Source organism: Scytonema sp. NUACC21, assembly GCF_054684315.1.
The window spans coordinates 57,672-115,342 of the sequence record NZ_BAAFZH010000078.1; the positions used below are offsets into that span (position 1 = coordinate 57,672).

Genomic DNA, 57,671 nt, shown 5'->3' on the forward strand with positions numbered 1-57,671 from the left:
TTCTGGGATAGGGGGGATAGCGCTTTTGTGATGAGCCATCTCTATGACGTTAGGCTGTTGCTTGTTTTCAGCTTCTATGGTCAATTGTTCTGCTTCAACGGTTGAAGAAGGTAGTAGGAGTTGAGGCTGAACCGTAGTTGGTTCTGGTTCGTTTTGACAATACTCTACACTTGACAGCATCCACGGATCGGGTATTGCTTCCATTTCAATTGGACAAAGTGGTTCTGTCAGTAGCTCGTTACTTGGCGGTATCTCTAAGATTGAGAACTGACCTAAGCTTTGGGTTGCAGGTTTTTGGTGCTGTATGGCAATGGATATAAATATGATGAAGTCGAATGCGACGATGACGATGAATGAAAGAGCGATCGCATCCAATAGCAGAGTCAAGAAATCTTGGGCGTTCATTATGTAAATCCTTACAGTGTCTTTCCGGCGTGTAGCGATTGCCGGATTTCATTACTCATACCCCGTTAGGGGTGGTGCTCCCAATGACAATCTCTAAACTCTGACTTATACGTATAAATTACTCATTTTTACTTCCTTCTCAATTTACACTAGGGCTATTGTACGGGTATAATACCCTAAAAATTAGGATAATCTACTCTGTACGCTAAAACTAGGAGAGAGGAAAAGGAGGCAGACTTGAGTAAGATTGCAATGCTAGATCTATTGTTTGCTAATCCCAAAGCCTTGAATCCTGAAAAGTTTTGCGAGAAGTACGCTAAGAAACAAAAAGGTGAATGGGGCTATAGAGCCAATTGGAACAAGCTCTTAGCCTATGTGCTTGACGTGAGCGAGAAGACTGTGGAATCCTGGGGATCTGACTTTGAAAACTGCCCCGAAAAGTACCAAAAGCGACTCGCTGAGATTGATGCCCTCAAAACCGCCGAGGCAATTCTTAAAAAGCACGGGTTAACTCAGGAGTTTTTGGATGCTATTGATTAAATACCCTAAAAATTTCTCCTAAAATTTAGCCCTATTTTTTAGGGTAAAGTATTGCCCTTCACAAATTAGGGCTTTATTCTTAAAGAGAAGATTCGTGGAATTGCTCAAATCTTACCTATACAGTCCTGTCCACTTTGATATTCCCCAGTTAACTCCTACTGGGGGAGCATTGCCTACAGTCAATTAACAGAACACAATTAATTGGGATGCAATATGTCTTCTGACACCTTTGTGCCGCCCATTTGGGTTGTATGTACTCAAGAAGGGCTAAGGGTGAGAATTGCCCTTGAACCAAAATTATTCGCTACTGTCAGTAATGGGGAGCAATTGCAAAGCATCAGACGATTTCAAAGCTTTGGAAGTAGCTCTACCAATGGTGATTATATTGAAAGTATTGCTGTAGTAACCAGCCAAGTTGGTCTAGTCATTGGTATTCATCGTCGGCTGTATGTTACTTGGAGGACTCCAGCACTCGATCCTATGCTGAACTTTAGTCGCTACTTTGCCACAGTCTTAGCACTGCCGATCGCCATGACTGAGGCATATCCAAAGATACCTACCCGTTCCACTCGTGCTGTGACTCTCTTGGAAACGCAGCGCTTTGCAAGTCCTTCAAATCTTCCAGACAACACTAGCTCTTAACCACATTTTTTAGCACTGGTTGAGAATCTTTTGATTGGATTTCTAAGCGCATTCGCATAAACTTTCTACACCATTTATTAGCTCAACAGTAATTCCCGACTTGTGTCGATGCAATTACTGTCGATTACTGTAATGCGTAGGTCTCTCTTGAGAGCGTCGTTTTCAGTTGCAGCGTAGTTTTTCAGGATTGATTTGAAATTGTATATTAATCATTTTCCGTTTTCCAGGTAGCTCTTGGGCATCTAAAATAAACCCCTCAGCTTGTAGTTCCTCTATAGTTCGCCACAAAATTTGGTTATTTCTTGATATGTTACCACTTAACAAATTTAAATTTTTAAATAGATATTGCCTAGAAATTATCAAATATCGTCCATCAGTTAATGTATCCCATCTCATACGATTAGCAAGATAAATCAATAACTTTGTCTTGTAGTCATACTTGGCATTACACCCCTGCTTTTGCTTAATATCAATGCTATTGGAGAAAAGGACACAGTCTCCCGTGCGCTCTGGTCCATCAAAAAATTCAAGTGCTACTGTATAAGCATCTGCTAATTCATAGGTATAATCGGCAGCTTTGGCTAAATCAAAGTCTCGCGGTAAATTGTCAATTTCATAATCTCGAATACGGATAATACTTTTGACAATAACCTTCGCTCCCCTTGTATTGCCTTTTTTTAGAGATTGAGCAAATACTAACTCCGTTCTATGGAGAGCAACCAAGTCTTGGTTTAGCTGCGATCTTGACCGGGCTGTGATAGTACCTTTTTGAGTACGGGTATAACCCAAACTGTCCAACAACTCATTAGCCCGAAAATAAACTAGAGGACCGTTACCTTGCTCTCGCGCTTTCTTGTACAGGAATAAGACAATGGCAATTTGCCTTGGATTTAAAAATGTAAGCAACGCCATAAACAAGCGCTGAATGCGACGGTCTTGAATCTTTTCAAGTCCTTTGCTTATTCCTTCGTCTGTACACGCTTTTATATCAAGATTGGCATACTGCGCCTTGATTTCTTCCCACTGCTCGGATGTAAGGTCTTCGAGTCGAACACGACGGGTAAGAGCAACTTCGCTTTTGTCTTCAGGATCGGCTTGAACTCGCGTTTCCAGGAAATAGCCATCTGCATCCACTTGAAAAATAGGCAGTTGTACATCAGGGTTTCTAATTGTTGCTGCTGCTCTTGGCAATATCATCAGCAGCTCTCCATCAACTGGGAAAACAGTACCTTTTTTGTCCACACATACCCCTGCTATATACTGCCATTTCGATAAATGTTACCAAACACTGCATTGTTGTGTTTAAGATAGGCAAATACTTTTTGTAACAAATCTCAACATATATATGTGAGTCCGGCGTATGATTTTGAACGTTTTGTATGTGAGTCCGGCGTATAGTTTTGTATGTGAGTCCGGCGTATACTACTTCGTTTTGTATGTGAGTCCGGCGTATAGTTTTATCAGTGATGTGTTGTAAAAATTGTTTTTAGTATTTAAATGAGCTTAACTTCTAAAATAAATGTTTTGCTGTTATCATTCTAATAAAAGTATTATTATATACTTATAATCAATATGTAAAACTCTCCCTTTGTATGTGAGTCCGGCGTATAGTTTTGTATGTGAGTCCGGCGTATAGTTCATTTGTAAGTCCGGCGTATAAGCAATTTTGACCCCTTGAAAGTGAAATCTTTAAATGCTAGGTTCTATGCTTAGCAACTTGCTTGTTCATAACGGTCGGTCTCTTACTTTAGCCAAATACTACATATGGGGGTCACATTTATAACCAGAAGTGCGATGTCTGCGGGGTACGCTCACGCTCTTTACCTTCGCTCTGTAGAAACCAAAAAGGACAGTTGTACCTGTCCTTAAGATTCAAAAACGATCGCTTTTGAGGTTTCAGAAGAAGTGACTGCACAAACAGAGCAAAAAGGAAATACAACGGCTGCGGGTAGGAACTTAAATAACCGCAAGCTCCAACCCGTTGAGGTTTTGACAGCAACTGGGGAATGGATGAGTGGATATTTCATTCATGCTTGCGTGATGGTTGCCAATTTCGTCAGTATGGATCGGCGATTTACCTTATTTGATGCAAATGGGGAAATGCACGTATTTTTTGGACAAATCCGGGTAACGTCCGAATAGCTTGATGTAAGGTCACAAATCACACTGTCATCCTCGCTTAGCTTGAGTTGGTGGAGCCAAACCCATGCACTCGGAAGAAAATTCACCCCTGTCTGAATTGGCTGCTGATACTGTAGTTGTTGCGGTTGAGGTGCTAGAGGAATTAACTGAGGAGGAAAAAGCCTTACGCCATAGGTTGGAGTTAAAAATAGAACGAGCGTTCTATGAGGCGGGCTGTGCTTTGAAGGAACTGAGAGACCGACGGTTATACCGCAGTACTCACAGGACTTTTGAGGAATACTGCCGCGATCGCTTTCACTATAGTCGTGACGCTGCTTACCTGAAGATTGCGGCGGCTGTTGTTTGTGACAACATCCAAAAATTTTTGCCGACCATTGGTCGGCAAATTCCCATGCCGACCAACGAGCGTCAGCTGCGCGAATTAGCTAAAGCAAATTTTGAACCAGAAGTTCAAGCCGCTGTATGGTTACGAGGAGTAGAAGAAGCTGGTGGTAAAGTACCAAGTGGACGTATTGTCAAGGGGATTGTGGAACGATTGAAGGAAAAGCCTTTGTCTCTTGCTTCTGATTTCTGCCAAATAGGTGATGTGTTTATTTTAACTAGGTTGGAGGGAAGTGAACGTAAGTACAATGGCTGTTGGGCGATCGCTGTTGCCCTCAATGACTTTACTGTAGAGGTGGATGTTCATGATACTACTTTAAACATGAAACCTGAAAACCTCAACAGAGTTGACTCTCCAGAAGTTCATCGCCAACTGCCACAAATTCTTAAACGGATAAGGCGTTTGCGATCTTGTGGAATACTCGATCGCTGTGCCTATACAGTGCTGGAATCTTTGGGACGGCAAACTTACTTGACCCCAATTGAGGAAGGCTTGTTGCAATGGTTGGAGAAGTATTATGGAGTTGGCGGCGAAGAAAACTAGTTTTCAATGAAAAATCCAGAAAACGTTACCAAAAAAGTTTTTCACCAAGAATATACCTATGGAGACTTTATGGGTAAATTAGTACCGATTACGAGATCTAGGAAAGTAGATTCCAACTCATCACACACTGTAGGCATAATATGAAGACACTGGCGGAACTGGTAACTGAGTGGTTGGACGTTCATCATGGTAAAACAAGAGCTTCTTACCAAAATACCATTCACAAGTTCCTGAGTTTTACCTGCGTGGACGCGATCAGCTCCATCCAGATTCGTCATATCCGGGAATGGTTGGATTCCCTGCAAGAAGCGGATACTACGAAAGTTAAGCACCTTAATATTTTGAAGGCGTTCTTTTCTTATGTCACCAGCTTGGAACATCCGCCAATCACCCGCAGCCCCATCCCCAAACAATTTAAGCTGCCAAAACCCAAAGATACATTGGTTGAGGGCATCCCCCACAAAAAAATTAAGCCCCTTAAGTTGCAGCGGGGGTTGGTTGTCAGTATCGAAAAGATTAATTTTCGCGATGAGCTTAACTAGGGCCGGGTTGGGCATCACCCACTTAGCGCGGGTATGGCTTATATGTCGGTAGTGTCAAGGATATTATCAGTGATAATTATCAGGTATGTTCTACCTTATCTGTAGGAGCGTGTGGTGGTCAGGGAAGTGGGGAGAATGTTTTTAGGGCGACATTAAGGTGATTTTTCAAACTTTTATTGCAGATTGGCTGAAAAACTGCATAAGTTACCATGACTCACACCTATTTATCAATTTGTCTATTTTAAAATATGTTTTTTTGTTATCTATCTAAAGAGAGATATTTTCCTTTTTTCCTTTCTGTTGGTAATTTTGATAATTAGTTATGTAAAAATGACTTTTATTACTACATGAACTCATGTGAGTCATGCCAAGAAAAGTCTTAACAGGGGCTACAAATTCAATGTCCTCTTGTAAATTTTTATACAATGCGCTCTATATTTGAATTGTAATTAATTTAATAATTTTTTTCTATTTTTGTAGATTAATTATTGACATAATTTGAACAAATATTTGGTTATTTAAAGGTTTAATTTATGATTTTAACTAAAATTTTCCCAAAAAATTACAATTTTTTTAGCTCTTTTTTAGCCACAATATCTTTCTTAGTATAAAATTTTGTTCGTATACAATACGGCTTATGTGAGTTAACAGATGAAAAGACGTAAATATATTAGCCTTGCTAGTATTCATGGTTGGGGGACAGCCTGAGAAACTTGATAGACAAGGATATTTTTGAAATCAAACAATGCGTTTCATGGAAAAACATGAGGACAGAATTATGCCTTTACTAAATCATTTTGATCCGCCTGCAAATTTAACTGATTTCGATGCCATCCCTGGACACAGAGAAGCTTGGAATAAATACATCTCTGACACGTTTGATCGTGCCATTAAAGACCGAATTGAGACACCTTATGTTGGTTCCGGTAAGTCGCAATACTACAATGAGACGAAAGTTCCTTCGGATGACCCAGTAGATTTAGAAATTGTTTGGGACGCTTTTCCAAAAACGCTTACGCGGCAATTCGGTAGAGAGAAAGCTTTTGAAGAGGCTGATAAATTGAGTAAGGATAATATCGACGGACAACTAGTAGATTCTCGACAACAAGATGAATACTGTGAGTGGCAAGTTACCCGCGATCCGAAAACAAACAAAATTCTGCGTGTAATTTTTACTTGTGAAGGGCCGGAGTACTGGCAGTCAATGTTCGGTGGGAAGGTAGGTGGTGATGGCAATAACGGCTTTGAATTCAAGGGTGACCAACAAGTGCTTCTAGACCTGTATCGCTCTATTCTCAATAATCAAGATGTGAAATTGGAAGACCTTTTCTTTGCAGATGGACCAAAGAAAGGAGAGTATAACTTCTGGAACAAGTGGAACACAACAGAGGGTATTGTTCACTTGCAGCAACGTAACAATACTTTGGCCGCCGAGATCTTTATTGGAGCAGACGCGACTATCCGGCGTAAAAAAGGCGGTAAAGAAATCACCGAGGCGCTGCGTTTAATCTGCTGTGGTGGTTTCGGCGGAGTTGAACGTTCTAGCGATCCAACGATAGGAGACGAGGTCAATAAGCTAGCACGAGCGGGTTATGCCATAACGTTGAGAAACCCTGTCGGTATCTACTTCCATAGTTTTGACAACGCTGGCTTTACAAAACCTGGACCTGGTGGTAGCCGTGTGCCAGCAGGGAATTACTTGACTGCCTTGCGAGGTATCTTTAAGGAGCCATTTAACGATGGCTCCAACATGATAGTGCGAGCCGTTTACGAAGTGCCTACTGGCGAACTTGGCCCAGATGGCGAACAGCTTACAGTCAGTGATATTCAAATTGGTGGTGAAGAAATCGTGTTTGGTGGGCAAATTGCTGAGCGCATCAAGATAAAGTTTGTTGGGCGGGCGACACGTCCTGGACAGATAAATAACCCAGCTTTTGACTGTGAAACAAAGTGCTGCAGGCAAAATCGTTTGCTGCGACCTGTACAATTAACTGCTCCTTGCGAAGATGTCTTTCCAGAGACATCAGCACAAAGCTTCACGATGGAGGCAGAAACTCCAGTGCGATCACTACCGAAAGCTTTCACTCGTTCTTCTGGACTTGATTAGCAACTTCCCATACAAAATTCAGTAAACCAGACCGAGAAATCTGGTTTACTGAATGCTGTTTCAGGTACTTTTTCAGTATCAAGTGCCTGTGTGTTAACTAAAAACAGAAATAGTAATTATGTCTGAATTAATTGATGAACCTATTCTCGAAATGGGAGAGATCCAGGGGAACATATTTCCAGGCTTCATGAAAAATTATCAAATGTTCCTGGGTTTGAAAATTCTAAACGAGCCAGAGAATATCCAGTTGGCTAAAGCCTGGATCGCGTCCATTACGCCAGAGATTGCCACGGCAGCGGAAGTCCTTAAGTTTAAAGAACTCCGGAACTTGATGATTAACAGAGGTAGCTATCGCTCTGGAAGACTGGCGGTTTGTTGGATAAACATTGCATTTTCATCTCAAGGACTCAAGAAGCTCCTTGCAGACCCAACGGAGATTGATCGGTTTGCAGATAAAGGATTCAAAGTTGGTTTACCTGGACGCGCAACGACTATTGGAGATCCAGATGATACCGATAATTTAGAAGGTTCTCCTAAGAATTGGAAAATTGGTGGTACTCCAGACACAATTCCAGATATATTCTTAATTGTTGCTAGCGATTTACCCACGCAACTCGAAGTCACAGTTGAGCAAATTAAAAAGAGTCTGAAACAAACTGCGACTTCAGTAGATAAGCCTACCATCACGAGTGGTTTAAAAATCATCTATGAAGAGTTAGGAGAGAATTTGCCTGGTGAGTTGAGTGGCCATGAACACTTTGGATTTAAAGACGGTATTTCACAACCAGGTATTCGTGGACGACTGCCTGAACCACCGCACAATTTTTTAACGCCTCGCTATATTGATCCACAAGACGAGTTATCGCAACTCTTTAGCAAGCCAGGTCAACCTCTGGTATGGCCCGGACAATTTGTGTTCGGCTATGCGGCTCAAAGCGATCAAAAGCCAACAGATGGTATTTGTTCAACATCAGAGCCAACAGATGGTATTTGTCCAATAGAGCCAACCTGGGCAAAGAACGGCTCATTCTTGGTATTTCGACGGCTGCGCCAGGACGTTGGCAGCTTTTGGAAATTTATGCATAGTAAGGCCAAAGAACTTGCCACTGAAGATGGATTCAGCGATTTAGATGGTGAGCGCCTAGCCGCTTTACTAGTAGGGCGTTGGAAAAGCGGTGCCCCAATTATGCGGACTCCTAATCAAGACAACAACGAACTGTCAAAAGATGGTTTTGCTAACAACCATTTTAATTTTGACCAGAAGAGTCGGCGGATTTCTCTCATTCCAGGACAACCTGATGATGGTTATGAACTCGCACCGGAAGACCGAGAAGGGCTTAGATGCCCACATGCATCTCACATTCGGAAAGTTAACCCTCGGGATATTACCACTGAACAAGGCTCCGACACAGATACCCTAAAGCGGCGAATTTTGCGTCGCGGCATTCCGTTTGGCAAAGTACTTGACGATCCTAACAACCCAGATGTCGATCCGCTCCAAGGTAATCGAGGTCTCTTTTTCTTGAGCTACCAGACCTCCATTACGGATCAGTTTGAGTTTCTCTCCAAGAATTGGATGAATGCGGAAAAGGCACCTGAAGAAAATCCAGGAGGTAACGATTTAATAGTTGGACAAAACAATAATCTAGGACAGAATCGTAAACGACGTTGCACAATTAGGCGGAAGGTGAATGGACAAACTAAAGAAGCAAGAATTGAGTTTGAAACTGATTGGGTCATCCCTACCGGAGGTGGTTACTTCTTTTCTCCATCTATCACTACTTTGAAGGATATTCTAGGTGCATCATGATGCAATGAGAACTATATGAGGAAAATACTCTTTTTTAGACGTTTTCAATTGTTTGGACCCAATTTTTCAATTCCACCAAAGGGCATTTAGGTGGAATACATGGCGAAGAGTCTTAATTTCTCGTGGAGTGGCGTCTTCAACACGGAGTATTTTACCAACTTATAACCGAATGTTGGTAAAATACCCAAGGTTAGTGACCCCGCTTACAACCACGAAAAATAAAGTAGATGCAGCAAAAACTTGGGTGCTGATGCAAGTAGGCGCTGCACAAGGTCTGCTCTAATAATAAGGAAGAACTTTGATAACTACTCAACTATAGATTAGATAAAATCTCAGCACCCGAATTCATTAAACTTACTTTCCAGGTGAGCACGGACGAAAAAGTATCACTCCTTTTGAGCCTCATTCCTTAAGGAAAGTGAGATATACTGCTAAACAATGTGACTTGCATTTTCTTTTGCATGAGCAGTAATGTTCCTATAAGAATTCTGTTTTTAACAGCCGATCCGAGTAATACTGCTCGTTTGCGCTTGGGGCAAGAGTCACGAGCGATCAAAGAGTGTTTGCGAATAGCTATAGAACACGGAATGTACCAACTAGAACAACTAGAGTCCGTCCGTGCAAGGGATATTACTCAAGCAATATTTGGTGTAAAACCACACATAGTACATTTCTGTGGGCATGGCACGAATAATGGTGAACTGTGCTTTGAGAATGAGGTGGGTGAGGTTCAGTCTGTGGCACCTGATGCTCTAGCAGCAATGTTTAAGTTGTTCGCACAGCAAATCAATTGTGTTGTCCTGAATACCTGTTATTCTGCAGTTCAAGCCAATGTGATCGCTCAACATATACCGTTTGTGATTGGAATGAATGACAAAATTGGGGATCGAGCCGCGATCACTTTCACTACAGGTTTTTACAAAGCCTTAGCAGCAAATCGTTCCATTGAAGAAGCATACGAGTTTGGCTGTGTAGAAATTCAACTACATGGGATTCCAGAACATCTTAAACCTGTTCTGTGTACTAAAGATAAAGCTAACGCTAATATGTCTTTTGAAGAAACCTCTTCCTTTATCACTGGTTCTCCCATTACCCATCCTCGTTATTTTTTTGGTAGACAAAGAGAACTTAAACGCCTTTTTGACTTACTCAAACGTCGCCCCCTGCAAAATGCTGCCATTGTTGGCAAACGTCGCATTGGCAAAACTTCTCTACTACATTACCTAAAAAACATCACTACTACCCCACCAAAACATTTGCGTGCTGGTCAAAAGAATGACTGGCTAACACATCCAGAGAATTATCGGTGGGTATTCGTGGACTTTCAAGATGCACGAATGCAAAGTCAAGAAATACTAATCAAGTACATTCTAAAATGCCTAGGCATACAAGTACCCACACCTTGTGATCTGGAGATATTTATGGAACAGGTCAGCGATAATTTGTATAATCCCACAGTCATTTTACTAGATGAAATTGGTGTTGGTTTGCAACGTTGTGCGGAATTGGATGACGAATTTTGGGAGAGTCTGCGCTCATTAGCAACTAACCAAACACGGGGTAATTTGGCATTTATCTTGGCAACTCATGAATCACCAATTGAACTAGCTCATAGCACGGGGCATAGTTCACCCTTTTTCAATATTTTCGGTTATACCGCAACTCTGGAAGAACTAACTGAGGCTGAAGCACGAGAATTGATCGCAAGTGCGCCGATTCCTTTTCCTAAGGAAGATGTAGAGTGGATTTTCCAACAAAGCCAATGCTTACCACTCTTGCTTCAAATTCTGTGTCGCGAAAGATTATTTAGTCTAGAAGATGGAAACGCTAACGATTGGCGAGAGGAAGGGTTGAAACAGATACAGCCATTTCGATACTTACTAGAGGAGAAGTGATTTTATTTGCTATTAAATTCACCGTAATTCTCTGACGATTTTATATTATTTTTACTATATCAACTTATAAGTCCTAAAACTTGTAACATTAGCTTGCATGATTAACAACAATTATGTCAAAACTATTTTGGTTCTGGCAGCCAATTCGACAAGTACCTCTCGTTTACAACTTGATCAAGAGGTACGGGAAATTGATGAAGGATTGCGACGCGTAAATAAACGAGAGCAGTTCAAGCTAGAGCAGAAGTGGGCAGTACGTCGGCGTGATTTCTACCGAGCTATCTTAGATTACCAACCCCAGATTGTTCACTTCAGTGGGCATGGTGCGGGAGAAGATGGCATAGTCTTGGAAGATGAAACTGGGCAGCAAGTCCTTGTCAAAGCAGATGCATTGGCAAGTATGTTCAAGCTATTTGCCACAAAGGGAGTTGAGTGCGTACTTCTCAATGCTTGCTACAGTGAAGTGCAAGCAAAAGCCATTAGCCAATACGTCAATTACGTAATTGGCATGGATCGGACGGTAGGGGATAAAGCAGCTGTAGCATTTTCAGTGGCATTTTATGATGCTCTAGCGGCTGGAGACTTCGGGATTGCCCAACACTCACGCTTGTCGTGCAAGATTCAAAATATTTATTGCTGCATTGGTGTCTCTTTGCAACTCACAGCCACAACTGCATTTATAGGTACGAGTTGACAAAGATTTTTTCACAATTGCACCGCAATCCGAGCACTTTTGAAATGTCATTCTCGGATTGACTGCAACGACTGTGGTACCAAACTTTGCTGCAAAGTATTCTAACCAACCACGAAATAGTGTCCAAGCTACATCATTAATAGACTTAACAAGACAGTGGTTCTTTACCATGTTCTTAACACTCAAATCTTCATAAGCGACTAAGGCGTTAGCCTTGCATATGCCTTAGCTGCTTTCTCTGCAATTGGCATTTGGCTGTGAATCCTAGCTTGTGCTTGCTCTAAGGTTAAATTGTTCCGTTGCATCAATCTTTCTAATTGCTGTTCTTCAAAACAAATAACAACCCAAATTTCTGTCACTAAATCTGTCATTGTTGCTTCAAATAGTAAAGGCACAACTAAGATTAATATTTGTACAGTTGATATACTTATATCTTGCAGAAAGCGATCGCGCACGTAAGGATGGATCGAACTCTCTACCCAGTTCCGTTCTTCTTGATTGTTAAAAATTATCTCTCCCAGTTGCTGGCGGTTGAGGCTCCCATCTGCAAGTAAAATTTGTTCTCCGTAACTTTGAGCGATCGCCTGAAGAATTGGCGAACATATAAATACTGCATCTCTAGCATAAATATCTGCGTCTAAGATAGGTACATTGTGGGCATCAGCCAAATGATTAGCCACAGTGGTTTTGCCTGTAGCTATACCACCAGTTAATCCAATAACGTGTTTAATCATCTATCCAAATCCACTTCGCAAAGCTCCATGTAGAACTAAAGCAGAAGTTTTGGCTCAAATCTTAAATATTAATTTTTGTAACAAGAAAGGTAATTATTGGTTTATTAAATTGAATAACAGCTAGGTGTCTACAACGATCGCCCATGACTTCAGTATAGTTGTTCCAACGCAAGAAAACACTCAGGAATGCTCTACTCCGGATTTCTCACGGTTACTTAAACGACTTACCCAAAATAGGTCAATATTATGGCTCAGCAACTTACCACTGAACAATTAAAGCAGATCGTCGCTGAAGTAGGAAGACTCCAAGCACGTCGGGAAGCAGAAATTGCACCCGAACAAGTTCAGCAAATTTTACAGGAATTAGGTTTAGCGCCGGAACTGCTTGATGAAGCCCTTGTGCAAATCCGGCAGCGTCAAGCGTTAGAAGTGCAGCAAAAGCGCAATCGTACAATTGCGATCGGAGTGTTTGCTACGGTAGTGGTAGTCATTGCCAGTACTGTGTTTTCTATCCAACAACATAACTCTGTTCTAGATCGTGTTTCTACCCAAAGAAACCGCATCACCCTTACACAAGATGATGGCGGCGATTTCAGAAATATCTCCCGCCAAAATCAATCAGAAGTGTTTTATCGCGTCACGTTAAAAGATGCACCTCTGGGTGAAAAACTAAAATTATCGTGCAATTGGATAGACCCTAGCGGTCAAATTGTCAAGGAAAATCGCTATGAAACTCGTGAAATCGACAAAACCATCTGGGATACTCACTGCCGTTACATAATAGGTTCTGCATCTACTCCAGGTCAATGGAAGGTGCGTATGTTTCTTCAAGGGCGTCAACTTAGCGAAACTGAATTTGAAGTGAAATAGCATGGAGAAAATTCCCCAGGGTGAAAAGAGAAGTCCCAAAGAGCAATTTCTGGGATATTGGGGTTATGGTTTTCGCCCGGAATTAGAAGCGCGGCTCAATGTTGTGAAAACATCGCTAACAAATTCCTACCAACTACGCGATTTCGATTCCCCAGATGAAAGTCACTATCCTATTTGGAATGTTGCTTATACTAGTTTTTCACAAAAGCCCAGCTTGCCTGTTGATTTTCTTGCTGCTATATCAGCATCACGGAGAGCTAATGGCTCTTTTTTAACAGATGCTTGGGTAAAATTACACGGAGGCGATCGCCTCATTTTAGGACGGGAACCTTTTGGGCGAGTCCCTCTGTACTGGATGCAACAAGCACAAGTGATTTGGTTTGCATCCCATCTGCAACTCTTGCTGAAAGTTCTGGACAATCCAGAAATCAGCATTCCTAGTTTATACGGTTATAATTGTTTTTCTTATACCCCCAATCCTTTAACACCCGTTAGTCAAATATTTGCCGTTCCAGTGGGAACAGAGTTAGTCTGGCAAAGTCAATCTGAGTCACAACAGCTATCAACACCGAGTTATCAACGCTTGTGGAAATGGTGCGAAGCTAAGGAACAACTAAAAGATGAAACAACGGCTGTCCAACAATTGCAAACTCTTTTGCAACAAGCCATTGAGCATCAAATTACCGACTTCACAGATGAACCTGTGGGAGTTTTTCTCTCCGGGGGATTGGATTCCTCTGTGGTCGCTGCATTACTGGTACGGGCTGGAGCAAAAGTTATTGCCTATACCTTGGATTTTGGAGGTGCGGGTATTCCCGAATCCCCCTATGCAGAAATTGTCGCTCAACATCTGCAAATTCCTTTGGTAAAAGTTGATGCTAGCCCGCGTCAAATCAAAAAAGCGATGATTTCTACCGTACAAGCTCTAGATTTGCCTTTTGGTGATGGGGTAACGGTTCCTTTGTATCTTTTAGGAGAAAGAGCCAGTCAGGATACTCAGGTCATTTTTAACGGCGAGGGTGGCGACCAGTTATTTGCAGGTTGGACGAATAAGCCATTAATAGCAGCCGGAGTTTACCAAACTGAAAATCCTTCAGGACAAGAAACATTTATACAACAATATCTCCGAACATTTCACCGTTTGTGGGGTTACGAAGCGATTTACCAGCCAGATATTTCCGAGCAGGTACAAAAATTAGACCCCCAAGACTGGATTGCAGAAGCCCTCGATCCAGAGTATTGCCAAGGCGTCCTCCATCGGCTGCGCCGTGCTAGCTTGATGTTAAAAGGAGCACAAAATATCCAACCGCGAGCGACGGCTTTAGGGTTTGCTCATGGGTTGTATGTACGATCGCTTTTCTGCGATCTACCACTCACTGAGTGGACGTTCCAAGTTTCTGGAGAACTCTGTTTGCAAGGAGCCTGTGAGAAATACATCCTCAAACGAGCCTGTGAAAATTTGTTACCCCCAGAAATCGTTTGGCGACAAAAGCGCGGTATGGGAGTTCCCTTAACCTCCTGGTGTTTCAATGAGTTTTGGTACGAGATCGGTCAGTGGTTAAATCCAGGTAAACTTCGTGTTGAAAATCGCTTTTCTCCCTATCTAGCAGCACAAATTGCAGCAGGTCAATTGGGCGCGGGAATTCAAGGGCGTCGGATTGGAGAGATTTTATGGTTGTTAATTATTTGGCAATTTTGGCGAATATATGTTTTCGGTGAAGAATCGGGAAAACAATCTTTTGACCATCCATTTTGGCTACCAAAACAGTTATGGAGATTGCAGAAAAAATGGCAAAACTAGAAACAAGTGATGATTTCGGAGTCAAGAGCGAGGAAGTTTATCTTCCTTTTTCTGAAGAACTTGCTGGAGAATTACTGAAGGCTTACGGTTCTCCACTCTACATTTACCAAGCTGATATTTTACATCAAACGATTAAGCGTATTACCCAGGCTTTTGCTTATCCTCATACCCAATTTAGATTTGCAAGTGTCACGAATGGAAATATTTCCCTACTGCAAATTTTTCGTAATTTTGGTTGGGGGCTACACGCCAATACACCAGGAGATATTTATCTAGGATTGCAGGCGGGTTTTGCACCAGAACAAATTGTTTACAGTGGAAGTAATTTGAATTGTGCAGAAATGGAACAAGTTTTGAATTGGGGAGTAAAAACCCTCAATTTAGATAGCATATCTCAATTGCAACTGTGCTGCGAAGTTTATCGTTCCCTCACTTATCAAGTATCTTCACCCCGTCTGGGTCTACGTCTCAACTTACCCGAAATTACAAGAGATAGCCGTATTGGTGTGCGTCCGGAGGAATTCAAAAATGCGATCGCTGTGACTCGTGCAGCAAAATTGCCATTGAGCGGTTTGCATTTTTACCGAGGTACAGGGACTAATGCGACAGAAGCCTTTACTGAGGTGATTGATACTGTGCTAGCAACAGCACAACAGTTACCAGATTGGCAGTATTTGGATTTTGGTGGTGGCTTTGGCTATCCCTATCATCATGGTAAAGCAGCTTTTGACTGGGAAGTATTTGCAGCAGAGTTAAGTAATAGAATCAGTCGTTTGGGAAGAGATATTGAGTTAGTCATCGAACCAGGACGAGCTGCGATCGCAGGTTGTGCAACTTTGTTGGCTAAAGTGGTTTCGGTAAAATGGCAAGCAGATAAACAGATTGTAGGAGTGGATACCACCGTTGCTAATCTTTCAGTCCCCTCAGTACACGGTAGTTATCGCAAAATTGTGACTTGGAATGGTATTGATACATCCAAAAAATATACAACTGATATTTGTGGAAATACTACATATTCACGAGATTATCTAGGTAAAAATTATCAATTACCAGCATTAGAAATTGGTGACATCATTGCCATTTTAGATGTCGGTGCTTATGGTTATGCTATGTCTTCACATTTTTTACATCGTCCTAAACCTGCAGAGGTGTTATTAGAAAATGGTACACATCGCGTGATTCGCCAGAGGGAAGATTACAGCGTTTTATTAGCAAATCAGGTATTTAACTATTAGAAACCTAAATGTTCAAAATAAGGAGTAAATAACTGCTATGAAATGTATTAACTGCAGAACTGATAACAACCGAAGAGACTGGAATCAAAATTATGGAAAGTGTAAAAAATGCGGTCATGAATTTGTCTTTGAACCCAGTAGATATGGAGGCTCTAAGTTAACAGACCAATTTTTTGCTAATGCGATCGCTCGTATTTCTGCTAACAACACTCTATATTTTACTGTCGGTCAATTTCAATATTTTGTCGCCAGACAACTTATATCAGATACCAAACCACAAATCACCCAGTTCCGGAAATTCAAAATTAAAAATATTAGCTTTATTTACTGTTTGTTTATTAGTTCCCTATTGTTTTTAATTTTTGCTATCTTAAATATTCTTATTAGGCTAATTTTAGCCAATATGATAAGCGGATTTCTTCCATTGAATTTCAAATTCTTCTTGTTTTTGATTGCGTCTTTATTGGCTGGTACTTGGAATATTAAGTTTTTATCTAATTCATCATCTTCTAATGAAGTTAGGTGTAAAAGACTTCAGGAAAATTTAAATCCAATAACCGTGCTAATTAAAGATACGTTTGCGATCTTCATAGGAGTTGTCTTCAGTCAGCTATTTTATTATCCTGACAACTCCTCATATTTGTGGTTGGTGATACTTGCCATATTTTTAGGGCGGTATATCTCGATTGTTGCTATATATATAGCCGATATAATCAAAGACAATCGTGTAGTCACAGAAGTGAATCAGAGAATATATAACCCTGGATTGACTGAAAAAGAAACTGTTAGACGTTCGCTAAATAAGTGGCAAATGATTAATGGAAAAATTGAAAAACTACTTTCTAATACTTTTCAAGAAACTACAAAATTTCTAACCCCAAGTCCTGATATTACTGCATATAGTTTTGATAGGTTGGTCGTATGTGATAATGATAAGATTGCAGAATTTCTCATCGCCAATAATTTTCATTTTGAAAGGAACTGTGCTATTCTCGGCATTACTGGCTATCCCCAAAATATCTTTGAAATTACTATGCAGATGCTGCGTCGGAATCCCGATCTAAAAGTTTATGCATTGCATAATTGTAGTCCTAAAGGAGTTAGTTTAGTTCATCAATTGCGTACAGATGAGCGTTGGTTTAGAGATAGCGATGTGACGATCGTTGATGCTGGTATATTGCCATGTCAAGTATTCAATAGCCGTAAAATCTGGATAACAAGACTAGAAGAATTAGAATTACAAGCTAAAAATTTACCTTCAGAAATTCAGCTAAGTCTTCATAGTGAAGAACTAAAATGGTTAATGGAGGGTAATTCTGTTGATTTAGAATCTTTCCCACCACAAAAATTGATTCAGTATCTGAATCAAACTATGGCTGCAAATCAAAACTTAGCTTTTAGCACTCGCGTCTCAATAATATTAGAACCAAGCAGTCATCTTAGTTTTTCTGGAGATGAGAGTTTTGGTTAGACGCCTATTTTTTATTCACCTGTAACCAAATTTCTAAACTCACAAGCAACCATAACTTCACTCCATAACGGCTCCAAGTGTCTCCTTGATAATTTAACCAGTTGCGGATTGTTGACCGATCTAAATAAGGACTAGTAGCTGCATGACGGCTAAGTAATAAATCTTTGGCTTCTCTCTGCCAATATTTACGAAATCCTAACTGTACTGGAACCATCATCCCACTTTTGGGACGAGAAATAATTCTCTCTGGTAAAATATCTGATACAGCTTGTTTTAACACGGCTTTTTCTTCTACTCCAGAAAGCTTGAACTCTGGAGGGATTTCCATGCTTAACTCTACAACTCGTTGGTCAAAAAGTGGAGAACGACCTTGCAAAAGTGCGGCTTGAGTCAAGTTACTAACTTTCGTGAGAATTTGGTCAGCACCTTTAAATTTGATGTTCATTGTCATCAAACGATTCAAATAGCTGGCTGAAGAATATAAATCATCTTCAAAAACCCAAGGTGTTGTCTGAACTGTTGACCAAACTTCTGGTTTTAAAAGTTGTGGCAAATCAGATGCACACTTTTGAAAGGAAATTAAATAAGCTTGTAATGAATTTTGACTGGTAACGGAGCTATATAAACTATTAATGAGCATTGGTTGATTTTTGGGTCCACCAAAACAGGGGTCTCCACCCTCGCCATTTAATACGACTTCCACACTTTCTTTTGCAAGTCGTCCCACTAACAAGTTGGGAACAGTCAAAGGATCGCCAATGGGGTCATCTAAATACGCCATTGTTTCCGGTAGGCGTTCCCACATATCCTTAAAAGTAATTTCTAAAATGTGGTGTTGCGTCTGACAATGAGAAGCCACCACACTGGAAAATTCTAACTCATTAGGACATTCATCACCAAAATGAATTGAGAAGGTGTGGACTGGGGAATTGTGGAATTTTGCGGCTATTGCGGTGATACAGCTGGAGTCTAAACCACCAGACAGAAAAACTCCTACGGGTTCGGTTTGTGGTGGTAAATATTCTTTCACAACTTGGTCTAGCAGCTCTCGCAAACGTTCACCATGCCATGCTAGAGGTCGATCTATTGCTGTAATCTGCTCTTGAAGATGCCAATAAGCTTGAACTTTGTGGTCTGGTAATTGTAAAACAGTCCCAGGTCGCAGTTCCCGCACTTGTTGCCAAAGTGTCCGTTCTCCAGGTACAAAGGCGCAACATAAATAATCACGCAACGCTATCAAATCTAAATCTGATGAATGATAGGGTGCTAAAGTTCTTAAATTAGACGCAATCCAACGAGTAGAACCAGTGGTAGTGTAGTAGAGAGTACGAGCACCAATGCGATCGCGTACCAGCCACAACTCCTGTTTTTCTCTATCCCAAACCACGAGAGCAAACATTCCCACAAGTTGTTTGAGACATTCAAAACCCCATCTTTCCCAGAGATGAGCAACTAGTTGTACAGAAGTTCCCCCATAACTATTTGGTTCAATTCCTAAACTTTGCAGTAGTTGTGTTTGGTTAGTTAACCACACATCACCAACAACCACAAATTGTTGTAAAGAACTGATTGCTAGTTTCTCTGTCACAAATCCAGATGCTGTACGCGGTAGAATTATCGCAATTTTATCTTCTCGCCAAGCTATATCTTCTTCATTTATATCAATTGCTCCCCAAGCTACACGCCAGGAATAGTTACTCTCTATCTCCTCGATTTTAGACCATTTACGGCTTTTAAAGGCATCAAATAGCATGGACTTTTCACAGAATTTAAACTTGGCTTAAATATAATGTAGCTGTTATGAGGGGCAAACAAAGCTGAAATACTTGACACAAGCACCGGCGCGAACACGTTGCGTGTGCCTTGCACCTAGCGTCGTGTTTCGCCCCATTAACGCACTGCCGACTCAGTTTATTGATTGAGTTTACTTTATACTTTATACTTCATTCTTCATCCTTTATACGTGGAACGACTGGTGTTTCCGGTTGTGGCTGTTGTCTTTGTAGATATTGACTCAGTACAAAAGCCATGTCTCCACGAGTCATGGGCTGTAATGGGGAAAGTTTGCCCTCATCGCTATTGACAAATCCCTCACTAACTACTGTGGCAATTGCTCTCCGTGCCCAAGCTGGAATCGAAGCTGCATCTGAGTATTGGGCAAGAATTTCGTTGACTGTTTCGTCAGGAAATTGGAAGACACCGTAAGCTTGTGCAAAAATTGCCAATGCTTCTGCTTTAGTGACTCTTTGATTGGGAAAAAATAAATTTCCCCGGTAACCCCTCATAATATCACTTTTTAAGACTATTTGAATATCATTAAACGCAGGATTGGAAGGGGGTACGTCAGCAACTTTGATATTTTCTTTGGTAGCTGCCTCTCGTTTATCCAAGCGAAATGCTTTTACCATAATCGAGGCTAATTCTGCCCGACTGATAAACCGTTCTGGATAAAAATTTCCATCCGGGTAGTTGGTCATCAATTTGGCAGCAACGACTCGCGCAGTTGAGTCAAGTGGTTGTTCGGTACTGCCTTGTTCCTGGGCGTAAGCTGTGTTGGGCAAAAATTGTAGTAGTGCTACTAGTGAAAGAGTACTGAGAAGCCGACGCATAATTCTGACCTACTTTAAGCGACTACTGCGTTTGAAAACTTACTCCATGACGAATATATACCGGGTCTTGTTGCACGGTTCCATCAAGATTTTCGCATCCGGTACTCTACTATGAACTATAGATTAGTTTTTGAGGAGCTTTGGGAATGACCGCAGCAGCAGACCCCGTCAAGATAATGAAGCAAGAAGTTGGCAAAGCAGCTGCCGCTTTGGTAGAATCTGGTTCTATTGTTGGATTGGGTACAGGGTCAACAACAGCATACGCAATTCAGTTTTTGGGCGATCGCTTGAAATCCGGCGAAATCAAAGATATCGTTGGCGTCCCCACCTCATTTCAAGCAGAGGTGCTAGCCAAACAGTATGGTATTCCCCTCACCACCTTAGATGCGATTGACCATATTGACATTGCCATTGATGGCGCGGATGAGGTCGATCCTCAAAAGAATTTGATCAAAGGTGGCGGTGCAGCACATACTCGTGAAAAAGTTGTAGACTACCTGGCAAACAAGTTTATCGTGGTTGTGGATGCTGGTAAAGTCGTGGATCGATTGGGTTCTGTTTTTGCCGTACCGGTGGAAGTCATACCAATGGCAGTTACCCCTGTAATGCGGGCGATTGAGAAATTGGGTGGCAAACCCGAACTCCGCATGGGTGTCAAAAAAGCAGGCCCAGTGATTACCGACCAAGGCAACATGGTTGTAGACGTCAGATTTGAGACTATTAGCGACCCTGTGAACTTGGAAAAAACACTCAATAACATTCCCGGTGTCCTGGAAAATGGTATCTTTGTCAATTGTGCAGATTTAGTGTTGATTGGTGAAGTCAAAGACGGTCAACCGATAATACGGCAACTGTAATAATTTCGTCGTCATTCCTGTGGGGCGGGCGTCCGTCCCACAAGAACTTTATAACAGGCACAATTTTACATAGAAGCACCATTAACAGCGATAGCTTCGCTACAGCATAGCGGCAGATCGCGTTTACTGATTTACTTAATATTTACTCTTGTCTATATGTATTATTTTTAGTATCAATCAACCACATTTTTTCGAGAAATGCTATCCGCCGACGCAGGACAACGGTACGGTACCTTTTATAAGTTGTCATTCCCAGTAACAGAACAACTGGTAAGGAAATGATGAAAAAGCCTATGAGATTGAGAGTATAAGCATCAGCAGCACCCTTGTAATATGGATTGACAGAGTTTGTTGTTGACTGAGTGCTGATGTGTTGTGGCATTGATACCTCCGCAGAATTTTTGTAAAACTAACCAAGACTTCACAGAGAACGTTTCATTTTACGCAATCCCAGACAAGTTTTCCGGGTACATTGCTAAATTGAACCACTATAGCTTCATAAGCTTGTCCTAGATACTGCTTTTTTGCACACAAGTCAAGATAGTATAAATACTCAATTAGGTTTGACTGATGGTTCTTCCGAACTATACACCATTTGTTGGAAGGCTATACGCCACACATTCATCAATTTACTTCACAATAGTTCATAGAGAAGTGTGTTGTGGACAAATACCACGTCCTAACACACCCTTCAACTACTAAACATCCAACATCCAATATCCAAAATCTACTGATGCTGTACAGACGGTTTGGACGCACAGAGTTAAAAATGCCTGTTTTTTCCTGCGGTGGCATGAGGTATCAATATAAATGGCAGGATGTCCCACAGTGGCAAATACCTCGCGATAAACAGGAAAATTTAGAAGCAACTATTCGACGGGCAGTAGAATTGGGAATCAACCATCTTGAAACTGCTCGTGGTTACGGTAGTTCTGAAATGCAGTTGGGAAGAATTTTACCAACTTTGAAGAGAGATGAGTTGATTGTTCAAACCAAAATTAGCCCTCAAGCTGACGTCAAAGAATTTCAACGTGACTTTGAAAAATCGCTCCAAAACCTTCGCCTAGACTATGTTGATTTACTGGCAATACACGGTATTAACAATGCTGAATTATTAAATGACAGTATTCGTCCTGGTGGTTGCTTGGATTTCGTACACAAACTTCAGGCACATGGAAAAGTTAGATTCATCGGTTTTTCCACACATGGGCCAACAGATATTATTATTCAAGCAATTAGTACCAATCAATTTGATTATGTTAACCTTCATTGGTATTATATTAATCAAATAAATTGGTCTGCCATTGAAGCAGCAAACCGCCTAGATATGGGTGTATTTATCATTAGCCCATCTAATAAAGGAGGGCTGTTGTATGAACCATCACAAAAATTAGTCAGGTTGTGTGACCCTTTAAGCCCAATAGTCTTTAATAATTTGTTTTGTTTGAGCCATTCCCAAGTCCATACCCTGAGTGTAGGTGCAGCAAAACCACAAGATTTTGACGAACATTTAAAAACATTAGATTTACTAGACAATGCTTCGGAAATATTACCACCTATTTTGGCAAGGTTAGAGGAAGAAGCAATCTCCATTTTAGGTGAGGATTGGGTCAAAACCTGGCACGTTAATTTACCAACCTATGACAAGACGCCAGGTCAGGTAAATATTCCCGTGATTTTATGGTTGAGGAATTTGGCTATAGCTTACGATATGCTGGAATATGCCAAAATGCGTTACAACCTGCTTGATAATGGCGGTCACTGGTTTCCTGGTAGTAAAGCAGACAAAATACATACGCTAGACCTGCGGCAGTGCCTCAGCCGAAGCCCTCATGCTCCTAAAATTCCTCGTTTCCTTCAAGAAGCACATGAGATGTTAGCAGGTGCAGCTGTGCGGCGATTGTCGCAAAGTTAGATAGTGGTTAGTAGTTATTGGAAGTTTATTATTTTGTAGGGTGGGCACTGCCAGCCCTTGGGGCGCGAACAAATGAACTACTAAGATGAAGGCTGAAACCCGCTCTACGACTGGATCGAAAAGGTCATCATGAAGCTCCAGCACCACTTAATGATGCAATGATTTGCGAACAATTCGCAGAACCAGACGCTCTAATTTTATTTCATGATTTGAGTTCCCCCGATGTATGTCAAGGATTGGATTATTTGAAAGCTAAAGGTTGGCAAACAATGGTTTATCAAACTATGCAAATTATGGGAGTTGCATGGCGAGGAAATGTTGAGCCTGTGATACATCAGCCAGACACTACAATTAACTGGCATTTACCTCCACACTTACAATCCTATCCTGTGAGTGGTATAATTCAACCTGTAGCAATAGATAAATTTGCAGCAATTCTGAAAGCAATCCAACCATATACTTTATTGAGTGAAGTACAGCTTTTTTCGCTGTATAGCCAAGTACAACAAGTATATAATTATCTTTTGTGGCTACCAAAAATTTTAAAACAGAAACTCCACAAAAGAAAATTCGTAATTCGTAATTCGTAATTAAAAATTCATAAATTACGAATTAATTATTAATTAATTCATTAAGGTTACCGAATTACTTTAGGGATGTCCAAGAAATAAATTATCCCGGAATGTGGGACGGGCGTCCTCACCCGTCCAATATTAGTGGCGGGCGGGGACGCCCGCACCACAAGAGACTACAAAAAATTTTGGGATATTTTTTTATACACCCATACCAGAAGCAGTTTTGCAGGCTTTTTGGCAACCCTTGGGGTTAGATGAGTTCGATAACCAAGATGCGATCCTAGTCGGTCATGATGACTCGGTAAATAAAGTCAAAAAGTTCAAGGTTTGGGAGAATCCTGACAAACAGGAGAGGTTAAAATCAATGCTTGCAGAGTTATCAGCACTGCTGAGTAACTGTAAGTAAACTCAAGCGAGAGGGGGAAATTTTTTCTAACTAAACACAAAACTTTTCTTACAATGAGGTAGTAAAGCAAAAATCATCTCGGATAAAAAATGCTGACAGAGTATATTGAAGCAGCCTTGAAGCGTGCTAATTATGAAACGTTAGACGATGGCACTTTTTATGGAGAAGTGCCTGAACTGCAAGGATTATACGCCAATGCTCCTACACTTGAAGCCTGTCAAGAAGAATTGAAAGATTCTTTGGAAGAGTGGATTGTATTAGGATTGCAGTTAGGGCATACAATGCCCGTGCTAGATGGAATTTCTCTTGCTTTTAATAAGGATGTGGCATAATGCCAACCTTTGGAGCGATTAATCGACGCGATTTAATTTATTACTTGAAACAACTTGGTTTTGAGGGACCATATTCAGGTAAGTTGCCTCAATTTATGATTAAGGATGAACTGAGATTAATTATTCCTAATCCCCATGAAGGAGATATTAGCAAAATTTTGCTGTCAAAAATATTAAAGCAAGCTCAAGTCAGTAAAGATGAATGGGAAGCGCTTTAAAAAATACCCCATTACCTACTGGGGATGGTTAAGACCCCGTAGCACGATCGCTACCCGTTGTTTTTGCCCGCCAGACAAATCCCTGATATAAGCGTTTATATGCTGTCCCATACCCACAGCCTTTAGAATTTCTGTACTTTTGCTGATAGCTTCTTGATGTGTGAAATTATTCTGTAGTTCTAGACAGCATGACATTCTGACGAACAGTCATAAAATCTAATAAGTTAAAATGCTGAAACACATAACCGATTCCTCGCCCGTTCTATACAAGTGGCGGGCTAGAAGCCCGCACCACAAGAGAAAGTTGGGTATTTTTTTACCTGGAAGTCCCTAGTTGTTTTGATTGAGATATGGAACACATTGCAGAAGTAGTAACAGCAGATGGCGTCACTTCCGGTGCTACGGCAACAAGAGCAATCTGACCATCAGCAGTTTTCACCCAACCTTGGGCTTCCACAATTTCATCACTTCCTGTGTCCCTAGTCTCCCTAGTCTCCCTTGTCCCCCCCGTCTCCCCTGTCCCTACCTCAGCAGATACTTCCCCATCCAAAGTCGCCAAGGCAGTCAAATCTACTGTCCCTGCTAATGGTTCGAGGGGATTGGGCGGTAAACTCCCGCGTCCTGTCACATAAAATTCACCTATGGAACGAGCCACATTACCTTTGGCACAAGTTTGGTCAATCTGGTTGCTAGCATCTAAGACTTGTTCTGGTAATTCTATCGCTTCTTGGTTGCGTTGTACTTCTGGTTGGTCGATGGCAATTTGTCCCTGGACACCCAGTTGAGAACTGGCGGTGATGTCGCTGTTAGAAGTTGACTGCCGACTTGTTGTAATACCAAAAATCCCTTGTGTATTAATCCGAATACTGCCGCCTTTGCCACTGTATGCATTAGCACTAATATCGTTATTTTCTCCAGGGACAGAGACAATGAAGGGTGAATTTATCGTGAGATTACCACCATCACCACCTGCAGAAGCAGTACCCGCACTTGTAGAAATTTGACTGTTGCGGCGCAGCAACAAGAGTCTTCCTAACTGCAAATTAATATTACCACCTTGGCTGCTTGCAGTTTGAGCAGAAATGGATGCTCCATTGTCCAGAGAGAGAGTTCCTGCAAGCAATGTGATGTTGCCTGCATTCCCCGTGCCGTCGCTGTTGACTGATATCTTCGCTCCATCTCGAATGGTGACCACAGGTGGATCGACAAAAATGCTGCCGCCGTTGCCTGTTGCACCTATGGCAGTATTGGCAAACAACCCACTCGCCGCACCTTGATTGAAAATGACATCATCTAACTGGTCGCTTTCTCCTGGTTGTTGCAATCTTTGTTGGACACTGGTAACGCGAGAGCTAAAGTTTGGGTCACTACCAGACAAAAGCAGACTATCTTGGACATTGAGAGTAATGGTTCCGGCGGTACCACTGCCACGGCTGTTTGTCGCCACTTGTCCACCACTTAGGGCTTCAAAAGTCTTGGCATTAATAATAATGTCGCCGCCATTGTCTGAGTTAGAAGTGGCTGCAGACACAATTGCCCCATCACTGACGCGAAATGTACCTGTATTGATGGTAATATCCCCTGCCGCACCAGATGTTCCTTTATCACTGGCAGTGAATATAGCGCTGGAAAATCCTCTAGAGCTTATGCCTGAGATAGTCACTGAATCAGTTGTATTTATGCGAATATTTCCGCTTCTTCCTCTTGCTGCAGGTTGATTCTGTATTGAACGTAAAAGCGCTGAATCAATTTCCGAGCCATTGACTAGCGATAGCGCAAATGCTTGGATGTCGATATTCCCTGCATTGCCCGTACCCCCAGGACCGACACTTGTGACAATATAACCTTCGTTGAGCTTAAGTTCTCCATTGACATTCACAAATATATTCCCGGCATTTCCTTGTCCAAAGGTACTGCCATTAATGAACCCTCTGTTACCTAAAAATAAGGAACCTGTTCTTAGCTCAATATTACCAGCATCACCTACACTGTTTAATTCTACTGTGCTAAACACACCGCTAGAACGCCCGTTGTTACCAGTCCCTTCAATTTTGACAGTTTCAAGGGCGTCAACAGTGATATTACCACCATCGCCTTTTCCAAAGGTGCTTGCCCCAAGTTGAGCACCGTTACTTAAAAATAAGGAGCCTGTTCGTAGCTCAATATTACCTGCCTTACCCACTTCAAATGATTCAAATGTAGTGTAAGCACCAGTAGGATTTTGGCTGCTTCCTCTTCCATCAAAACTAACGCGATCGCGAGTGTTAATAAAGATATTACCTGCATCTCCTTTGCCAAAAGTGCTGGCAGTGAGAAGAGCACCATCAGTTAAAGACAACGAACCTGATTTGAGATTAATATTGCCTCCATTCCCTTCTGCCCCAGTCCCTACAACACTGCGAATGCTACTATTAAAACCATTCTTCTCCCCAGAGATATTTACTTCCCCAAGAACATCAACATTCACATTGCCCGCATTGCCACGACCCCCAGGAAGATTATTTTTGCTATCTGCACCACGTAATAAGGTTTGCAGTTGAGAACCATCTTTTACCGAAAGTGAACTTGCAAGAATATTAATACTACCACCATTGCCAATTCCCCCTGCTTCCACATTGCTGTAAATATTACTATATGAAAGTGAGACAGCATCCCTAGCTTGTATTGAGATACTACCTGCATCTCCTTTGCCAAAAGTGCTGGCAGTGAGAAGCGCATCATCAGTTAAAGACAACGAACCTGATTTAATATTAATATTGCCTCCATTTCCTTCCGCCCCAGTCCCTACAACACTGCGAATGCTACTATTCAAATCATTCTTTTGCCCAGAGATATTCACTTCCCCAAGAACATCAACATTCACATTGCCCGCATTGCCACGACCTCCAGGAAGTTTATTTTCGCTATCTGCATCACGTAATAAGGTTTGCAGTTGAGAACCGTCTTTTAAGGTTAGTACACCTGCACCGATATTAATATTGCCACCATTGCCGACTCCTCCTGCTTCCACATTGCTGAAGATATTGCTATATGAAAGTGAGACAGCATCCCTAGCTTGTATTGAGATACTACCTGCATCTCCTTTTCCAGAAGTGCTAGCACTGAGAAAAGCACCATCCGACAGGGAAAATGACCCTGCAGTAATGTTAATACTACCGCCCTTACCGTCAGCTTGCGATTGTACGTCGCTGAGAATTGCACTGCCAAGTCCGTCTCGGTCTACTCCTGCTATAGTCAGGCGATCGCGAATGTTCAGATTAACGTTACCACCATCCCCCTGCCCAAAGTTATTGGTATTGAGATAACTGCCATCAAGTAATGTCAGCGAACCCGCCGTGATATTAATGTTGCCACCATTCCCAAGAGATGTTGCTTGGGGAACATTGGCAATAAAGCTGGCATTGGTTAAAGTTATTGTCCCCGTGGCATTAATGTCAATATCGAGTGCTTTGCTATTTGGCGTACCCAAGCCCGTATCTATGCCGGCTCGAATTTTACTTTCTCCTGCTAAATTGAGATTGCGAGCATGAATTCTGATACTACCAGCATCAGCTCCTCGGACGTTCACTTCCGCCCCATTGGTCAAGGAGATATCTGCGAGTTCTACACCATTGGGCAGCGTTAAACTGAGATTATTACCTGCAACATTCAGCCCTACATCCCCTGGTGCTGCTAAGGCTGCCAACTCAATATTCCCACCATAAGCTCTGAGGGCACCACCATCAAAGTTGATATTTCCACCCACCAGTAGTATACTTTGCCCATCTTCAACTCTTAAACCTGTCACATTCGTACCCGCAGGATTGACACCTGCACTTGCTTGAGACTGATTGGTAATGGCTTGAGGGTTGAGTTGATTAAATAAAAACGCTGAAGGATTAACGGTAAGTAATGGTGGTGCAGAGGGATTGGTGGCACTGAAAATGCCCTGTTCTCCAAAGCGAAAAGCGTTTGCTGTCGTACCTACAAATGAACCACTCACATCCAAGCGAGCATTCGGACCAAACAGAATACCATTGGGGTTGAGCAAGAACAGATTTGCGCCACCTTCAACTCCCAAAGTTCCTAGAATATTTGAGACTTGTCCACCCGTGACCCGTGTGAAAATATTTTCCACCCCAATAGGATTGACAAAATAGGCTCTTTGCCCTTCATTGACACTAAACTGACTAAAACTGTGAAACAGGTTGCCTCCTCTTTGAGCACCGCCTTCAATCCGGTCTGCGGCTGCACCTTGAATCTGCACGTTGGGTGTGAGGCGAGAATTTTCTGCTCCTAAGGTGTTATCTGGGATGATTTGACCATGAACGGGAGTGGCAAAGAGTAGGATGAAGCTGCATATAAGGGAGTGTTTAAGCCCAATTTGTCTCGAATCGATCACGGGTTGCCTCTAATGATGGTAAATGAGTGGGATGGAAGTTCCATTTGTGACTAGTTCTGGTAAAGCTAGAGATATGCAGTTACTATTCACAAGAGGATGAGATTCCAGAGCCATGCAATGTTTCTTAAATTACCTTATTAAGAGGTATTTGTGAAAGGCGATCTGCCGCTATGCTGCAGCGAAGCGATCGCATTTTTTTCATAATTTAATGTTGGTGGACGCTAGCCCTACCTAATACCATCTTACGAAAAGGATAATACAAATCAAAAGTAGAGACGCGCTGTTTGAAGCGTCTCTACAGGATGTATCTGTATCATGATTAAAATGATTTGGTCACTGGTCACGGGTGATTATAAAGGACACAAGATATACTATGAAAAACCTTTGTGGGATAGAAGTTTAATCATGTCCTCACCATTTCCGGGAATGGACTCTTATCTGGAACAGTCGGTTTTTTGGTCTTCATTTCATAGCCAACTAATAGTCGCGCTCGCTGACTTCATTGAACTGCAACTGAGTTCTCAATACTATATAGAAGTAGAAACCAGAACATTGAGTAGTCCAATTTCAGTGGGAAACGGTATGCAGTTTCATCTAACACTGGCTGAACGTCACGATTTAACCGGGCAAATTTATCGACAGCTTCGGGCGGCCATTTTGGATGGGCGTTTGCCTGCAGGCGAGCAACTACTACCAACTCGCGAACTTGCGTCTCAATATGGCGAGTCACTAGTTCCACCAGTTCTTGACAAGCATTCTTCGCCGTCTCGCGTTTCAAAAGCTCAATTGCCATAGCAGTTTCTCGATCGCTCCGTTCGTTTTGCTGCGACCTTTATAGAGGATTCTTTTGAGTCCCATCTGACTGCTTGAGAGGATCGGGCAATAATCTGCGAGGTTTATGTATTTAAAACCCTTTTGCTTAAGCCTATGATGAACCTATAACAAAAATCCAATGAAAGGATAAGGCAATAGAGCAGGGCACAACAAGTAAATCCAAATCGCTTTGATTACAAAATCGAGGTGAGGACAGAGCAAAAATGCGGCTTTTGCAACTGCCGGTGAAAGTATGGCAAACATGTGAACTTTGAACAATAAACCGCTTTGACATTGTGCCAAAGCGGTCGGCTTAATATAGTTATTCTCGGTATAAATATGAATCTGAATCATGGGGCTGCTTTCACCAATATGTTCTTAACCATGCCAGACTCAATTACTATAATGCAACATTCCAAACGCGATCGCCGTGTGGCAACCACTACATATGATGTAGAGTTTGCTCTACACAATTGATTGTGTATTGGAATCTTGGTCAATACGCCCAGAAGAAGACCAAGAAAAGGAAATATGGTTCCCCAATTGGAACTGCTTTTGCTGTCAAGATACGGGCAAAGTCCAACTTAACTTAGCTCGCCTTGTCATCCCCAACTACAACGACAACCGCGATCGCCTACCTATTTGTCAAAACGTACTGGAAACTTCTCAAACCAACCTCAACCACTGGATGGGTGCAGAAGGTAAAGTTACCAGTCCTTAGAGTAATAATTACTACTTTACTATAAGTAATAATGCATACCAGACCTTAAAAGAAACCAGGTTTGAGATTTTGAACCAATCTTCAACAGAAATACCAGACAAGAATGATATTGTTGAGTCTAAGCGATCGCTTGGTACTGGCAAAAAAGGAGAAAACGTTCAAAGACTCAAGGAGAATTTATACCAAACTTCTTGGGGCGATGGTGGAAAGGCTAAAGCCAATGGACTTTTTGCTGTGCGATCCGCACGGAGAAATACAAGCACAACTCAAAAAGGGGAAGATGATATGGTTGCAAGCTTATCTCAGTTTAAGCCTGGAGATAGGGTTTACGTTAAAAAAGGAAACAGGCGAGTCGAACGTGTAGTGGGGAACGGACAAGGTGAGGGGAAAAACTTTGGTAAAATCCTGACCCTTGGTGGTAAAACTGGCTTTCAAGAATTTTGGGAGAACCCTTGGAACCTTGAGATTGTCAATCGACCTTCAACCACCTCAACAATAAACCAGTTGCTACTGAAAGAGTTTTTACTTGATGAACTGCCTCTTGGCGGTGTTTATCAAACAATTCATTCTATTTATGAGTTTTTTAATGGCTTCACAAAAAGCGAGATTGACGCTGCCTTAATTGACCTTGAGCAACAGCAAAAAGCACGCAAGCAACTAAATACCGCTGATAATTCTTATTCCTGGCAGAAAGTGGAAGGAGTTTTACAGCAAGACAATGAGTCGTTAGATTGTACTCAAGAATCCAACAAAAGCCTTTTAGAAAAAGTTTGGCGAAGGCTCAGCCCTCTTTGGAACTCTATATCTACCATCATAGAAGAACTTGAAGAAGGTGGTGAGACTGAACTGGAGCGCGATCGCCTCCTAAAAGCCTTACGGGATTTTGAAAGGAAGGGCATGGCTGTTTCGGATGAGGGGTATTGGAAAAAGAGCGGCTCTTTTGCCTCTAAATTATGGAGTGATATTCAGGGTGAGGTTCGCGAGATTTTATTTTCATTGGCTTCAGAACAAGAACTTTGCAAACAAGTTTACGAGCAACTACCGGATGGGAACATTTGGGCATCTGCTAATGAAATCTATGAGGACTTAAGCTTTGCTTTTTCACTTGCTGAAATTAACTCGGCACTCGAACAGCTTGAGAGACAAGGCACGGTAAGGCACTCTTTCAATACAAGCAAGGAAATTATATGGCAGAAAGAAGCACCAAACCTAAATCTCCAACAACAGCAGGGACAGGGCTTACCCTCTACGACTTTTGTAGTGGGTGTGGACTCGGCTTCATGTGTGCGGCAACCCTGTTTGGAGAGTTTGACATCATCGGAGCCTGTGAAATTGATGACTGCTACAGAAATATCCTCAACCTCAGATACTCTAACCTTCCAGTTGCCAGAGACAGGAGCAGTGGAGAAGAGTTTGGAGGGCTTAGAGCCAGAGTCGTCAGTGCCACGCTTCCAAGCAGACCCTTTGTTCTTACAGGAGAACGAATTGGAGCGCTTGACGATCGCGACTTATTCCCCCACTTCTTTGCCAGAATCGATACAATCGAACCGGACTATATCGTCCTTGCCAATGCCCCAGGAATCTTATCCTGTCCCTACAAACGAAGACAAGAATTTGACTTCGGATTCTGAAGTCGAGGCTGTGCGATCCACACAAGGGGAGTTTGTTTGGCAAGGACCGGGGCAGTATTGGCTCGACCCCAACTTAATCAGCCTTGATTTTGGAACCCAAAGCCGGGTAGAAACGGACAAATCCACAGTCAGCTATTATACCGAGCAAATGAAAAACGACCTTTGGGAATGGGAAGCTTCGCCGGTGGGGCTGATTTGGGATGGTAAAAATCTGCTGCCCTGGGACGGTCACCATCGTATAGAAGCAGCTATGATGGCGGGTAAGAATTTGCTCGCACGCATTCAACTTGGGGATTTGAAAAAAGCGATGGCGCTAAGCTGTGGTTCCAACAAGAAGCCTTCTTTGAGACGAACCAGGGAAGACAATCAAAAGACCATTGAGATGTTGGAGGGGTTGAGAAAGGAACACGGTGATGATTGGCTGTTACAAATTATTAATGCGGAGTTACCACCGAATAAGCAATTTAAAGAACTGTCCCTGAGAGCTTTAGAGTTTTATACTGGGATTCCTTTTTCAACAATTCGGGATTTGAAGAAGAAGCGCGAGAAGAAGGAAGATTCTCAAGTAGGACGAATTGTTTTTAGTCCCAGTGATGAGGAGATGAAAATTATAGAGTCTATTATGGATGTGGAGGGGCTGGAGAAACCTTCTGAGGTTGTGAGGTTTTTGCTACAGAAATATCAAGAGTCTTGATTGATTTTGTGGCATACAGCCCGTACATTTGTAAAGTTTTTAAAAGATTTCCACTCAAGTTAGTCTTAACGCCAGTGGAAATCTGTCATGGAATCTAAAAGCGGTATAACGTAGTTTTTCTTGATGAAACGTCATAAATCTGTGTATGCTAGCCAATGTATCAAATTTGTTTCCACCAATCGATTATTTACAACAAGTGCTCGTGCTCATAGTTCATTTTAAGTTATAAAATTATACTATTCATCTTGTAATCATTTTATGGGAATAACGTTTGGTATCGTATCCCCACCTGCTATTGGTCACTTCAATCCAATGGCAGCTTTAGGACATGAATTACAGCAACGGAATCATAGGGTTGTTTTTCTATTAATACCTGATTGGCGATCGCGAGTAGAAGCCGGGGGGTTTGATTTTTACCCTATAGGAGAAGCTGAGTACCCTTTAGGTAGTTGGGAAACCTTGATGACAAATTTAAGCAACAGTAGTAGCTTGCCCAATCTTTTGTATACTATCAACACTTATAAAAAAGAAGCTGAAATTATATTTAGGGATGTACCAGTTGCTATTGAACGAGAAGGTATTAACGCTCTAATTGTCGATCAATCAGAAATGGCTGGTGCAATTGTTGGTGAGTATAAAAGTTTACCATTTGTTAGTGTATGCTGTGCATTAGCCATAAACCGAGAGCCAGATATTCCTCCACTGTTAACTTCTTGGAACTATAAACCTTCCTGGTGGGGTCGGCAACGCAATCGATTGGGTTATGCTACTCTTGACTTGCTTTGTTACCCAATTTACCAGGTGCTACACAGGCAACAAAAGCATTGGGGATTACCTTTGAAAAAGAATTTTGATGAAATGGTGTCTCAACTTGCCCAAATCTCACAACAAATCCCCGAATTTGACTTTCCACGTTCCCAGTTACCAAAATCTTTCCATTATACTGGGCCGTTGCGAGGACGCAGTGTTGTCAAGGCAGAATTTCCTTTTGACAGGTTGGATGGTAGACCCTTAATTTACGCTTCTTTAGGTACTATTCAAAATCGACGGCTTGATATCTTTCAAATTATTGCTGCAGCCTGTGCCGATTTAAACGTACAACTTGTAATTGCTCATGGAGGTGTATTGCCATCAGAGGTATCAGAAAAACTACCAGGGTCACCGCTTGTTGTAGAATACGCTCCACAGCTTGAGGTGATTCGCCATGCGTCTTTAGTCAGTCATTTGGCAAACAAAATTTATTATTGTAAGCCGACAGTAGTAGATTTTGAGCTTTTGGATTTTAACCAACAACAAGAACAATATAACCAAACAATTGCTTGGGGAAAGAGCAATCTGGATAAAATTGCCATCGATATTACCACGATTCCTGATAGCGAGCTTGAGATTAAGTTGCCACAGTCCTAAATATAGGTGATAAAAAATAGAAACCATCCAAAGTGTCGGTTTGCGGACTAATTGAAAAATTTTTAACGGAACAATAAGGTTTCCGGCTCTCCTTGTCGCAGACTAAATGTGCGAACCCACACCTGTGAAATGAAAAAATGCCCCTCGTGTAGAAGGGCATCTATATTTTGGACTAGAAACTGGTGGTCTCTGTGGATCGCCAGTTTTTAACTTGCTTGTCCGGTCATAGTTCAATCTCTCCATCAAAATCTTCAGGTTCCTCTACATCAATCACAGTTGCTTCTTGTGGCTGTTTAGGTTCATTTTGGTTTACTTGGCTTATGCCCTCCAGGTTTAGTACATATATACTAATTTGTAGAGAGCGATCGCTCTCTTTCTTCTTTTAATCAAACTTTACACAGCACGCAAAATTTATTTCCACCCACTTAGAAGCATTGGCAAGAGTGCCGGATCCATCGCATCTCACGCCCAAACAGCAAAGAATGCTCGCTTTTCTCGAACAGGAGTACCAGTTGTAGTGGATTGAAATGGCGATCGCTCTCCTTGTGCCTTGGTGGATTGTCTATATGTCCGACGCAAGCGATCGCCAATGCATCTATTTCTGCAACAAAGGCTCTAGTACAACAAGGCGCTCAGTATGAAGGATAAAGGATGAAATTAAAAGGCTTACACTATAAGCTTTGGAGCAATTTTAGGTACGATCCTGCTTTGGATAAGTCAGGGTAAAACTGATTGTCCCAAGTGCTAAACAGGGAGTTTGTAACATACAACCTCTTGCCATCAAGACTCAGCTGTAGCATCTGCGGTCCTGCTGCTAGCTTTTTGCCTCGAACTTCACTACTCTTCCCTATCAAGCCACCACACCAAACTTGACCTGTCAGTTTGGGATGAGAGGGATCGCTGATATCATATTGGCGAATATCACCATGTAGCCAGTTGGAGAAGTAGACGTAGCGATCGTCCATTGAAATTAAGATATCAGTTATCAACGATGGTAAAGGGAAGGGCCAACCTTCTACTTCGACTGAAGGGACATCAATCACTTTTTCCACATCCCAATGACCGTTGGACTTTTGCCAATGCCAAACGTTGCTGCTGAGTGCTGCACCTACAAACCCATGAGTGCTTTCGGGATTATGGTGAAAACGGACTTCTAAGGGGATTAATCCTTCTTCTCCCAAGTCAACACTTTGAATAATTTCGTGTTTCCCCCAATCCCAGAAATGCAGTTGCTTACCGTAATTTCCAGCCGTCACATCGTTAAGGTCAAAGCCGGGATAAAACGTTTTGGGCGCACCCCACTCACTGCTTACCATGACGTTATGACGGGGTTGATACCAAAAGTCATAATTAAATTGCATACCATCTGCATTGCTTTCCCAACGACCAGCAATGTCAAAGTTTTCATCTAGTAATAAAAAGCCACCAGGACCATTGCCTTCGCGATCGCCCAGCATGGAAATCATGACGTGGCTATCTGCTAGACAGTGTACGGTATGGGGAGCCGTCAAATTAGTTTTTTCCCTAATTTCTTCAGGTTCTATGACTTTATGAAGTTTAGGCGCTTTGGCATCTGCTGTATCAACAATGTAAATCCTGCTGGAACGTATACCTGGAATCACTAGAAATCGCCTGGATTTACTTGCGTCACCGTGGCATGAACTACAAGCATTCCAGCCAAAGTGGTGCAGTTCATCTCCAACATAGGGCATTGGTAAGCGATGAATGACTTGAGAATATGTTGGGGAGTTCGGATCGACGTCTACAGTTGCCAGGTAATCTGGTTCTTGAATACCCGTACCTGTATACAGTGCGATTGTATAAAGTACTTTTTCCGGTTCTGCTTGTATTGCTGCTTCTGGGGAAGCGTAACCGGGACCACAGCAAGCATGAGCCATATCCTTAATTTCTCCAACAATTTACTTAAAAATTACAGCGAATATACGCAATTTAAACTAGGATAGTACATAAAAAATTACAACCAAACTTGTCAGCCCAGTTTTTTCAGATATCTTAATAGCTGAATCGTTTGATGTTTCCAACCCTAAAGCTCTGAATCAAATCAACCGTCATTTTGATTACTAATTGTGAGATTGTAAAGCTTTTCTACTAAAAATACGGTAAGTGTATTGATTTACTGTATATATTATACCTAAACTTGACTGTTTAGCTACCCGTTCTGAAATTAGATTTAATAAACAGAAATACATTACAAAATGTAAAGGCATCTGAAACCCTTACTAATGACCAATGACAAAGGACGACCCTTACCAGTCACGTTTTTTCTTACCGATCTACTTACATTTAAAATTCTTATACTCAGGATAGATGATAATATATTGCAATTGCGGGAGTTTAGATTGGGAAAGAGTTCTGGGATTGGGGGATAACTGGTGAAATTGTGAATTACAGCACAGAGAAAGATCCGCTCTCCCAAAGGCAGCTAGAGTCAGGTTTGTTGCAACTGAACTTACCAACTTGTGTTACTCAAAACTGTTGTAATGACGAGAAGCAGGTAAGATTAGAGACGCTAATGGATAAGCACAGAGCAGGCAGAGAACGTCAGGGTTCTCTAGTTGAGAGCAAACCCCTTTAACTCTAAGTTGCGAAAAATGCAATCAGAAAAAAGGAACTAAATCTATTAATGAATTTCTAAAAAAAGATCCGAATCGTTTAGAAAAAATTAAAAAGCAACTCAAGCAACCATTGCGGGATGCATCTGCTGTTAACGCAACTCGTTGGGCATTATTCCACACTCTCAAGAATATATTACCTATAACCACTAGTAGTGGGGGACAAACTAAATATAATCGGATAAGACTTGGCTTGCCCAAACTCCACTATATTGATGCAATTTGCGTTGGAGATATAGAAAATGTACATTTATTAACTCAACAGCCGTTAAAAATTAAAGCAACTGGTTGGGGAACTCGCCAAATGTGTGGTACCGAGCGCTATGGATTTCCAACTCGACATCGAGAGCGAAAACAGATTCATTTTGGCTTCAAAACTGGGGATATTGTTAAAGCCGTTGTCACTATTGGGAAGAAGGTTGGCGAGTACGTTGGTCGAGTGTTGTGCCGTAAAACAGGGAGTTTTGATATTGCTACGAAGACAGGTCGTATTACAGGTATTAGTTATAGGTTTTGTTCACCAATTCATCAAAAGGGTGGCTATTCCTACGCATTTTAATATATTTGGACTGGGACTAAAGGAGACTGCCCCTTCCTCCCCATGTTTAGAAAACAGGGGCTTCCGGGGCGAGGAGATCTGGTGATTGGTCAACTCACTTCAGTCTTTACTGCCCCTAATCAACCTATTGTTAGGGTTGCAGGTATCCTAGTAGTTAGCGTTGGATGCTTGGTATTAGCAGGTTGGTTTTTTGACATAGCCATCCTTAAAAGTTTTCTACCCAGTCTGGTTACCATGAAGGCGAATACTGCTTTGGGATTTATCCTATCAGGTGTATCGTTGTTGTTGATATCAAAACAGACATTTAGCAGGCTAGGTTTCATGGGTCGCCTGTTTGCCTTAGTTGTAATTAGTCTCGGTGCAACTACGTTAAGTCAGTATTTATTTGGATGGAACCTGGGTATTGACCAGTTGCTGTTTACTGATGGCCCTCAAGTAAACACCTCAAATCCGGGTCGGATGTCACCAGTGACTGCCCTAAGCTTTGTATTGGCGGGTGTTGCTCTCTGGCTAACAGGAGCAAGAGATAGGAAGGCATATGCACGGCAGTGGGCTGTGGCGCAAGGCGTTGCTTTGTTTAATAACCTCTTTTCAGGTCAGGTACTCGTTGCATACCTTTACCAAGTTCAACCAATTCTTAATTTCACTCATACACAGATGGCAGTGCATACAGCTGCCACCTTCGTTGTGTTGAACTTGGGCATTCTATTTGTTCACCCCCAACAAGGCTTGATGCGGGTGGTGACGGCTAAGAGTGCTGGGGGAGTGATTGCCCGTCGTCTTATACCTGCGGCAATTGTAATTCCATTGGGATTGGGGTGGTTGAGGATTGCAAGTGAGCGTATAAATCTTTTCCTGCCAGCATTTGGAACTTCCATATACGCATCGCTCATGATTGTCACCTTTGTCACTTTGATTTGGTGGAATGCCCGGTTATTGCATACCTTAGACCTCCAACGTCAAGCAGCTGACGAAGCACTGCAAAGAGCAAACGATGAGTTAGAACTTAAGGTTTTGCAGCGTACTGCCGCACTTCGAGAAACCAATGAGCGGCTGAATCAGGAAATTGTTGAACGTCAGCGTACAGAGGCAGCCCTCAAAGAAAGTGAATCTCGCCTGCAAGCAATTTTGGATGAGGCATCGGCAGTGATCTTTCTTAAAGACAGGGAGGGGAAGTTTATCACTGTTAACCGCACTTTTGAACGATTGTTTCATGTGAAACGGGAGCAACTTCGAGGAAAGACGGACTACGACCTCTTTCCTAGGGAAGTTGCTGAGGTAGTACGAAAGAACGATCGCGAGGTTCTTAAGCTTAAACTACCAATTGAGCGAGAAGAAGTTGTGCCCCACGATGATGGATTGCACACCTACTTGTCAGTAAAGTTCCCACTTTTAGAAGGCGATATACCCTATGCTGTCTGCGGGATTGCAACAGATATTACCGAACGAAAGCAAGCTGAGCAGCAAATCCGCGAACTGAATGAGACTTTGGAGTCCCGAGTGAAGGAACGAACAACTCAACTGCAAAAAGCTAATGAAGAGTTAGAAGCTTTCTCCTACACTGTTGCCCACGATCTCAAAGCACCTTTAAGAGGGATACAGGGGTATACTTTAGCTCTGCTAGAAGATTGTGGGGAGCAAATAAATGAAGTAGGAAAAAGCTATATTCAAAATATTTTTACTGGGGCTGAACGGATGAGTGCTTTAATTCAAGATTTACTCAGCTACAGCCGCCTCAGTCGTGAAGAACTTAAAATCGTGCCCCTCAGTTTGGAACAGGTTGTGGAAGAAGCTCAAGTGCAGTTAGAAGAAGAGTTGCGCGATCGCGAAGCTGAAGTCAAAATTGAAAAACCATTACCTCCTATCATGGCTCACCGTGGTATCCTGCTTCAAATAGTTGTTAATCTTATATCAAATGCTGCTAAATTTGTGGCTGATGATGTCAAACCTCAAATACGTATTTGGGGTGAGAACAAAGGTGAGCGGGTGCGCTTATGGGTTGAAGACAACGGCATTGGAATTGAGCCACAGTATAGAGAGAGGATTTTTGGAGTTTTTGAGCGGCTACACAGTTGGGAGCTTTACCCCGGTACGGGAATTGGATTAGCCATCGTGCGTATGGGCGCAGAACGTATGGGGGGATGGGCTGGAGTTGAATCAGCACCCCAGCAAGGTAGTCATTTTTGGGTTGAGTTAAAGGCGGTAAACCAGTGAACAGTGCATATCATGCCACGATTTTACTTGTAGAGGACGAACCAGCAGACGTTTTTAGAGTAGAACGAGCTGTGCGTAAAACAAAATTACCGATATCTTTACAAGTGGTTAACGATGGAGAACAAGCAGTACTTTATTTAAGTGGAGAGGAACCTTATAAAGATCGCGATCGCAATCCCATTCCAGTCGTAATGTTGCTAGACCTAAAACTCCCTCGACTCTCTGGATTTGAAGTTCTTACTTGGCTGAGGGAATCGACGATAAAACACTTGCCAGTTGTTGTGTTAACTTCTTCAGAAGAACAAGTAGACATAGAGCGTGCATATGCTCTCGGAGCCAATTCCTATTTAACTAAACCCATTGACTTTAATGTTTTATTTGACATGATACAGACAATTGGAACTTATTGGGGCACTCTCAATCGACAACCCTATGCTAGAGCCGATTAGGAAGATAACACGAAAATCTCCATAACTTCCGCAGAACTTCCGCACTGTACAAACAGAGGATGATGTAAATTAACGAAACTGCAACCTGAATGAGTTTTTTTCATAAAACTTTACATAATTCTTACCAGTTACTTACTTTTTATACGTATTCTAAACATGAAGGGTCTAATTGAAACAAAGTAATGCATCTTAAAACAGCTAAGCTCAAAGCTTGGACTAAGTTGAGACAATTAACTGTTTGACAATGCGTAAATTCTAATCTCTCTTAAGAGACTGTTAAAGTGAGGCGCAAATGGCAGGGATAGCATTACAAAGAAAGACTGTTTTAGTCGTAGAGGATGAACTAACAGACCAATTTCTCCTTCAAAGAGCCTTTGGTCAACTTAACCAAGAAGAATTTGCTCTGCAAGTTGTAAAAACTGCAGAAGAAGCAATGCGCTATTTGCAAGGAGCAGAGCCATATCAAGAACGAGCAGACTATCCCCTCCCTGTTTTAATTGTGCTTGATTTAAGACTTCCTGGGATGTCAGGTTTGGATTTGCTCAAATGGATTAAAAAACAACCATATTTAATGCAGTTACCCGTCATAGCTTTGACTGCATACGGTAATCGCGATTTACCCCGTGCTTATGACTTTGGCATTGACTTTTATTTACTCAAACCAATCGAAACAAATAGTTTAGCTGAAGTCTTATACGGACTTGGTATATACGGTCATAGCACAGAAAAGCAGCAGAATTCATAGTAATTATTATGCTAAGTCCAATCTAGGTTTCTCTTGATATCGCTGTTGCAACTGATGCATGTGGTGAAACAGATTCCAGCAATACTCTTCTGGCAATCCGCAAGTGACAGCACCTCTGAGAACAACGTTAAAATACCAGTCATTAGGCGCTACTTCCTCTGAAAGCTTATTCACCACAACATAAGTACGGACATTCTTATACACTTTTCCCTGACAGAAAATATCAACATATTCATGACGATAGCCGCCATGAGGAACATCCTCCCGTTTATCTAAGAGATCGCTCAATCTCCAAGGCAGTTGATAGAGTACACCTGTAACGCTGGTTTTGGAATCTTTCACCACATCCAAAACACCACATTTGCGAGTCGGTGACATCCGATAAAATCCCAATCGGTATCCTTTGAGTGTACCAGTACCAATGACATAGGGATGTGTCTTTTCACCGAGCGATCGCTTTAGATCAACAGGGCACATACAAGAACCATAAGCAAAATAATAAAACATTGCGTCTTTTTGTTGTGCCTGTTGCAGTTTCCAATCTGGGCTTGCAGCAGCTTGATTTTGTACCCAACTGTAATGAAGGTGTCCAGCTTGGTTGCTCATTTCTTACAACTATTACTAACTATTTACAATATAATATACAACTCAATAAATTTATTACACTTAATTGATGGATTAACCGTAGATTTTATAGTAGGGTGGACACCGCCCACCACAACAGCACCCTATCAGTAGGGTGGACACCGCCCACCACAACAGCACCCTATCAGTAGGGTGGGCACCGCCCACCAAACAACACCCTATCAGCACACAAAGAAATTGTACAGACGCTTCAAACAGCGCGTCTCTAGCTGTCTCTACCTTCAGTAAACCCTGTTAATCTGAACCCAGGTATTGACCAATAGCCGTAAATCCTCAGGCAAGCTATTTTGAGAAATATCGTTATATTGCACAGTACCCTTAGGGCTAGTGAGAGTATAGGTGATGTAATCAGCGCCGCCTCTGGTTGCTGGATAGCTCATATTATTGAACATATCGCTTTCTTGCCTTAACAACTTCTGAAATCTCCTCACCTGTTCTAAGGGAATGCGATGGACACTACGTTCGGAGTCATTAGCATCACCAAGCCGAACACGAATTAAATGTCCGTCATCTAGTAGAACTGTTTCATAGGTTCTACCAGCGATACCACCGCTAGCAATTTGCCGGAAAACGACATTCCTGTCCAAAGGTCGTGGTAGCTCGCTTTTTGGAATGGGAATAGGCTTAAATCCATTATTATTGGCGATTGTGCTAGCCCTTTCATCAAAAATGACAGTGCCGGATTCTGCAGCGCGATAAATCAAAACTTGTTGTCCATCACTCACAGTAACTCTCCAGCCCGGTACAACAACGGCTGCACATAAAGCCAGTGGATCTGGTATACCCAAACAACTATCAGGCCACTGTTCTTTATCTACATCAACTATCCGCAATCTTGAAATTGGTAATTCTGAACGCCTGGAAGCTCGTACTAAAATGCTCTCAGTGATATCTCTAGGTAGGCTAACATTAGGTGTTTCACCGTAATCTTGAGAAAGCTGAACTCGAGAACCACGTTCATCAGTCAGAAATACCCAACGATCTTGCCCAGTGCCCACAGTCACTTCCCAACCAGAAACTGGTACTGGATCGCAAGGATAGGGATAAGTTTGACCCTCACAACCATAAGCCCATCGTGCTGGTTTATACCCAATAATATTTAAGGAACTTCCAGGTAACCCAGACTCTCGACTTGCTTTTTCCAACACAGCAACAGCAACAGACTGTGGTAAAGCGGGAATGGTACTTGCAGTGTCATTTAGCCTCACTTCTCTACCATTAGGATGGGCATGGAACACTAAAGTTTGTCTACCACCCACTACAGTAACTTTCCACGCTCTTGTAGCAGCCTCCGTACAAGTCTCGCCCGGTTGAGGGAGATTCAAACAACCATCTGTCGTAATCTGTTGACTGTTCACAATACGTAGTTGAGAAATAGCCAATCCTGTGAAATCCGAAGCAGCTTCCAAGACAACATTACTTACTCTTTGAGGCAAACTTCCATCCTTGATGTCACTTGCCCTCTGATTGAGCCTGATAGCCGAACCGTTTGTATTGGTGTGATAAACTAGCCTTTGTTCTGCTGCACCTACAACTATCCGCCAACCTGGGACTATGGCTTGAGTACAACCTTCACCCGGCTTTGGTAGGTTCAAACAGCCATTGCTCCAATCTCTCTTTTGGACTTCAATGACAGACAATTGGTCAACTGGCAATTCTAAGCGTCCAGATGCAGTTTGTAGCACAGCTTTTTTAACAGATTGTGGCAAATTGTTTTGAATTTGCTTTGCCAAGCGAAGGTAACGCCCAGTGCTATTGGTGTGATATGTCCAATTTTGACTGCCATTAGACACAACAACTCGCCAGCCTGGAACTTGAGCTTGAGTGCAAAGTTCCTTAGGGTTGGGCAAATCCAAGCATCCATTGCCCCAAGTACGCTGGCTGTAGTCAATGATTTCCAAATTTTTAATGGGGATTTGCTTTTTACTTGCCAAATCTCGTTTAATTGCAGAAGCTACTGAAGTCGGCAAGCGATTAATTTTAGTATTTTGTTTTAAGGATTTATTTACCTTTGCTGACAAAATCTTTGTAGGAGTGGCAGTTGCACCTTCTGGCACACCGGCATTTCCAACAGACAAGATGCTAGTTAATACCAAGGCAGTCAAAATCTTTGCTTGTTTAGTGGTACTATAATTTTTAGGGGTGTGTCTCATGGTGATATTTCAGCAATAGTCATCGTAAAGACGTTGTATGCAACGCCTGTATACTAGTAGATAGTTATTAGTGAAAAGGCGAAAAGCTAATAACTAGCCGCTATGAATGAAAATGTGTGTCATCCCAGAGTAGCGCTCTTTGGGATGCCACCAGTATCTTTCTTCTCAACCAGACATAGGTTATGGACGCTGAGTTCCTTGCTCTTTGTTCCTCTGGTTTCCCAGTTATGGATTCTGCATTTTCCTCAAGTTTCCGGGAAATCAAATCTAATGGTACAAGCTGCCCAGTTTTTTAGATCTGGTGCTAGCCAAATAAGTTTTTCCAATATTTCATCATTAACCCATATCACTAGGGGAAACTGAAACTGTTTTTGCAATTCATCTCGCATAATATTTGTAGAGACAATTAGCTGATTAATTGCAACCACTGATTCTAAACCCTTGACTATTAAAGCTTGAGGTTGAGCAGAACCAAGTAGACTAGTAACGGTTGTATAAAGAGTTTCAGATGAAGGTGGAAGTTCAATTTCTTTGATTTCTGCCGGACAAAATTCTTTTACTAAATCTAGTATTTGTCGCTGCTTCAAAGTTGACTGACAGCACGCTAAAAGCAGTGAAAACTCCCCTTGAGAGACTTTGATTGCTCTCACAAGCCTCTGTATTGGCACTGCAATGTTCATCTTACTATCTTGTGAATTAGTTAAGCTTATCATCAAATTTTCCAAATTGGGTTTTAACAAAGCCAAATAATACCAGCAAAATCACTTGTATGTATGTGGGCAAACACTGAATTATTTGTATTTAACAACGACTTGAATTTAAAGAAACCACAATATTACTTTATTTTGTTGCAATAAGTACAGTTGTTTATTTTGATATTGACTGATACAACTTTATGTTGTAACCAGCTTAAATACACATAAGAAAGACACTATTTCGTAAAATTTAAAATTTTTTTAAATTTCAACATTTGTAATGATTCAGCAAGCTCATTGAAAAGCAACTATGTAAAGAAATATAAAAAAAGCTGAAACTCTTACACTTGACAAATCAAAAATGACGAATGACAAATGACTGGTTAACTTTATTTGTGACGACCTACTTAACTTGTATCAAGCGATGAAAAATTTTTTTATTAACTTGTCTAATGTACTCCCATTCCAACATGGGCAAACTCGTAAAAACCAGGTATTGTTTTTACTCCTGGCTGCTTTGAGCATTGTAGCTACACTCATGCTGTCTTTCCCCTTGTACGCTCAAAATACTCCTCGTTCGCAGACATTTGAGTTACGGGGAGTGTGGTTAACTAATATAGATAGTGATGTCCTGTTTGAGCGCAATCGGCTTCAAGGCGCTTTGCAAACTCTTAAAAACCTCAACTTCAACATAGTGTATCCTACAGTCTGGAATTGGGGTTATACACTTTATCCTAGTAAAGTAGCACAAAGAGTTATCGGGCGATCGCTCGACCCAACCCCCGGATTGCAAGGTCGGGATATGCTCAAGGAAGTTGTTAATGTCGGTCATCGAAAAGGTTTAACAGTCATTCCCTGGTTTGAATTTGGCTTTATGGCACCAGCAGATTCACAACTAGCCAAAAATCGCCCCCAGTGGCTTACGACTCGCCAAGATGGTAGTAAGATTTGGAAGGAAGGCATTCATGACCGGGTTTGGCTAAATCCCTTTCACCCGCAAGTACAACAATTTATACAAGATTTAATTGTTGAATTAGTTAAAAATTACGATATTGACGGCATTCAATTCGATGACCATTTTGGCTTACCCTCAGAACTCGGATATGATGCCTACACGGCTGCATTGTACAAAAAAGAACATAATGGGAAAGCTCCGCCAGCGAATTCAAAAGACCCAGAATGGGTACAGTGGAGAGCCAACAAAATTACTGACTATATGAAGCAAGTCTTTAAAGCTATTAAAGCAACTAAGAACAATTGTCTTGTTTCAGTCGCGCCTAATCCCCAACGCTTCTCCTACGAATTCTTCCTAGCAGATTGGCAACGGTGGGAAAGGATGGGACTTATCGAGGAACTTGTTATACAAGTCTATCGGAATGATTTGAGCGTCTTTATTAGCGAATTAGAATATCCAGAAGTAAAAGCGGCAAAAAGCCATATTCCTGTTAGTATAGGTATTATTACTGGCTTAAAAGGGAAATACGTGCCCGTGAAACAAATAGAAACTCAAGTGCAGAAAGTCCGAGAACGCAATTTTGCCGGAGTCTCCTTCTTTTTCTATGAAACTCTCTGGAATATGACTGACGAAAAGCTACAACAGCGCCAGTTAGCTTTTAAAAAAATCTTTCCCCAACCTGTTGCCTATCCCAATCTGCTAGCAGGGTGGAGACCATAGTCAAGGATAAAGGATGAAGGATAAAGTATGAAAAAACTAATACTTTATCCTTGCTCCTTTATACTTCATACTTTAACTTTATCCGCCGATTCCTAAACGTCCGGCTAACCCTGGAGTTAAGGGTAATAGAGTTGCAATCATCAAGAACAAAGCCAAAAGACCCAAAGCAGCACGTGCGTCATCTGGTTCACTGATTTCATTTAAGCTAGGACGTTCTAAATCTCGTTGTAGGAACAGAATAACAATTGCCCAGTACATAGCTAGTGGAGTACCAAGAGAGACTAACGCCAGCAGAATTAATGTCGCAATAGTTGCCCTTCCTGCTGTTTTGCGTCCGTAAATCGCTTGAACAATGCGACCTCCATCCAGTTGACCTGCAGGCATCAAATTTAGGGCAGTGATAACCAATCCTAGCCAGCCAACTACAACCAGTGGATGTACATCTACTAAGGGTGACTGTAAAGTAGATCCAAGGATAACCCGCGCTAGGGTTCCTACCAAAATGGAACTTGAGAAAAACTGGTTTGGCAATTGAAACAAACTGCCTGGATGGGAAAGCAGTAAACCCGTGACCAGCATTAATAAAGAAATAATTCCCCCAGCCGCAGGTCCTGCTAAGGCAATGTCAAACAAAACTTTGCGGTTTGGTAATAAAGATTCAAAGCGGGTGATTGATGATTACTTGAAAAAGTTTGCGGATTATGAAGAAATGGGTATTCCTGAGTACTGGATTGCGGACTACCCTGCTTTGGGTGGCAAACTGTTCATTGGCAATCCAAAGCAACCCACTCTCTCCATTTATGAATTGATTGAAGGTGAATATCAGCGAGTGACCCAATTTCGCGGAGACGATCGCATTATCTCACCGACTTTTCCTGAATTAAATCTAACTGTGCGGCAAATTTTTCAGGCAAGGGCTTAGTATTGCACTGCACCGCGCCGAACTTGCTTACCAATCCGTGCTACCAACAAAAATAGTTGCCCCACTTTCTAGTTCAGGGTCAGCACTGGCATTAACAATCGCACGAGCAAACTCCTCAACAGTGGGAAGAGAACCCGCTTGTTTTCGGCGAGAGTCAATTAGACCGGGGCTTTGGCGCTGCATGAGTTTGGGTGTAATCGTCCCGTCAATTAAGTCCCCACTGACTACCACTAACTTAATGCCCTTAGTTGCCAACTGTGGAATCTGGGCACGTAAAGCGTCTTCTCCAGCTTTTTTGCTTTGGGCAACTGGCTCATAACCTGTATAAACAGGTTTTTGTCCGTAGAAGTGAGCGAGGTGGCTAGTGATGAAAACAATTCGCCCGCCAACAGGCATCAGAGGTAAGGATAAGTTAACAGCAAGAAGTTGAGCAGTTAGATTCAGGTGCATGGCATAATCTGCTGTCTTATCCTTTTCTAAGCCCCCGCTAGCATTAAGAATGAGGAGGTCAAGGCGACCAAACTGCTCCTGAATCCGTTCGATCATCGCCTGCATCTGGCTTTCATCCGTCATATCAGCTTGAACAACCAAAGCATCACGACCATATCCACGTACCGCATTAGCAATTTCCTCTGCTCGTGAACTTTTGCTGCGATAGTTGATAACTATATCAGCACCTTCAGCCGCTAACATCTGGGCAACGCTTGCGCCAATTCCTCGCGATGCTCCTGTGATGAGGGCTACTTTGGAGTGGAAATTGTTCATTTTTTTGTGCCACTTGAACTATGTGTTCGATCGCAATTGGCATTTTACCAAGTTGAACACTTAATTGAGTCACTCCGCGCACGCTTCGTGACGCGGATTCAGGCAAAACCGTGTTGCAAATGACATAACACCATGTGTCTGTGCATTAATCCACAATGTCCAAAACTGCAAAATCCTGACAATATCTTGTTTTGCCAAGCTTGTGGTTCAGAATTGCTTTTAGAAGGGCAGTATTAAGTAATACTATGTTCGGATGAACACTTACACTAGGTTTGTCGTTGGGATGCATGCGAAGACAGCGCAACTACGAACAAATTATTTTATAAGTTATTAACTGAACATGATATAATTTACACGTTAGGGGAAAATTCGGTTTAAGTCTAAAGATGCATCGTTAAACTCAGGAATGGTCAAAGATTGATTGGGGAGAAAAATTTGCTTGCTAATATAGCTAAATTCGCTTTGAGCATTTTGATAGGGTTGGCTGTAACACTCTAACTGACGAGCATTCAAATTCACAATCCAATAATTACCAATTCCACTTTCTGCATACAACGATAGCTTTGTTGTTTGGTCGTAAGTCAACGTGGAATCAGAAACTTCTATTACGAGCACAATTTCTTGGGGGTAGGGATGATGTGCCAAATAGTCAGTTTCGTTTCCGCGTGCAATAACTGCATCTGGTTCGGGTTCGCTATTGTTCGGTAGAGTTATTGGTTCTTGACATCGCACAACGGCTCTATCACCCAACAATCGATCCAATTGACGGCAAAGTCTGGTTGTAGAAAATGTATGAGATGTCCCCTTGGCTGTCATTTGAATCAACTCTCCTCGAATTAATTCTATACGGTCATCTTCTGTCAAAAAACCGAGTTCAATTAACCGATGATACTCGTCGATGGTAAACCGTTTTGGGGTGACAACAGCCATGAGGTATCCTTTGCGATCGCAAAAAATTCTCTACATTATTTTTCAGCATAACATGGCTGCAATTGTGGCATCTAACATTAATTATTCCTTCAAAGACTTTAGCAGTTGGTTGGGACGTGCAGCTTGTATAGCAGGCAATAGTTCGGGATGATGAACAAACATATAATGCTCGTACTCGAACCAATGCTTCTCCCCTTTCTCTTGGTTGCAAGCTCTGCAAATCACCCAAAAATTTCTAAAGTCCATTGATAACCAAGGATACTGCGATCGCGGTAGTTTATGGTCGATTGTCCTACCACCACATTCAGAGAATTTATGCTCACAAATTGGACAATGCCAATCTGAATGTTCTTTTGCCCAATCCTGACTTTCCTTGGTAGTTCCACACTCGCTGTCACCATTAATGTATCGCCAATTATCAAATTTCTTGTAATCCTCAAAATCCTGGCGAGTCAGTCGGTGATACCGCTTTTTGCCAATCTCATCTGCTAGCTGAAATAATTCTTTAAGCTCCTTGCCCTCTAGATCCACAGTATCCCTCACTAAAGTTTAGCTGTTCGATATGTCTTTTGATTGCGTTTTTGCCAAGATTTCTTAGTTGTTTTCTTGCTATAGTCAATAACCTCAATCTCGGTATCGGGAAATTGCTGCTCTATTAGAGATCCAATTTCAGCAACTTCTTTAGAAAACTGCTGGTTAAACTCTTCTATCTCATTGGGAGTGAGATACTTGTTACCAATACGATCTGCCTCTAAGAACAGTTCTTCTAGAGTCATATCTTCAAATTGGGACTTATCTAAAAATTCCTCAATTTTCTGGTAAAGGTTAATGACATTATTCCATCCAACATTTTTGTAGTTATTATCTTTTAACCACTTCTGGTGTTCCTTTTTGAGTTTCTTTCGATTCTTTGAGTTGGCGCATTGTACCTCACCGTAACTCATTCCATTGAAATCCCTTGTTTGTTTTTTTGGGCGTGCCATTGGCTTGGTACCTTATCCTAATGTCCATCTAAATAGCCTGATTAAAGCTTTTCGGATTTCGCTGTCTTCATATTGAAGAAGCATTTTTGTATCTCTTGCCAACCTAAGTCTGATTTGATCGACTATGTTTTTCAAATCTTTGTTTTCTTTCTTCAACTGTGTGTTAGCTAGTATTATTTCGTCATTTTGAGTGGTTAAAATCTGTACTTTAGAAGATAGAGAACTATTTGTAGAAGATAAGTCTTCAATTTCAGATTGAAGCTTTCTCTGTTCTTCCTCTAAAAGCTTCTTTCTGTTCTCAAGATTTGTCTTGGCTTCCTCTATAGATGCAATAGATTTTTCTAATTGAACGTATTCTGCTTGTAAAGCCTCATATTTACGTTCTGCTTGATTGCGTGCCCTGGCGTACTGAGAATTATTACGTCCTAGAGTAGAGTTCTTGTCAGCATAAGAGCCAACGAGTTTTGCAGCACTCGGTTCTCTATCGAGAAGAGCGAGCAGTCTTTCACACTCTTCCTTAGTCAGTGGCTGACTGATATTCTTATTGATACTAAATTTTGCTTTCAAAGCATTTTGCAAATCATCTTTGGATGCCATTAGTTATCTCCTAAAGCATTGATAGCTTGGCATCCCCGAACAGGGTGAATAAAATTTACTAGCTTCATAACAATCTTGATTCTGAGGCAGTAGAATTCTTTTTAAGATTACTTTTTATAGTGGAAGTACGAGTAGGTTGTGCATAAACAGATGGAGTCAGCACACTGCTAAGTACAAACAAAGCTATGATGTAATTGCTACACGGCAAGTTTAGTTAAATTCCCAGTCGCTCACTGCATTTTCTCCTTTATTGTTTAATATTTACAACATTAACACAATTAGTACTAAGTAGCTACTATGTACTTTCCTACACTAGAAAACAATTAAATTTTGCTTCCCCTAACTGCCTATTCCCCACTCTCTTTTTCAATTCATAAAGTTAATATTACGTCCGGATAAATACTTACAAAAAATACCTTACCCGTCTGATGCTACCCTTTGCAAAGGAAGGGATAAAATTTGGGTATCGTAAGTAATCAGCAGGATAAATTAAATGCAATACACGTTAGAGGGCGAATGTGCAGATGAAACTGGTTTTGCGATCGCTAATCTATATTAAAGAGAAACTGTGGCATCAGCTGAATCACAGAACTTGCAAAGTTATCCTAGTGTTCCTACTGATATGCGTGACAGTACGCATACTGCCATATTGTGTACCCATTCGCTCCACTGATATTGCTCAACAACAACTAGCACTCGAATTTCTTGACCGAAATGGGCTACCTTTGGGAACATTACTGACACGCGACCAAGAGCATACATCTGTAGTGCCATTGAACCAAGTTTCTTCTGTTTTTATCCAAGCTATATTAGCTGCAGAAGATGGAGATTTTTATCATCATGGGGCGTTGGATTTAAAAGCTGCAGCCCGTGCAGTTAAAGATGCAATGTATTCCAGAAAGATTGTTTCCGGTGCTTCCACAGTTACCATGCAGTTAGCACGGATGCTAAATCCAGTCCCCCGTACTCTATCAGGCAAAGTTCAAGAAATTTGGCTTTCCTGGCGCTTAACAGCAGGAATGAGTAAAGACGAAATTCTTTGTGCATATATCAACCGTCTGCCAATGGGAGGGAATATCTATGGTGTGGAAGCAGCAGCCCGTACCTATTTTTCCATACCAGCTAGTGACATCAATCTTGCTCAAGCCAGCCTCCTTGCTGCTATTCCCAATAATCCCACTTACTTCGATCCACTTCACCATTATCCACGTCTGAAGCAGCGCCAAAAATACGTCCTTCATCGTATGGTACAAGACGGGTATGTTACCCCCTCTCAAGCAAAACAAGCATACGCTGAAGAAATTGTGTTTCAATCTCGTCAAAGGGGAATTATTGCTGCACCCCACTTTTTGTTTTGGTTGTCTGCTCAAATCCACCCAACTCCTTCCCGCCGGGACAAGGCGGAATGGAAATCTAACCCAATCCTGACGACTATAGATCTTCCTTTACAGCAGTTTGTGGAAGCACAGGTGCAGGTAGTGATTTCTACCCTCGCTAACAACAATGTTCATCATGCAGCTGCTTTGGTTATTGACAACCACACTGGGGAAGTTTTGGCTTATGTGGGTTCACCTGACTATTTTGATGAAACAAAGCTAGGACGCAATGATGGAGTACAAGCATTGCGTCAACCGGGTTCTACCCTCAAACCATTTCTGTATGAGTTGGCTTTGGAGAAAGGTCTCATCCGCCCGAATACCATCTTGGCTGATGTACCTGCTCACTACGCAATTCCCGGAGCGAAACTGTACAGCCCAACAGATTATAATAAAAGATTTTTAGGGCCAGTGCGGGTGCGTGTTGCTTTGGCGAATTCTTTGAATATTCCAGCGATACGGGTGTTAGAAAAGGTAGGTGTGCCAACTTTTCTCAATCGTCTTCACCAACTGGGCTTTGAACATCTCACCCAGTCACCAGAGTACTATGGGTTGGGGTTAACTCTCGGTAGTGGTGAGGTCAGTTTGTGGGAGTTAGCCCGTGCTTATCTTACTATGGCACGAGAAGGAGAAGTTACGCCGCTCCTCACTACACTTTCTCATTTTTCAAGCCAAAATCCAAAATCTCACATCCAAAATCCAACGACATGGCAACTTATGACAGATATGTTAAGCGATCGCCATGCCCGTGCAACTGCATTTGGTGTAGATTCAGTACTGAATTTACCGTTTCCGACTGCTGTTAAAACTGGGACTTCCTCTAATTTTCGCGACACTTGGACGGTTGGATTTACGACTGACTACACTGTAGCAACTTGGGTAGGCAATTTTGATGGCGATCCCATGCGTCAGGTTTCCGGTGTGACTGGTGCAGCACCATTATGGAATCGAATCATGTTACACCTGCACCAGAAGCAAGAACCATTCGGTTTTACTCCTCCAGAAGGTATGGTACAACTACCTATTTGTGCTGTTTCCGGGTTAAAACCAACACCAGATTGTTCTTCAGTGGTACGGGAGTATTTTTATCCAGAAACCGTCCAAGATTACCAGCACCAAAACCAATTTCAATTATCTCACGAGTATGATGATTGGTTGGCAAAGCAAGAGCAACCTGGGTTGACTTCAAGCCAGTTCAAGATTGTATCTCCCCATCAGGGCGATTTGTTCTTGCTGTATCCGGGTGATGAAGCAAAACAAAGACTGGAGTTCAAATTAGCAGGGACATCAAAAGCAACCGTAGAGTGGTGGTTAAATGGTGAAAAGCTAGGGACGGATTCTTCTGGTTCTGTCTTTTGGAATCTGCGTCCTGGGAAGTGGGTCTTGGAAGCCAGTAGTGGTGGAATGAGCGATCGCGTAACTTTTCAAGTGGAATTTGCTACTCTTAAGCCTACACGTCGGGGGTTTTCAGTAAAGTAAGCTCGGTTTTTCATCTGTCGCGTAAGCTATCATTTTGCATTTTTTACTAAAATACAGTATATTGATTAAATTACCGTAGTATAAATCAAGAAATATCTTCAAAAATTTCAAATAACACTCATGACTCATACTGAAATTCTGACTTCTAACGTTAAAATCCCCAATGGAGATTTACAAATAGAGGCTTACTTGGCTCAACCCGCAACAGTAGGTGCTGTTCCTGCTGTTATCGTGGTTCAAGAAATTTTTGGTGTCAATAATCACATTAGGGAAGTCACAGAGCGCTTGGCTAAAGAAGGATATGTTGCGATCGCGCCTGCTTTGTTTCAACGTATTGCTCCCGGTTTTGAGGCTGGATACACCCCAGAAGATATTCAGCTAGCAAGACAGTATAAAGACCAAACCAAAGCCGAAGAATTGTTGAGCGATATTCAAGCCACGATTGCCTATCTAAAAAGCTTGCCAAACGTTAATAAGGATGCAATTGGTTCCATTGGTTTCTGTTTTGGCGGGCATGTGGTTTATCTAGCCGGAGTTTTACCAGATATCAAAGCCATAGCCTCGTTCTATGGTGGTGGGATTGCAACCTCAACTCCTGGCGGTGGTGTGCCTACTATCTCGCGCACTTATGAAATTAAAGGTACGATTTACGCATTCTTTGGGACTCAAGATGCTGCAATTCCCCAAGAACAAACCGAACAAATCGAAGCAGAGTTGAAGAAATACAAAATTCCCCATCGAGTATTTCGCTATGATGCAGGTCATGGGTTCTTCTGCGATCGCCGTTCTAGTTATAATGCAGAAACTGCTGCTGATGCTTGGAAACACGTTTTGGAACTTTTTCAAACGAATCTTCAACCTCTCAAACAGGCTGTTCGCCAGTAAGCCCATCTGCAATTGAACACACATTCAAATCTATGAGGTTGTCTTGAGATAGCTTGTTCTTGAGCTTTCTCATATCTGTATTAGTTGAGACTTGTATATCGAGTTAGAGGTAAAAAATTCATGAGCCAAATCTTGAAAGAAGTTCTGTCTGCCAACCAGACCCATGCCGAAAATTTTGGTGAAAAAGGTCAACTGTCAATCCTGCCTGCTCGAAGGTTTTTAATTCTAACCTGTATGGATGCTCGCTTAGATCCTGCCAAATTTGCTGGATTATCGGAAGGGGATGCCCACGTGATCCGTAATGCAGGAGGGCGTGCGAGTGATGATGCTATTCGTTCTTTAGTTATTTCTTACAAGCTTTTGGGGACTCGCGAGTGGTTTGTGATTCACCATAATGAATGTGGTATGGAAACTTTTACTAATGAAATCATGCGTAATTTATTAGCTAGTAGTTTAGAAACAGCGAGACTAGATGAGTCTGGTTGGCATGATATTGGCAAGGAAGGAGGTTCAACAGCAGGGGAATATATTGACTGGCTGACCATCAGTGACCAGGCAAAAAGTGTTTATGAAGATGTCAAGCGTATCCGTTTCCATCCTCTAGTTCCCCGTAGTATTTCTATATATGGATTTATATATGATGTAAAAACTGGAAAATTGATTGAGGTACCTGAAGCAACAGAGATTGGTAGGGCATCATGAAAAAACAACTTAGCTATCTTTACTCTAAGTCTTTATCTTTTGTCCACATGCATAAATAAAATAATTATCAGTTATGTTCACATCTACATCAAAGCCAGATTCTGTTAATTTCTTCTGAAGTTGTTCTCGTTGATAAAAAATTTTTACTACCTGAAATTCTCGCCCATCATTTAATTTACGTTGATTGTAGATATTATTATTGTTTTCTAAAATATGATTTTTGGCTGTTGATGTAGGTGAAAAACGAGAATCAATAATAAATACTTTTCCTCCTACACGTACTGATTCATAAATTTTAGTTAAAAACGAATCGAGTAAGATTGGTGGTACGTGAGATAGCCAGAAAGAGAAAAAGACTAAATCATATTCTATGTTTGGTTCCCAAGCAAATAAATCTCTTTGTTGGTATTCAACCTTTGCATTACCTAACTTTCTGCGATTAATCTCTATAACTTCTGACGAAGCATCAATTGCAGTAATTTTATTGCCAATTTTTAAAAGTTCTTGCGTCCAAATTCCCGTACCGCATGCCAACTCTAAAATATTGTCCACATTCCCAACTTTGTACAGAGCCTCTCTAACAACAGCAACTTCATCAAACCAAATTTGATTGATTTCCTGACCCCGGTCGTATCGCCCTTGCCTGTAAAACCATTGGTCGTACTCGTCAGCCCTAGCACTATAGTAAGCAATTTGCTCTTGAATAATCGCATGCGTCATTGTTCAAATTCCATTTGGTAGATGGATACTTACCCACAGCAGTTACTTGCGGAGGGAGAACTCCACCAATGCACTGCCTCCTCAATGTACTGATAAAGCTTATTTTATACTTCAACTTCATACTTTATACTTCATTTATTAGAGGCTAATTTTATTGAAGAAAAATTAACTTTTGCTTAAAAATATTTACTTACTGATGTACGATACCACAAAAATACGGTAAATAAATAAAAATTACGTATTATCCGGGGGCAATTGAATGAGCAAGTGGCAACAAACAAACAAAACAAGGGCTGATTGGATAAGGCAATTTCAGACTTATGTTGTTAAAGCTGTGCAGGCTGTTAGACAATGGAGCACTAAAGCTAGAAGAGGTTGGTTCAACAAATATTCTTTTGGAGGCTTTTTAAGCCTTGTTTTGGTAGGAGCTGGCTTGAGTATAGTGGTTGCTGCTTCTGCTGCAAGTATTAGCAATCCTTCAGAAGGGATACATTCTGGAAGCAGTGGCAATCTTATTGCTCAACAGAAGAATATTAAACTTAACCTTGTTTCCTTCTCTGTCACCCAAGCCGCACATGACAAGATTATTCCTCAATTTGTAGAAAAGTGGAAAAAAGAGCGTAACCAAAATGTTACCTTTCAGCAGAGTTATGGTGCTTCTAGCGCTCAAGCTCTTTCAGTTATTGAGGGAGGATTAGAAGCTGATGTTGTCCATCTATCCCTTGCACCAGACATCCATAAGATTGAACGAGCAGGATTGATTCAACCAGGTTGGGAGAAAGAATTTCCTAACAGCAGCATCGTCAGCAAGTCTGTCGTCGCAATTGTAACCCGTCAAGGTAATCCCAAAGGCATCAAATCATGGGTAGATTTAGCAAACAACGGAGTCAACGTGATGACACCAAACCCGATAACGTCTGGTAGCGCACGCTGGAACTTCTTAGCCTTGTGGAATGCAGCTATCAAAGCCGGAAGAGATGAGTCTAAGGCATTAGACTTTGTCAGCAACGTCTATAAAAATGCTCCTGACTTGCCTGAAAGCGCCCGTAACGCAACTGATGCCTTTTTCAAGGGAGGCAAAGGAGATGCCCTAATTACTTATGAAAATGAAGTGATTTTGAAATCTCTCAAAGGTGAAAAACCTTCATACTTCATTCCTGATGTCAATTTCTCAATTGACAACCCAGTTGCTATTGTTGATAAGAACGTAGATAAGCACGGTACCCGTGAAGTGGCAGAAGCATTCATCAAGTATCTATATACTCCAGAAGCTCAACAGGTATTTGCCCAAATTGGTTACCGACCGATTAATCCGAGCCTCGCACAAAAAAAAGAGTTTGTTGATAGGTACCCTCAGGTGAAAAATTTGTCAACAACTAATAACTATGGCGGTTGGGTAGCCATTCAGAAAAAGTTTTTTGATGATAACGGCATTTTTGCTAAAATTATGCGTAACGTCAATGCAAGTGCCAACAAAAATTTGACTTAAGGTAGTCTCGCTTTCGTTTCTTACTTGCTTGATACTCCCAATCATCCAATGACTTCTATTAGCCAAGACGTTAAGTGGATGTGGAAAAGTACAGATATGTAACGTTTCTACATTTGTGGATTCCAAGCAAGTAAGAAGCGCTACAATACCAAAAATGGAATATCAACAAGAAAATTAAACTAGCATAACAAACTTGCAAGTTGTGGGTGAAGAATTTTCGCACGTTCCTATTATAGATATCAGTGCGCTAGTGTCCAAAACTGGCGGCAGGGATGCAGTAGCTACTCAAATCGGACAAGCGTGCCGTGAGTGGGGTTTCTTTTACATTATCGGACACGGAGTTGACGAAGAGCTACAGCAACGGCTCGAGAATCTCAGCCGACAGTTTTTTGCTCAAGATATTGAAACTAAACTTGAGATTCGTATGGCTGTTGGTGGGAGAGCATGGCGCGGATACTTCCCGGTCGGCGGCGAATTGACATCAGGTAAGCCAGATTTGAAGGAGGGTATTTACTTTGGTGCAGAACTGGAGGAGAATCACCCACTTGTCAAAGCTCAAACCCCAATGCACGGTCGTAACCTTTTTCCATCAAGTATCCCTCATCTGGGTAAGACAGTACTTGAGTATATGGAGGCAATGACCAAACTAGGGCATCAGCTCATGGCTGGTATTGCTCTTAGCC

General features: G+C 41.7%; 55 protein-coding genes and 4 pseudogenes (2 of these 59 cut by a window edge). 39 read left to right on the forward strand and 20 right to left on the reverse strand.

The genetic code is table 11. From position 1 onward, the window contains the following. Positions 1-405 carry the 5' portion of a hypothetical protein gene (locus ACYRY3_RS16820; protein WP_460202770.1) on the reverse strand. 141 nt of this gene lie to the left of the window's left edge, so 405 of the gene's 546 nt are visible here — the first part of the coding sequence; the start codon lies at positions 403-405; its stop codon lies off the left edge, out of view. 237 nt (positions 406-642) lie between these two features. On the opposite strand from ACYRY3_RS16820, the gene ACYRY3_RS16825 reads away from it, so the two are divergent. Next, a complete protein-coding gene (locus tag ACYRY3_RS16825; protein WP_460202771.1) occupies positions 643-945 on the forward strand; it encodes a hypothetical protein in 303 nt (100 codons plus the stop codon). A 213-nt stretch (positions 946-1,158) separates the two neighbouring features. After that, positions 1,159-1,587 (forward strand): hypothetical protein, encoded by a 429-nt coding sequence (locus ACYRY3_RS16830; RefSeq protein ID WP_460202772.1) that lies wholly within the window; start codon positions 1,159-1,161, stop codon positions 1,585-1,587. 162 nt (positions 1,588-1,749) lie between these two features. Here ACYRY3_RS16830 and ACYRY3_RS16835 read toward each other — a convergent pair whose 3' ends face one another. Continuing rightward, positions 1,750-2,829 (reverse strand): hypothetical protein, encoded by a 1,080-nt coding sequence (locus ACYRY3_RS16835; RefSeq protein WP_460202773.1) that lies wholly within the window; start codon positions 2,827-2,829, stop codon positions 1,750-1,752. A 663-nt stretch (positions 2,830-3,492) separates the two neighbouring features. Between ACYRY3_RS16835 and ACYRY3_RS16840 the strand changes: the two genes are divergently transcribed. The 7 genes from ACYRY3_RS16840 (at position 3,493) to ACYRY3_RS16870 (ending at position 11,702) form a co-directional block, all read left to right on the forward strand. Next, entirely contained in the window at positions 3,493-3,729 is a 237-nt protein-coding gene (locus ACYRY3_RS16840; protein ID WP_460202774.1) for a hypothetical protein, read from the forward strand. A gap of 64 nt (positions 3,730-3,793) precedes the next feature. Further along, positions 3,794-4,654, forward strand: a complete 861-nt coding sequence (locus tag ACYRY3_RS16845; protein WP_460202775.1) for a hypothetical protein — start codon at positions 3,794-3,796, stop codon at positions 4,652-4,654. Between the two features lie 140 nt (positions 4,655-4,794). Continuing rightward, a complete protein-coding gene (locus ACYRY3_RS16850) occupies positions 4,795-5,196 on the forward strand; it encodes a hypothetical protein (protein ID WP_460202776.1) in 402 nt (133 codons plus the stop codon). 778 nt (positions 5,197-5,974) lie between these two features. Next, entirely contained in the window at positions 5,975-7,303 is a 1,329-nt protein-coding gene (locus ACYRY3_RS16855; RefSeq protein ID WP_460202777.1) for a hypothetical protein, read from the forward strand. A gap of 118 nt (positions 7,304-7,421) precedes the next feature. Continuing rightward, positions 7,422-9,113, forward strand: a complete 1,692-nt coding sequence (locus ACYRY3_RS16860; RefSeq protein ID WP_460202778.1) for a Dyp-type peroxidase — start codon at positions 7,422-7,424, stop codon at positions 9,111-9,113. Positions 9,114-9,574: 461 nt separating this feature from the next. Next, positions 9,575-11,008 carry a CHAT domain-containing protein gene (locus ACYRY3_RS16865; protein WP_460202779.1) on the forward strand — a complete coding sequence of 478 codons (1,434 nt, stop codon included), beginning with the start codon at positions 9,575-9,577 and terminating at the stop codon, positions 11,006-11,008. Positions 11,009-11,105: 97 nt separating this feature from the next. Then, positions 11,106-11,702: a CHAT domain-containing protein gene (locus ACYRY3_RS16870; RefSeq protein ID WP_460202780.1), complete on the forward strand. Its 597-nt coding sequence runs from the start codon at positions 11,106-11,108 to the stop codon at positions 11,700-11,702. On the opposite strand, the pseudogene ACYRY3_RS16875 reads toward ACYRY3_RS16870, so the two are convergent. After that, positions 11,619-11,924 (reverse strand): annotated as a pseudogene (locus tag ACYRY3_RS16875) (RNA-guided endonuclease InsQ/TnpB family protein); the annotation flags it as partial. The gene ACYRY3_RS16870 and the pseudogene ACYRY3_RS16875 sit on opposite strands and share 84 nt — an antisense overlap. Next, positions 11,924-12,436 (reverse strand): annotated as a pseudogene (gene coaE / locus ACYRY3_RS16880) (dephospho-CoA kinase); the annotation flags it as partial. The pseudogenes coaE and ACYRY3_RS16875, both read right to left, overlap by 1 nt. A 246-nt stretch (positions 12,437-12,682) precedes the next feature. On the opposite strand from coaE, the gene ACYRY3_RS16885 reads away from it, so the two are divergent. From ACYRY3_RS16885 to ACYRY3_RS16900, 4 genes are read left to right on the forward strand one after another with little or no spacing between them, the layout of a single operon-like run. After that, positions 12,683-13,306, forward strand: a complete 624-nt coding sequence (locus ACYRY3_RS16885) for a DUF3859 domain-containing protein (RefSeq protein WP_460202781.1) — start codon at positions 12,683-12,685, stop codon at positions 13,304-13,306. A gap of 1 nt (position 13,307) precedes the next feature. Further along, positions 13,308-15,107: an asparagine synthetase B family protein gene (locus ACYRY3_RS16890; RefSeq protein ID WP_460202782.1), complete on the forward strand. Its 1,800-nt coding sequence runs from the start codon at positions 13,308-13,310 to the stop codon at positions 15,105-15,107. Next, positions 15,095-16,342 (forward strand): diaminopimelate decarboxylase family protein, encoded by a 1,248-nt coding sequence (locus tag ACYRY3_RS16895; protein WP_460202823.1) that lies wholly within the window; start codon positions 15,095-15,097, stop codon positions 16,340-16,342. Before ACYRY3_RS16890 ends, ACYRY3_RS16895 begins: the two co-directional genes overlap by 13 nt. Before the next feature lie 37 nt (positions 16,343-16,379). Beyond that, complete coding sequence (locus ACYRY3_RS16900; RefSeq protein WP_460202783.1) at positions 16,380-17,813, forward strand: toprim domain-containing protein; 1,434 nt, start codon at positions 16,380-16,382, stop codon at positions 17,811-17,813. Between the two features lie 4 nt (positions 17,814-17,817). On the opposite strand, the gene ACYRY3_RS16905 is transcribed toward ACYRY3_RS16900, so the two are convergent. Further along, positions 17,818-19,566 (reverse strand): asparagine synthetase B family protein, encoded by a 1,749-nt coding sequence (locus ACYRY3_RS16905; protein ID WP_460202784.1) that lies wholly within the window; start codon positions 19,564-19,566, stop codon positions 17,818-17,820. A 190-nt stretch (positions 19,567-19,756) separates the two neighbouring features. Then, entirely contained in the window at positions 19,757-20,422 is a 666-nt protein-coding gene (locus ACYRY3_RS16910) for an S-layer homology domain-containing protein (protein WP_460202785.1), read from the reverse strand. A 146-nt stretch (positions 20,423-20,568) separates the two neighbouring features. On the opposite strand from ACYRY3_RS16910, the gene rpiA reads away from it, so the two are divergent. Then, on the forward strand, positions 20,569-21,279 hold the full coding sequence (gene rpiA / locus ACYRY3_RS16915; protein ID WP_460202786.1) for a ribose-5-phosphate isomerase RpiA: 711 nt from the start codon (positions 20,569-20,571) through the stop codon (positions 21,277-21,279). Between the two features lie 142 nt (positions 21,280-21,421). Here rpiA and ACYRY3_RS16920 read toward each other — a convergent pair whose 3' ends face one another. After that, the gene (locus tag ACYRY3_RS16920) at positions 21,422-21,661 is read right to left on the reverse strand and encodes a hypothetical protein (RefSeq protein WP_460202787.1); all 240 of its coding nucleotides are present in this window, start codon (positions 21,659-21,661) and stop codon (positions 21,422-21,424) included. Positions 21,662-22,012: 351 nt separating this feature from the next. On the opposite strand from ACYRY3_RS16920, the gene ACYRY3_RS16925 reads away from it, so the two are divergent. The 5 genes from ACYRY3_RS16925 to ACYRY3_RS16945 all read left to right on the forward strand — a co-directional run bounded on the left by ACYRY3_RS16925 (position 22,013) and on the right by ACYRY3_RS16945 (position 24,725). After that, the gene (locus ACYRY3_RS16925) at positions 22,013-23,194 is read left to right on the forward strand and encodes an aldo/keto reductase (RefSeq protein WP_460202788.1); all 1,182 of its coding nucleotides are present in this window, start codon (positions 22,013-22,015) and stop codon (positions 23,192-23,194) included. A gap of 158 nt (positions 23,195-23,352) precedes the next feature. Further along, the gene (locus tag ACYRY3_RS16930) at positions 23,353-23,784 is read left to right on the forward strand and encodes a hypothetical protein (RefSeq protein WP_460202789.1); all 432 of its coding nucleotides are present in this window, start codon (positions 23,353-23,355) and stop codon (positions 23,782-23,784) included. A 208-nt stretch (positions 23,785-23,992) separates the two neighbouring features. Then, a complete protein-coding gene (locus tag ACYRY3_RS16935) occupies positions 23,993-24,175 on the forward strand; it encodes a hypothetical protein (RefSeq protein ID WP_460202790.1) in 183 nt (60 codons plus the stop codon). 89 nt (positions 24,176-24,264) lie between these two features. Further along, the gene (locus ACYRY3_RS16940; protein WP_460202791.1) at positions 24,265-24,507 is read left to right on the forward strand and encodes a type II toxin-antitoxin system HicB family antitoxin; all 243 of its coding nucleotides are present in this window, start codon (positions 24,265-24,267) and stop codon (positions 24,505-24,507) included. Further along, on the forward strand, positions 24,507-24,725 hold the full coding sequence (locus tag ACYRY3_RS16945; protein WP_460202792.1) for a type II toxin-antitoxin system HicA family toxin: 219 nt from the start codon (positions 24,507-24,509) through the stop codon (positions 24,723-24,725). Before ACYRY3_RS16940 ends, ACYRY3_RS16945 begins: the two co-directional genes overlap by 1 nt. Positions 24,726-24,740: 15 nt before the next feature. Here the strand turns inward: ACYRY3_RS16945 and ACYRY3_RS16950 are convergent, their stop codons facing one another. Beyond that, the gene (locus tag ACYRY3_RS16950) at positions 24,741-24,920 is read right to left on the reverse strand and encodes a hypothetical protein (protein WP_460202793.1); all 180 of its coding nucleotides are present in this window, start codon (positions 24,918-24,920) and stop codon (positions 24,741-24,743) included. 121 nt (positions 24,921-25,041) lie between these two features. Beyond that, positions 25,042-29,106, reverse strand: a complete 4,065-nt coding sequence (locus ACYRY3_RS16955; protein ID WP_460202794.1) for a two-partner secretion domain-containing protein — start codon at positions 29,104-29,106, stop codon at positions 25,042-25,044. Positions 29,107-29,421: 315 nt separating this feature from the next. On the opposite strand from ACYRY3_RS16955, the gene ACYRY3_RS16960 reads away from it, so the two are divergent. The 8 genes from ACYRY3_RS16960 to ACYRY3_RS16995 all read left to right on the forward strand — a co-directional run bounded on the left by ACYRY3_RS16960 (position 29,422) and on the right by ACYRY3_RS16995 (position 35,020). Continuing rightward, positions 29,422-29,901, forward strand: a complete 480-nt coding sequence (locus ACYRY3_RS16960; RefSeq protein WP_460202795.1) for a DUF4058 family protein — start codon at positions 29,422-29,424, stop codon at positions 29,899-29,901. Positions 29,902-30,258: 357 nt separating this feature from the next. Beyond that, positions 30,259-30,396: a hypothetical protein gene (locus ACYRY3_RS16965; RefSeq protein WP_460202796.1), complete on the forward strand. Its 138-nt coding sequence runs from the start codon at positions 30,259-30,261 to the stop codon at positions 30,394-30,396. Positions 30,397-30,403: 7 nt separating this feature from the next. Further along, positions 30,404-30,640 carry a hypothetical protein gene (locus tag ACYRY3_RS16970; protein ID WP_460202797.1) on the forward strand — a complete coding sequence of 79 codons (237 nt, stop codon included), beginning with the start codon at positions 30,404-30,406 and terminating at the stop codon, positions 30,638-30,640. Between the two features lie 103 nt (positions 30,641-30,743). After that, positions 30,744-31,004 (forward strand): hypothetical protein, encoded by a 261-nt coding sequence (locus tag ACYRY3_RS16975; RefSeq protein ID WP_460202798.1) that lies wholly within the window; start codon positions 30,744-30,746, stop codon positions 31,002-31,004. A gap of 916 nt (positions 31,005-31,920) precedes the next feature. After that, a complete protein-coding gene (locus tag ACYRY3_RS16980) occupies positions 31,921-32,271 on the forward strand; it encodes a hypothetical protein (RefSeq protein ID WP_460202824.1) in 351 nt (116 codons plus the stop codon). Next, a complete protein-coding gene (locus ACYRY3_RS16985) occupies positions 32,210-32,965 on the forward strand; it encodes a hypothetical protein (RefSeq protein WP_460202799.1) in 756 nt (251 codons plus the stop codon). Before ACYRY3_RS16980 ends, ACYRY3_RS16985 begins: the two co-directional genes overlap by 62 nt. Before the next feature lie 258 nt (positions 32,966-33,223). After that, positions 33,224-34,372: a glycosyltransferase gene (locus ACYRY3_RS16990; protein WP_460202800.1), complete on the forward strand. Its 1,149-nt coding sequence runs from the start codon at positions 33,224-33,226 to the stop codon at positions 34,370-34,372. Between the two features lie 522 nt (positions 34,373-34,894). Beyond that, entirely contained in the window at positions 34,895-35,020 is a 126-nt protein-coding gene (locus ACYRY3_RS16995) for a hypothetical protein (protein WP_460202801.1), read from the forward strand. Between the two features lie 23 nt (positions 35,021-35,043). Here ACYRY3_RS16995 and ACYRY3_RS17000 read toward each other — a convergent pair whose 3' ends face one another. Further along, entirely contained in the window at positions 35,044-36,270 is a 1,227-nt protein-coding gene (locus tag ACYRY3_RS17000; RefSeq protein ID WP_460202802.1) for a selenium-binding protein SBP56-related protein, read from the reverse strand. A gap of 808 nt (positions 36,271-37,078) precedes the next feature. Between ACYRY3_RS17000 and ACYRY3_RS17005 the strand changes: the two genes are divergently transcribed. From ACYRY3_RS17005 to ACYRY3_RS17020, 4 genes are all read left to right on the forward strand, one after another. Beyond that, entirely contained in the window at positions 37,079-37,564 is a 486-nt protein-coding gene (locus ACYRY3_RS17005; RefSeq protein ID WP_460202803.1) for a hypothetical protein, read from the forward strand. 42 nt (positions 37,565-37,606) lie between these two features. Continuing rightward, positions 37,607-39,778 (forward strand): sensor histidine kinase, encoded by a 2,172-nt coding sequence (locus ACYRY3_RS17010; RefSeq protein ID WP_460202804.1) that lies wholly within the window; start codon positions 37,607-37,609, stop codon positions 39,776-39,778. Next, positions 39,775-40,227 carry a response regulator gene (locus ACYRY3_RS17015; RefSeq protein WP_460202805.1) on the forward strand — a complete coding sequence of 151 codons (453 nt, stop codon included), beginning with the start codon at positions 39,775-39,777 and terminating at the stop codon, positions 40,225-40,227. The genes ACYRY3_RS17010 and ACYRY3_RS17015 overlap by 4 nt, the downstream gene beginning before the upstream one ends. A gap of 292 nt (positions 40,228-40,519) precedes the next feature. After that, complete coding sequence (locus ACYRY3_RS17020) at positions 40,520-40,972, forward strand: response regulator (protein ID WP_460202806.1); 453 nt, start codon at positions 40,520-40,522, stop codon at positions 40,970-40,972. A 6-nt stretch (positions 40,973-40,978) separates the two neighbouring features. Here ACYRY3_RS17020 and ACYRY3_RS17025 read toward each other — a convergent pair whose 3' ends face one another. From ACYRY3_RS17025 to ACYRY3_RS17035, 3 genes are all read right to left on the reverse strand, one after another. Next, the gene (locus ACYRY3_RS17025) at positions 40,979-41,578 is read right to left on the reverse strand and encodes a gamma-glutamylcyclotransferase (protein ID WP_460202807.1); all 600 of its coding nucleotides are present in this window, start codon (positions 41,576-41,578) and stop codon (positions 40,979-40,981) included. A 260-nt stretch (positions 41,579-41,838) separates the two neighbouring features. Next, entirely contained in the window at positions 41,839-43,770 is a 1,932-nt protein-coding gene (locus tag ACYRY3_RS17030; RefSeq protein ID WP_460202808.1) for a hypothetical protein, read from the reverse strand. Positions 43,771-44,015: 245 nt separating this feature from the next. After that, positions 44,016-44,483, reverse strand: coding sequence for a hypothetical protein (locus tag ACYRY3_RS17035; RefSeq protein ID WP_460202809.1), 468 nt, complete (start codon positions 44,481-44,483; stop codon positions 44,016-44,018). A 406-nt stretch (positions 44,484-44,889) separates the two neighbouring features. Between ACYRY3_RS17035 and ACYRY3_RS17040 the strand changes: the two genes are divergently transcribed. After that, positions 44,890-46,140 carry a glycoside hydrolase family 10 protein gene (locus ACYRY3_RS17040; protein ID WP_460202810.1) on the forward strand — a complete coding sequence of 417 codons (1,251 nt, stop codon included), beginning with the start codon at positions 44,890-44,892 and terminating at the stop codon, positions 46,138-46,140. Between the two features lie 78 nt (positions 46,141-46,218). On the opposite strand, the pseudogene ACYRY3_RS17045 reads toward ACYRY3_RS17040, so the two are convergent. Next, positions 46,219-46,815: pseudogene (locus tag ACYRY3_RS17045) on the reverse strand (site-2 protease family protein); the annotation flags it as partial. On the opposite strand from ACYRY3_RS17045, the pseudogene ACYRY3_RS17050 reads away from it, so the two are divergent. Next, a pseudogene (locus tag ACYRY3_RS17050) lies at positions 46,814-47,062 on the forward strand (Uma2 family endonuclease); the annotation flags it as partial. The pseudogenes ACYRY3_RS17045 and ACYRY3_RS17050 sit on opposite strands and share 2 nt — an antisense overlap. Before the next feature lie 27 nt (positions 47,063-47,089). Here the strand turns inward: ACYRY3_RS17050 and ACYRY3_RS17055 are convergent. Then, positions 47,090-47,827, reverse strand: coding sequence for an SDR family oxidoreductase (locus ACYRY3_RS17055; protein WP_460202811.1), 738 nt, complete (start codon positions 47,825-47,827; stop codon positions 47,090-47,092). A 132-nt stretch (positions 47,828-47,959) separates the two neighbouring features. Here ACYRY3_RS17055 and ACYRY3_RS17060 point away from each other — a divergent pair, with 132 nt between their 5' ends. Then, positions 47,960-48,064: a 4-Cys prefix domain-containing protein gene (locus ACYRY3_RS17060; protein WP_460202812.1), complete on the forward strand. Its 105-nt coding sequence runs from the start codon at positions 47,960-47,962 to the stop codon at positions 48,062-48,064. Between the two features lie 120 nt (positions 48,065-48,184). On the opposite strand, the gene ACYRY3_RS17065 is transcribed toward ACYRY3_RS17060, so the two are convergent. From ACYRY3_RS17065 to ACYRY3_RS17080, 4 genes are all read right to left on the reverse strand, one after another. Continuing rightward, positions 48,185-48,757: a Uma2 family endonuclease gene (locus tag ACYRY3_RS17065; protein WP_460202813.1), complete on the reverse strand. Its 573-nt coding sequence runs from the start codon at positions 48,755-48,757 to the stop codon at positions 48,185-48,187. Positions 48,758-48,838: 81 nt separating this feature from the next. Continuing rightward, on the reverse strand, positions 48,839-49,288 hold the full coding sequence (locus ACYRY3_RS17070) for an HNH endonuclease (protein ID WP_460202814.1): 450 nt from the start codon (positions 49,286-49,288) through the stop codon (positions 48,839-48,841). Positions 49,289-49,299: 11 nt separating this feature from the next. Next, the gene (locus tag ACYRY3_RS17075) at positions 49,300-49,740 is read right to left on the reverse strand and encodes a hypothetical protein (RefSeq protein ID WP_460202815.1); all 441 of its coding nucleotides are present in this window, start codon (positions 49,738-49,740) and stop codon (positions 49,300-49,302) included. Between the two features lie 12 nt (positions 49,741-49,752). Further along, a complete protein-coding gene (locus ACYRY3_RS17080; RefSeq protein ID WP_460202816.1) occupies positions 49,753-50,337 on the reverse strand; it encodes a hypothetical protein in 585 nt (194 codons plus the stop codon). A 524-nt stretch (positions 50,338-50,861) separates the two neighbouring features. Here ACYRY3_RS17080 and pbpC point away from each other — a divergent pair. From pbpC to ACYRY3_RS17095, 3 genes are all read left to right on the forward strand, one after another. Next, positions 50,862-53,192, forward strand: a complete 2,331-nt coding sequence (gene pbpC, locus ACYRY3_RS17085; RefSeq protein ID WP_460202825.1) for a penicillin-binding protein 1C — start codon at positions 50,862-50,864, stop codon at positions 53,190-53,192. A 120-nt stretch (positions 53,193-53,312) separates the two neighbouring features. Further along, a complete protein-coding gene (locus ACYRY3_RS17090) occupies positions 53,313-54,077 on the forward strand; it encodes a dienelactone hydrolase family protein (RefSeq protein ID WP_460202817.1) in 765 nt (254 codons plus the stop codon). Between the two features lie 120 nt (positions 54,078-54,197). Further along, the gene (locus tag ACYRY3_RS17095; RefSeq protein ID WP_460202818.1) at positions 54,198-54,779 is read left to right on the forward strand and encodes a beta-class carbonic anhydrase; all 582 of its coding nucleotides are present in this window, start codon (positions 54,198-54,200) and stop codon (positions 54,777-54,779) included. A gap of 24 nt (positions 54,780-54,803) precedes the next feature. On the opposite strand, the gene ACYRY3_RS17100 is transcribed toward ACYRY3_RS17095, so the two are convergent. Then, positions 54,804-55,499, reverse strand: a complete 696-nt coding sequence (locus tag ACYRY3_RS17100) for a class I SAM-dependent DNA methyltransferase (RefSeq protein ID WP_460202819.1) — start codon at positions 55,497-55,499, stop codon at positions 54,804-54,806. Positions 55,500-55,758: 259 nt separating this feature from the next. On the opposite strand from ACYRY3_RS17100, the gene ACYRY3_RS17105 reads away from it, so the two are divergent. Both ACYRY3_RS17105 and ACYRY3_RS17110 read left to right on the forward strand, forming a co-directional pair. After that, on the forward strand, positions 55,759-56,988 hold the full coding sequence (locus ACYRY3_RS17105) for a sulfate ABC transporter substrate-binding protein (protein WP_460202820.1): 1,230 nt from the start codon (positions 55,759-55,761) through the stop codon (positions 56,986-56,988). Between the two features lie 202 nt (positions 56,989-57,190). Beyond that, on the forward strand, positions 57,191-57,671 hold the 5' portion of the coding sequence (locus ACYRY3_RS17110) for an isopenicillin N synthase family dioxygenase (RefSeq protein ID WP_460202826.1). 524 nt of this gene lie beyond the right edge of the window; the window shows 481 of its 1,005 coding nt (coding positions 1-481); it begins with the start codon at positions 57,191-57,193; the stop codon falls past the right edge of the window.

What these genes read in the sequence shown, in the direction of transcription:
- ACYRY3_RS16830 (WP_460202772.1), top strand. Translation starts at nt 1,159, where the DNA reads ATGTCTTCTGACACCTTTGTGCCGCCCATTTGGGTTGTATGTACTCAA.
- ACYRY3_RS16845 (WP_460202775.1), top strand. Translation starts at nt 3,794, where the DNA reads ATGCACTCGGAAGAAAATTCACCCCTGTCTGAATTGGCTGCTGATACT.
- ACYRY3_RS16850 (WP_460202776.1), top strand. Translation starts at nt 4,795, where the DNA reads ATGAAGACACTGGCGGAACTGGTAACTGAGTGGTTGGACGTTCATCAT.
- ACYRY3_RS16855 (WP_460202777.1), top strand. Translation starts at nt 5,975, where the DNA reads ATGCCTTTACTAAATCATTTTGATCCGCCTGCAAATTTAACTGATTTC.
- ACYRY3_RS16860 (WP_460202778.1), top strand. Translation starts at nt 7,422, where the DNA reads ATGTCTGAATTAATTGATGAACCTATTCTCGAAATGGGAGAGATCCAG.
- ACYRY3_RS16865 (WP_460202779.1), top strand. Translation starts at nt 9,575, where the DNA reads ATGAGCAGTAATGTTCCTATAAGAATTCTGTTTTTAACAGCCGATCCG.
- ACYRY3_RS16870 (WP_460202780.1), top strand. Translation starts at nt 11,106, where the DNA reads ATGATTAACAACAATTATGTCAAAACTATTTTGGTTCTGGCAGCCAAT.
- ACYRY3_RS16885 (WP_460202781.1), top strand. Translation starts at nt 12,683, where the DNA reads ATGGCTCAGCAACTTACCACTGAACAATTAAAGCAGATCGTCGCTGAA.
- ACYRY3_RS16890 (WP_460202782.1), top strand. Translation starts at nt 13,308, where the DNA reads ATGGAGAAAATTCCCCAGGGTGAAAAGAGAAGTCCCAAAGAGCAATTT.
- ACYRY3_RS16895 (WP_460202823.1), top strand. Translation starts at nt 15,095, where the DNA reads ATGGCAAAACTAGAAACAAGTGATGATTTCGGAGTCAAGAGCGAGGAA.
- ACYRY3_RS16900 (WP_460202783.1), top strand. Translation starts at nt 16,380, where the DNA reads ATGAAATGTATTAACTGCAGAACTGATAACAACCGAAGAGACTGGAAT.
- ACYRY3_RS16905 (WP_460202784.1), bottom strand. Translation starts at nt 19,566, where the DNA reads ATGCTATTTGATGCCTTTAAAAGCCGTAAATGGTCTAAAATCGAGGAG.
- ACYRY3_RS16910 (WP_460202785.1), bottom strand. Translation starts at nt 20,422, where the DNA reads ATGCGTCGGCTTCTCAGTACTCTTTCACTAGTAGCACTACTACAATTT.
- rpiA (WP_460202786.1), top strand. Translation starts at nt 20,569, where the DNA reads ATGACCGCAGCAGCAGACCCCGTCAAGATAATGAAGCAAGAAGTTGGC.
- ACYRY3_RS16920 (WP_460202787.1), bottom strand. Translation starts at nt 21,661, where the DNA reads ATGCCACAACACATCAGCACTCAGTCAACAACAAACTCTGTCAATCCA.
- ACYRY3_RS16925 (WP_460202788.1), top strand. Translation starts at nt 22,013, where the DNA reads ATGCTGTACAGACGGTTTGGACGCACAGAGTTAAAAATGCCTGTTTTT.
- ACYRY3_RS16930 (WP_460202789.1), top strand. Translation starts at nt 23,353, where the DNA reads ATGATTTGCGAACAATTCGCAGAACCAGACGCTCTAATTTTATTTCAT.
- ACYRY3_RS16940 (WP_460202791.1), top strand. Translation starts at nt 24,265, where the DNA reads ATGCTGACAGAGTATATTGAAGCAGCCTTGAAGCGTGCTAATTATGAA.
- ACYRY3_RS16945 (WP_460202792.1), top strand. Translation starts at nt 24,507, where the DNA reads ATGCCAACCTTTGGAGCGATTAATCGACGCGATTTAATTTATTACTTG.
- ACYRY3_RS16950 (WP_460202793.1), bottom strand. Translation starts at nt 24,920, where the DNA reads ATGTCATGCTGTCTAGAACTACAGAATAATTTCACACATCAAGAAGCT.
- ACYRY3_RS16960 (WP_460202795.1), top strand. Translation starts at nt 29,422, where the DNA reads ATGATTAAAATGATTTGGTCACTGGTCACGGGTGATTATAAAGGACAC.
- ACYRY3_RS16965 (WP_460202796.1), top strand. Translation starts at nt 30,259, where the DNA reads ATGAATCTGAATCATGGGGCTGCTTTCACCAATATGTTCTTAACCATG.
- ACYRY3_RS16975 (WP_460202798.1), top strand. Translation starts at nt 30,744, where the DNA reads ATGATATTGTTGAGTCTAAGCGATCGCTTGGTACTGGCAAAAAAGGAG.
- ACYRY3_RS16980 (WP_460202824.1), top strand. Translation starts at nt 31,921, where the DNA reads ATGTGTGCGGCAACCCTGTTTGGAGAGTTTGACATCATCGGAGCCTGT.
- ACYRY3_RS16985 (WP_460202799.1), top strand. Translation starts at nt 32,210, where the DNA reads ATGCCCCAGGAATCTTATCCTGTCCCTACAAACGAAGACAAGAATTTG.
- ACYRY3_RS16990 (WP_460202800.1), top strand. Translation starts at nt 33,224, where the DNA reads ATGGGAATAACGTTTGGTATCGTATCCCCACCTGCTATTGGTCACTTC.
- ACYRY3_RS17000 (WP_460202802.1), bottom strand. Translation starts at nt 36,270, where the DNA reads ATGGCTCATGCTTGCTGTGGTCCCGGTTACGCTTCCCCAGAAGCAGCA.
- ACYRY3_RS17010 (WP_460202804.1), top strand. Translation starts at nt 37,607, where the DNA reads ATGTTTAGAAAACAGGGGCTTCCGGGGCGAGGAGATCTGGTGATTGGT.
- ACYRY3_RS17020 (WP_460202806.1), top strand. Translation starts at nt 40,520, where the DNA reads ATGGCAGGGATAGCATTACAAAGAAAGACTGTTTTAGTCGTAGAGGAT.
- ACYRY3_RS17025 (WP_460202807.1), bottom strand. Translation starts at nt 41,578, where the DNA reads ATGAGCAACCAAGCTGGACACCTTCATTACAGTTGGGTACAAAATCAA.
- ACYRY3_RS17030 (WP_460202808.1), bottom strand. Translation starts at nt 43,770, where the DNA reads ATGAGACACACCCCTAAAAATTATAGTACCACTAAACAAGCAAAGATT.
- ACYRY3_RS17035 (WP_460202809.1), bottom strand. Translation starts at nt 44,483, where the DNA reads ATGATAAGCTTAACTAATTCACAAGATAGTAAGATGAACATTGCAGTG.
- ACYRY3_RS17040 (WP_460202810.1), top strand. Translation starts at nt 44,890, where the DNA reads ATGAAAAATTTTTTTATTAACTTGTCTAATGTACTCCCATTCCAACAT.
- ACYRY3_RS17055 (WP_460202811.1), bottom strand. Translation starts at nt 47,827, where the DNA reads ATGAACAATTTCCACTCCAAAGTAGCCCTCATCACAGGAGCATCGCGA.
- ACYRY3_RS17060 (WP_460202812.1), top strand. Translation starts at nt 47,960, where the DNA reads ATGTGTCTGTGCATTAATCCACAATGTCCAAAACTGCAAAATCCTGAC.
- ACYRY3_RS17065 (WP_460202813.1), bottom strand. Translation starts at nt 48,757, where the DNA reads ATGGCTGTTGTCACCCCAAAACGGTTTACCATCGACGAGTATCATCGG.
- ACYRY3_RS17075 (WP_460202815.1), bottom strand. Translation starts at nt 49,740, where the DNA reads ATGGCACGCCCAAAAAAACAAACAAGGGATTTCAATGGAATGAGTTAC.
- ACYRY3_RS17080 (WP_460202816.1), bottom strand. Translation starts at nt 50,337, where the DNA reads ATGGCATCCAAAGATGATTTGCAAAATGCTTTGAAAGCAAAATTTAGT.
- pbpC (WP_460202825.1), top strand. Translation starts at nt 50,862, where the DNA reads ATGAAACTGGTTTTGCGATCGCTAATCTATATTAAAGAGAAACTGTGG.
- ACYRY3_RS17090 (WP_460202817.1), top strand. Translation starts at nt 53,313, where the DNA reads ATGACTCATACTGAAATTCTGACTTCTAACGTTAAAATCCCCAATGGA.
- ACYRY3_RS17095 (WP_460202818.1), top strand. Translation starts at nt 54,198, where the DNA reads ATGAGCCAAATCTTGAAAGAAGTTCTGTCTGCCAACCAGACCCATGCC.
- ACYRY3_RS17100 (WP_460202819.1), bottom strand. Translation starts at nt 55,499, where the DNA reads ATGACGCATGCGATTATTCAAGAGCAAATTGCTTACTATAGTGCTAGG.
- ACYRY3_RS17105 (WP_460202820.1), top strand. Translation starts at nt 55,759, where the DNA reads ATGAGCAAGTGGCAACAAACAAACAAAACAAGGGCTGATTGGATAAGG.